This is a genomic window from Vibrio sp. R10-SG-ISO4, assembly GCF_059834135.1.
The window spans coordinates 1-57,671 of record NZ_JCBDHJ010000020.1; the positions used below are offsets into that span (position 1 = coordinate 1).

The following is a 57,671-nucleotide window of genomic DNA, read 5'->3' on the forward strand; positions in this document are numbered from 1 at the left end:
CAAGATGCTCGAGAATCAAACCGTTTAGGGTTCTTGGGCCATCGGTAGGGAAGTCCCATTTGAGACCTTTATTGATATCGCGGATGTTGGCGCTGCCCTCAATCAAGAAACTGCCATCACGTTGTGGGGTAATCTCATCCGACAAACTTGGCGTGATAGAAGTGGTGAACTCACCGACGATCTCTTCCAAAATATCTTCCAACGTAATGAGACCTATGATGTCGCCATACTCATCAACAATCAGACCAATCCGCTCTTTGTTGCGCTGGAACTTAAGCAGTTGGACGTTGAGTGGCGTGCCTTCTGGGATAAAGTAGACTTCATCGGCAGCGCGTAGCAGGGTCTCTTTGGTCGACTCGTTTTTCTCTAGCATCAAGCGATACGACTCACGCAAACGCAGCATGCCCACCACTTCGTCAATTTGACCGCGATACAGCACCACGCGCCCGTGCGGTGAGTGAGACAATTGACGCACAATCGATTTCCAATCGTCGTTGATATCAATGCCGGTGATTTCGTTTCTCGGCACCATGATGTCATTCACCGTCACATGCTCTAAATCGAGAATGGAGATCAACATATCTTGGTGGCGTCTTGGGATCAGGCTGCCCGCTTCGTTCACCACGGTGCGCAGTTCTTCCGAGCTCAGGTGATCTTCGCCATTGTGGTCGACTTTAATCCCAAGTAAGCGGATAAAACCATTAGTGATGAGGTTAACGAACAGCACCAGCGGCGAGAGGAGCTTCATTAAAATACCAAGCAAGATACTGCTGGTGTAAGAGACTTTTTCTGGGTAGAGCGCTGCGAGGGTTTTCGGCGTGACTTCGGCAAAAACCAGCACCACAAGCGTCAGAGCACCGGTGGCGATAGCCACCCCTAAATCTCCGTATAGACGCATACCAATGATGGTGGCGATGGCGGAGGCTAGAATATTGACTAAGTTGTTACCAATCAGAATCAAACCGATCAAACGATCGGGCCTATCGAGCAGCTTTTCTACGCGCTTAGCGCCTTTATGGCCATTGTTCGCGAGGTGCTTTAAGCGGTATCGGTTGAGAGACATCATCCCTGTTTCTGAACCGGAGAAATATCCTGAAATTACAATCAGACACGCGAGTAGCGCAAATAAGATACCCGTTGATATGTCGTCCAAAGCTTAATGATTCCTTGTTATGTTTGATTAATTTATCGCCCAGTGTTGCGGCTAAGTCAATATCACTTCACGAACGAAGCGACTGCCAAAATAGGCGAGCGTCAACAGGGTTGCACCGGCAACGGCGAACCAAGTGACTTTGCGTCCGCGCCAACCTTTATGGAAGTGGCCCCATAACAGCACGCTGTACACAACCCAAGCGATGAAAGAGAGAATCGCTTTATGGGCTTTTCCTTGGGCGAACATGTCCTGAACAAAGACAAATCCAGTGATTAATGTTCCGGTGAGGAGTAAGGTGCCCACCATGATGATGTTGAAAAGCTGACGTTCCACCATCATTAAAGGAGGAAGGTTTGGGTTAATCGCCAGTGCTTTCTTCGCTTTGAGCTTGTGATCCAACCAAGCCAGTTGTAGAGCGTACAGAGCGCCGATACTGAGAGTCGAGTAGGAAAACAGCGCAAGAGAGATGTGGATCAGCAGTTTAGGGTCTTGCTCTAAATGAGTAATGAAAGTGCTAGGGAGAAACGCCGCAGCGCTTAAATTGATGGCGGAAAAGCTATACACGACAGGCAACAAAAACCACAGTCGTGTTTTGAGCATCGACGCACTCATTACCAAAGAAATAATGAAGCTGATGAGAGAGGCGACATTGAGAATGCTTAAGTTTTGCCCCGAGGCTTCAATGATCAGATCGCTTAATAGCCACGCGTGAAAAACCAGTGCCAGAGACGCACTGATCAACACGGTTTTTGAGCGGATACCGGTTTGGTGAACCAGTCCCGGAACGATAGTCGCAATTGCGAGCAGATACAGCACGGCAGCGGCTACGGCAATTAAGTTGTCCATTCTTCTCTTGGTGGTGGTGGATTTTTAACAAATTATACCCTGCATCAACGGCTTGAGCCATGACTTATCTGTGTCATTTATTCGAGTTGAGAGATCAAATCATCACGCAACCGTGCAAAGCGCCACTTGGCTAAGGTATACTCTTAGTAATTGTCGCTCAATTTTAGGTAGTGGCGTCGTCTACGCAAGCCACTCAGTGTAAAGAGACTAAGATGTTTGAGAATTTAACGGATCGTTTATCCAGAACGCTGAAGAACATCAGCGGTAAAGGTCGTCTGACCGAAGACAACATAAAAGAAACGCTGCGTGAAGTCCGCATGGCGTTGCTCGAGGCTGACGTTGCACTGCCTGTCGTTCGCGATTTTATCAAGCGAGTGAAAGAAGCGGCAGTGGGCGTAGAGGTCTCCAAATCGCTCACGCCAGGGCAAGAGTTCATCAAAATTGTTCAAGGTGAACTGGAAGCCGTCATGGGCGAGTCCAATGAGGCACTAAACCTCGCGGCTCAGCCACCTGCGGTGATTTTGATGGCCGGTCTGCAGGGTGCGGGTAAAACCACCTCTGTGGGTAAGCTGTCTAAATTCCTTAAGGAAAAAGACAAGAAGAAAGTCTTGGTCGTGTCTGCTGACGTGTATCGCCCAGCGGCGATCAAACAGCTAGAAACCCTAGCGCAAGACATCGGTGTTGACTTTTTCCCATCGAGCGCTGATCAAAAGCCGATTGATATTGCCAATGCCGCCATCGATCACGCGAAGAAGAAATTCTACGATGTGTTAGTGGTCGATACCGCGGGTCGTTTAGCGATTGATGAGCAAATGATGGGCGAAATCCAGCAGCTTCATAGTGCGATTAATCCTGTGGAAACGCTGTTTGTTGTTGACGCGATGACAGGTCAAGATGCGGCGAATACCGCGAAAGCCTTTGGAGAAGCGCTACCGCTGACCGGGGTTATCCTGACCAAAGTGGATGGTGATGCTCGGGGTGGTGCTGCGCTGTCGGTGCGTCACATTACAGGGAAACCGATCAAGTTCTTGGGTGTGGGTGAGAAAACCGACGCGCTAGAGCCGTTCCACCCTGATCGCGTCGCCTCGCGTATTTTGGGAATGGGTGATGTTCTCTCTCTGATTGAAGACTTGCAGCGCAATGTCGATCATGAGAAAGCCGAGAAACTGGCGAAGAAATTCAAAGAGAAGAAAGGCTTCGATTTGGAAGACTTCCGTGAACAGCTTGGTCAGATGCAAAACATGGGCGGCATGATGGGGATGATGGACAAGTTGCCAGGTATGAGTAACTTGCCAGACAATGTCAAAGACAAAGTTGACGACAAGATGTTTAAGCAGATGGAAGCGATCATTAACTCGATGACCATGAAAGAGCGTCAACGTCCAGACATTATTAAAGGTTCGCGCAAGAAACGCATTGCTGCCGGTTCTGGTGTGCAAGTGCAAGATGTGAACCGCTTGCTTAAGCAGTTTACCCAAATGCAGAAGATGATGAAGAAAATGCAAAAGGGTGGCATGAAAGGCATGATGCGTAACATGCAAGGCATGATGGGCGGAATGGGAGGCGGCGGCTTCAACCCGTTTGGTCGTTAACTGAAACACCAGTCCGTTTCGCTCTATACAAGGCTTAGCCGCGGTGCTAAGCCTTTCGGTTTTTTATTTTCAAGGTGTTAGCTAAGTCACAATCTTAAATTCGGTTTTATGGTGGTGAAAAAATAGCTAAAGACCTTGCAATACGTCGGAATAAGAGTAAAATTCCGGAGCTTTATTTTGGCACGAGACCCCAAACTGTTTAGTAATAGACCACAACGGTTTACTGATAGATAGTTTCTGGGGTTAATTTTATTTTTGAGAAAGCAAAGAGGACGACATGGTAACCATTCGTTTGGCACGTCACGGCGCTAAGAAGCGTCCATTTTATCAAATCGTAGTAGCGGACAGCCGCAATTCTGCAACTGGCCGTTTCATCGAGAAAGTAGGTTTCTTTAACCCTACTGCTCAAGGTCAAGAAGAAGGTCTACGTCTAGACCTAGACCGCGTTAACCACTGGGTTGGTCAAGGCGCGTCTCTATCTGACCGCGTAGCTAAGCTAGTTAAAGACGCTCAAAAAGCGGCTTAATTCTTACTCTATAAGTAGTAATTAGCTTATGTCGATGAAAGGTAAAGAAACGATGAGCAATGACAAGATTGTTGTAGGCAAGTTTGGTGCTACTTACGGCATTCGTGGTTGGCTTAAAGTTTTTTCCTACACAGACGAGGCTGAAAGCTTATTTGATTACAACCCTTGGTTTGTTAACCATAAAGGGGAGTGGGTCGAGTACAAAGTGGAAACGTGGAAGCGCCATAACAAAGGTATGGTGGTGAAGCTGGAAGGTCTGGATGTTCGCGAAGACGCGCATCTGTTGACTAACTTTGAAATTGCTATTGACCCTGCAGTATTACCAGAATTGTCAGAAGATGAATTCTACTGGCGCGAATTGTTTGGCATGCAAGTAGTGACGACAAAAGGTTATGACCTTGGTGTGGTGACGGACATGCTCGAAACCGGCTCAAACGATGTTTTGGTAGTCAAAGCAAATCTGAAAGATGCTTTTGGCCAAAAGGAACGATTAATTCCGTTCCTTGAAGAGCAAGTGATCATTCAAGTTGATCGCACTGCTCAACGGATCGAAGTTGACTGGGATCCTGGATTCTAACTCCCAAGTAATGAGGCTTTAGGGCATGTGGGTTGGCGTAATTAGCCTGTTTCCTGAAATGTTCCGCAGCGTTACTGAGTTCGGAGTAACAGGTCAAGCGGTTAAAAAAGGGTTGTTGTCGGTAGAGACATGGAATCCTCGAGATTTCACTCACGACAAGCATCGCACTGTCGATGATCGACCCTACGGTGGTGGTCCAGGTATGTTAATGATGGTGCAGCCATTGCGCGATGCCATTCATGCTGCCAAACAGGCCTCACCGGGTAAGACGAAGGTGATTTACCTCTCTCCTCAAGGTCGAAAACTCGATCAGCAGGGAGTCGAAGAGCTGGCTAGCAATGAGAACTTGCTTCTTATTTGCGGTCGCTACGAAGGGGTAGATGAGCGCATCATTGAGTCTGAAGTTGACGAAGAATGGTCAATTGGTGACTTTGTGATGACAGGGGGAGAGATCCCAGCCATGACCTTAATTGACTCTGTCTCTCGGTTTGTACCGGGGGTACTGGGCGATTTTGCGTCAGCAGAAGAAGACTCTTTTGCCAATGGCTTGTTGGATTGCCCTCATTACACCCGTCCTGAAGTGTTGGAAGGAAAAGAGGTACCAGCGGTACTGAAATCTGGCAACCACAAGGACATTCGTCGTTGGCGACTGAAACAGTCGCTCGGCCGTACCTGGATTAGAAGACCAGAGCTCCTGGAAAACCTAGCTCTGACTGACGAACAGGAACTACTACTAGCTGAGTTCATTAAAGAGCATCATGCTAAGTAACCTATTAAATTTAGTATCAGTTTATTCTAGGAATATTGAAAATGAGTAACATCATCAAAGCTCTTGAAGAAGAGCAAATGAAAAAAGACCTACCTAACTTCGCACCTGGTGACACAGTTGTTGTTCAAGTTAAGGTAAAAGAAGGTGACCGTGAGCGTCTACAGGCTTTTGAAGGCGTTGTAATCGGTATCCGTAACCGTGGTCTACACTCTGCATTCACTGTACGTAAGATTTCTAACGGTGAAGGTGTTGAGCGTACGTTCCAAACTCACTCTCCAATGGTTGATAGCATTGAAGTTAAACGCCGCGGTGCAGTACGTCGTGCCAAACTGTACTACCTACGTGAGCGTTCTGGTAAGTCAGCTCGTATCAAAGAGAAACTTGCTAAGAAGTAATGCTATAACTAGCGTTCTCATAGTATTAGCGGAGGCCAATTGGCCTCCGCTTTTTTGTACTTAATCATCCCGAGAGAATTGAACCGCTTTAATACTGATCTTCCGACCACCCATCACTGTCGGACATATCGGGGGCACCGGCAATGGTGTTTTCTTCATCGGCCCACTCGCCGAAATCGATCATTTGACACTGTTTACTGCAAAACGGGCGGTGAGGGCTTTTTTCGCTCCACTCGACGTTTTGGCCGCACTGTGGGCATGGAACCACGGTAATCTTAGACATCATGCTTTCCTATTTCTTCGGAGTTTAGCCGCAGTATACCGAACTTAGCGCCGCGCTTCATTAAACAGCGGGATGCCGATAGCAAAGGGTGAGCGATGCCGATGGCAAAGAGTGAGATTAGCTGCAGACGGCCAATTTAAATGGAATGCTCGAGGCGCTCGCTTGGCCAGATTCAAAGTCGATGAACTTGATGGCGAAACGGTTTTTATGCCCGGAGATCATCGGGTAAACGCCCGTTTCTAGAGGGATTTCAAGACGCAGAATGTTGGCCTCTGTCGCATCACTCTGATAGAAGCCGTTGTTGGCAAGGCGCTCTCGCAGTTGACCGGTTTCACGCGTAAGACGCAGCCACAGTTTCAACGCTTGTGTCAGTGGGGCCAGGTTGGTGGACCACTTTTGCGCATCCGCTTGTTTTTTCTCAAGTGGAAGGTGGAGCCAGTGGTGCAGTGCAGGCAAGTCAAAACAGCATGAGCCGCCGGGCAGGTTAAAGCGTTGGCGAATGGCGCTTAAGAAGCGGTCTTCTTTCAGGCTCTGGCCAAAACGCTCCGCCGCCATCAGCTCGCTGTGCACGCCATCAATTTCATCCAATACCGCGCGCAGCATTTCCAGATTAACGCCATCGATATTGAAATAGGCTCGATAGCTAAGGCGCTGCTTTTCGATGTCTTTGGCTAACTCGCTTTTGAGCTGAATTTGCTCAAAGATTTCCAGCAGATCAAACAGCGAGCGGAAGAAGATCAGATGCTGCATTTCGTCACCAAACTGCGCCGCTTTATCCATCTGCGTCAGCAAGGCTTCAACGCGAAGATAAATGCGAGTTTTCTCATTGAGTGGGTGTTCGAAGTAGTGCGTGGTCATTGATCAATGGCTCTGGGTTGTACTGCCTTTATTCTCACAGATTTTCCCTACAGATTTCTAGGAACTTTTGATGCAATTCTGTGATTTGAGGCAAAAGTTTCTCGTTTGTTGCATCATTTTTAATCACATCGTCGGCAATCGCCAAACGTTCCTCTCGGCTTGCTTGCGCACTGAGAATCGCACGGGCTTGTTTTTCGTCGACATTGTCACGAGCCATCGTTCGCTCAATTTGTATTTCTGGCGCTACATCGACCACAAGGACACGCTGAGCAAGTGCTTGGAGATTGTTTTCCACCATAAGAGGGATGACAAGCAGCGCATAGGGTGAGGTGACCTGCTCAAGCTCGGCGAGCATCTTTTGACGAATCATCGGATGGAGCAGGTTATCCAGCCAGGTTTTCTCTTTGGGATCGGAAAAGATGGCCTCGCGCAGTGCGGCTCGATTCAAGCTACCATCGGCTTGCAACATCGATGCGCCGTAGCGCTCGGAGATGGCTTTTAACCCCTCACTGCCCGGTTCCACCACTTCGCGCGCCACGACATCGGCATCGACAATATCGATGGCAAAGTGTTGCTGAAATAGGTTTGCGACGGTGGTTTTGCCACTGGCAATGCCACCTGTTAATCCAACGATCAACGCCATATTAGATTCCTACCATCTCCGTCAGATACCAGTGAAGTAGACCATCGCCCCACATCATGCTGATAAAGCCAGCGATCGCGAGATAAGGGCCAAAGGGAAAGGCTTTGTCGATACCTTGCTGCTTGAGCCTGAGTTGAATCAAGCCAAACAGCAAACCAACCACAGACGAAAGCAAGATGATCATCGGAAGTGCTTGCCAGCCTAGCCATGCGCCAAGGGCGGCGAGCAGTTTAAAATCGCCATAGCCCATGCCCTCTTTGCCAGTGACTAACTTAAACAGCCAATAGACGCTCCATAGGGCCAAGTAACCGGCCATCGCGCCAATGACAGCATCCTCAAGTGAGATGGGGCTGATGTTCAATAGCGCCAGTGCCAACCCCGCCCACACCAGTGGTAACGTCAACTGATCGGGCAGTAGCATGGTGTCGAGGTCAATAAAAGTCGCGCAGATAAGAGCAAAGGTGAACAGCAGCAGCGCGAGGCTCATCGCTGAGAAGCCAAATTGCCAGGCAACCAGTACAGATAGGCCTGCCGACAGCAGTTCAATTAAGGGGTAACGCGCACTGATGGGGGCTTGGCAATGAGCACATTGCCCCCGCAGCATCAGCCAGCTGACCACCGGAATATTATCGATAAGGCGCAGTGGTGAGTCGCATTTTGGGCATGTCGAACGGGGAATGCTGAGATTATAGGTGCCTTCGGGGGGCGCAATCTTGTACTCAGGGAAGCTCTCAGCGCACTCGCTTCGCCACTCTCGCTCCATAATGATGGGTAGGCGGTGGATCACCACGTTAAGGAAGCTGCCAATAATTAAGCCAAACACGCCTGCCAGCGTAGGAAAAAGCCAAGGGTAGTACTCAAACAGCGCAATCAAGAGAAGTGCCTTATCCAATCAATAGAGTGCTCATCTTATCCTAATACACTCATTAAGTTAAAGATGGGCAGGTACATAGCCACGACCAATCCTCCCACCACCACACCAAGGAAAATAATGATCAGTGGCTCGAGGATCTTGCCCAAGTTATCGACCGTGTTATCGACTTCAAACTCGTAGATGGTGGCGATTTTATTGAGCATATCATCAAGTCGCCCCGACTCTTCGCCGATCATCACCATTTGCAGTACCATCTCGGGGAATGACTGCGTATTTCGCATCGCAATGTACATCGGCATTCCGGCGGCGGTATCGTCATACACCTTATCAATCGCGGTTTGGTAGTGCAGGTTGTTGGCGGTTTTCGCAGAGGTTTTGAGACTTGAGAGAATCGGAATGCCCGCGCTAAAGCTGGTGGCAAGCGTGCGACTAAACTTGGCGATAGAGGCTTTGGTCAATACACCGCCAATCACAGGCATTTTCAATCCTATCCGGCTCGATATCAGTTTGATTCGGGCCGATTTTTGTTTGGCGATTTTTAGCGCAATGGCTGAAATACCCAAGCCGAGCGCCGCAGGTAAGCTGTAGGTTTGGGTGAGATGAGACAGTTGGAGTACCTGTTGCGTAAACCAAGGCAGCTCGGCGCCAAACCCCTGAAACATGCTTTCAAACTCAGGAATGACCATTGTGAGCATCAAGTAGGAGACCCCTAACGCGGTGAACACCACCATCGCAGGGTAGATCAGCGCCTTGATGACTTTCGCGCGCAGCTGCTCCGATTTTTCACGATAGAGTGCAAGGCGTTCAAACACTTGTGGCAAGTTGCCCGCTTGCTCTCCGGTGGCGACCATATCGATGTACAAGGTATCAAAGTGGTTAGAGGCGTTGCGCATCGCTTTTGAAATCGGCGTACCGGCTTCAATGCTTTTGCCGATTTGTGCCAATACTGATTTCATTTCGGCTTTCTTGTGATTATCGCCCACCAACTTGATTGCCTGAATGATCGGAATGCCAGTGGCGAGCATGGTCGACAGCTGACGGGTGAGGATGGTGATGTCTTTGCCCTTGATGCGCTGCGTTGCGCGGGTTATGGCGGAGACACTGCGTTTTTTGATCTTTTTAACTTTAATATGCTGCGCTTTCAGTTTGTCACGCACCTCGCTCTCGGTTAAAGCGAGATATTGACCGGAGACTTTCTTCCCTGAACTATTGAGGCCTTTCCAGCGGTAGTTTTTCAGTTGTGCTTGTTTTTGGATGGGCATCAAGAACTCCTATAGGGTATCGAAATAAACAAGGGATTAAAGGTAGAGCACGCGTTGCAGCTCTTGATAACTGGTGATGCCACTGAGCATTTTCTCTATGCCGGACTCTTTGAGCGTTTGCATGCCTTGTGACCGCGCCAGTTGCTCGATACCGGCGATGGTCGCCCCATCGGCGATGGCACTCGCCAGCGTTTCATCCACGTTCATCACTTCGTATAGACCTACTCGGCCTGAGTAGCCGGCGTTGCACTCTGGGCAGCCATCGAGGTTCGCGGTAAAAAGTGGCGCAACTGAGATGCCAAGTTGCTGGCAGTAGTGCTGAGCGCGCGGCTCAGGCTGTTTGCAGTGAGGGCACAGGCGACGCGCCAATCGCTGGGCAATAATTAGGCTCAGTGACGAGGCGACATTAAAAGGCGCTATGCCCATGCTGCTAAGGCGCACAACGCTCTCGGCGGCGGAGTTGGTGTGCAGGGTCGAGAGCACCAGGTGGCCGGTTTGCGCCGCTTTGACGGCAATTTCGGCAGTATCAAGGTCGCGTATTTCGCCGACCATCACGATGTCGGGATCTTGGCGGAGAAAGGCGCGCAGTGCACTGGCGAAATCGAGTCCAATTTGCGGTTGCATCTGAACCTGATTGATCCCAGGTAAGTTGATCTCCACCGGATCTTCAGCGGTGGCGATGTTGACTTGCGAGGTGTTGAGAATGTTGAGCCCGGTATAGAGGGAGACCGTCTTACCGCTCCCTGTTGGTCCAGTCATTAAAATCAGCCCCTGAGGCTTTTTTAGCGCATTGAGGTAAAGCGTTTTTTGCTGCTCGTTATAACCGAGCTTATCGATGTTCAGATTCGCTTCGCTGCTGTCGAGAAGGCGCAATACGATTTTTTCGCCCCATAAGGTTGGCAACGTCGAGACGCGCATATCGATCGCGGTCTCTTGGCTGAGCCTGAGCTTGATACGTCCATCTTGTGGCAGACGGCGCTCGGCAATATCCAATTTGGCTAGGATTTTAATGCGCGCTGATAAACGGCGACTGAGGTGATGGGCGGGCTGTTGAGTTTCAATTAAGATGCCATCACAGCGTAGCCGAACGCGAAAGGTCTCTTCATAGGGCTCAAAATGGATATCTGATGCGCCCTTGCGCACCGCATCGAGCAGGATTTGGTTAATGTAACGACTGACTGGCGCATCATCTTGACTCAGATCTTCAATGCTACCCACTTCGTCATCACTGACATCCACAAGGTTGGCCAGCTCTTGCTCGTTTATCTCTTTGTTGCTGTTTTGCTCGCCAGCGATCGCGCGCCCATACAAACGGCGAATGGCCCCTTGCAGCGCTTTCGCATCGGCCAGCACCAACTCGACTTGCAGACCGGTAGCAAAACGAAACTCTTCTTCGACATCAAGGTGGGTAGGGTCTGATACTGCAACACTGAGTGAACAAGCGGTTTTGCCAACGGGCAGCGCTTGCAAGCGAGTGATGAGCTCACGTAAGCCAAGGGTTTGGCACAGCTCAGCGTAGGGCGTTTGCGACAGGTCGATGACGTTGAGCCCAAACAGCTGACTGAGATGCTCAGTCAATTGGGTATGGTTAATAATGGCCAGATCGTGCAAAGCGTCAGGGACGGAGCCCCCTGACGCTTGCACATGCTCCAGCACTTGTATCTCTTGCGCTGCGTCAAGCAACTTGGCTTGACGCAGGATTGAGGGGAGGTTGGTGAGCATTATGGGCAGTAGTCTGTTTGTACTGTTGCTAACCCTGCATCTTTGTAGCAACTCTTTGTCCACACTAAACCACTTGTTTGGTATTCGGCGTGCATGACATATGTTTCTCCAGAAGCTATTGGGCCTTTCGCTGCTGCCGCTGTAGCTATAACATTGACCCCACCTGAAGCGGCTTGTTGAGCATCTATATCGATACTGTTTAGTGCTGCACTAGGTACATTTCCAGCGGAAGTGATGCAGTCATCTTCGAATGAACTAGCATCGGATGCAATCTCATGTGAACACAATTCGACTGCCAACTTTATCGCAGCAGCGGCTTTGGGAAACTCTGATAATGTCGCTTTTTTTGTATAGTTTTGATAAGCAGGTACGGCAAAAGCTGACAAAATCCCAATAATCGCCACTACGATCATCAATTCAATTAAAGTAAAACCAGCTTGCTGGCGACGTGGTTTGGTTTGCATAGAACTCTCCATTTGGGTGCTTGAGGCACCGCGGTGTTTGTTGATGGGGAGAGCATAGAAGGGCTATGAAACTTGTGGAAATGGTGGCGCAGCGCTTTCCGAGTCAATTAGGAAAAAATACGACTTGATTTCATTTACACGGCAAATTACTTCGAGCGAGGACAAAACTTTATGAGAGTCGAGAGGCTTTTACGTCAGGAAAAAACAGTAAATGGAGACGCGAGGCCTCCATTTACTGTTTGAAAAATAAGATCTTTCTTCCATTTTTTTAGTCAATGGCGTTCTTTACTGAAAGCACAGCCAGTCGGTAGCGCGAAAACACTGCTTCAAAACACGGCTTTAAAACGCCTCTTTAAAACGCATAGAGAGATCGAGCGCTTTAAGGTGTTTGGTCAAAGCGCCGACGGAGATGTAATCCACACCGGTCTCTGCAAACTCGCGGATGGTCTCAAGCGTGACATTGCCTGAGTTCTCAAGTGCAGCGCGACCCGCATTGATTTTCACCGCTTCACGCATCATCTCTGTAGTGAAGTTGTCGAGCATGATGATGTCCGCGCCAGCATCAATTGCCTCTTGCAGCTCTTGCAAGCTTTCGGTTTCCACTTCCACAGGTTTGCCCGGGTTCAGACTCTTGGCCATCTGAATGGTTGGCGTGATGCCGCCATTGGCAATGATGTGGTTTTCCTTGATGAGGTAGGCATCAAACACACCGATGCGGTGGTTAAAGCCGCCACCGCACGCCACGGCGTATTTCAGTGCGCTGCGAAGGCCAGGAATGGTTTTGCGCGTATCAAGCAAGCGACAGTCAGTGCCTTGCAGCTGTTTGGCGTATTGCGCCACGGTACTCGCGCAGCCAGACAGCGTTTGGATAAAGTTCATCGCGTTACGCTCGCCGGTCAGCAGCATGCGTGATGAACCCGTTAAGGTGCACAGCACTTGGTTGGGCTCCACGGTGTCACCATCGTCGACGTTCCATTCAATCGTCACTGGGCTGCCACCGGGCTGCTCGGCAAGCTGCTTGAAGACTTCTTCTGCCCACGCCTTACCACAGAACACACCGTGTTCGCGGGTGATTAAGGTGGCTTGGTTCTGTGCATCTGCAGGTATCAGAGCCGCGGTAATGTCGGCTGCGGGATCCAAAGTGCCACCGAGATCTTCTTTCAGCGCGTCGGCCACCGCTCGCGTGATCTCTAGCGGAAGTTGCTGCTTCAAATATTCAAGACGTTCTTGGCTATTGTGTGTGTTTTTCATCGCAAATCTAATACGCAGTTGAACAGAGTGGGGCATGATACGCTGACTGAGCATGAAATTCAGCCATTATTCTCGCATTTTATCTCAGGCGAGATAGACTCTAGCCAGGCTATGTTTGAGTTCCGAGTCGTATAACAACATGATAGATAACCAAGGGTGGTATCAAGCGGCGCGTCATGTGCCCTCACCGTTTTTTGATCAAAGACCACAAGGTGAGACGATCTCTTTGCTGGTGGTGCACAACATCAGTTTGCCACCGGGCCAATTTGGCGGCCCCTATATCGAGCAGTTTTTTAGTGGAACGCTCGATCCTAACGCACATCCGTTTTTTTCGGTCATCCATAAAATGGGCGTCTCGGCGCACTGCTTGATTCGCCGTGATGGTGAGGTAGTGCAATTTGTATCGTTTGATGATCGTGCTTGGCATGCGGGCGCGTCGAGTTTTGCAGGTCGCAGCCGCTGCAACGATTACTCGATTGGTATCGAACTGGAAGGCACAGACACCATCGCCTATACGCCAAAGCAGTACCAAGCGCTGGCCACATTAAGTCTAGAGTTAATGAGCGCCTACCCGCAGCTCAACGTCTCGCGGGTGACGGGGCATCAGTACATCGCGCCGCTGCGCAAAACCGACCCAGGCTTGGTGTTTGATTGGCCGCGTTTTCGACGCTTAATAACGCCGGTGAATCGCGCCGGCGAAGAGTGCGCGAAGTCAGAGAGTGCGTTCGTTTTAGAGTGACTCTTGGTACTCAGTAAGCACTTGTTCCACCCAGGTCGCAATGCGCTCATCGCTCAGTTCGTATTGAGAATCTTCATCGAGCGCAAGACCGACAAAGAACTGGCCATCTTCGGTGAGCGCTTTCGAGGCTTCAAATTCGTACTGCTCATCATTGGGCCAGTAACCAATCAGATTGGCGCCGGTCTTGACGATTTCATCGTGCAGTAAGCCCATAGCGTCAAGGTACCACTCGCCATAGCCTTCTTGGTCACCAAGGCCAAACAACGCCACGGTTTTGCCGCTGAGATCCACCGTTGGTACTTGTTGCCAAATCGCGTTCCAGTCTTCTTGAATCTCGCCAAAATCCCAAGTGGAAATGCCTAAAATCAGTAAATCGTAGTCGGCCATCTGCGAGAGGTCGGACTCTTTGACATTGTGGATGTCGAGTAAGTCTTCCCCGATGATCGCGCGCATTTTCTCTGCTGCCATCTCTGTGTAACACGTCGTAGAACCGTAAAACAGGCCGATTTTCATCATTGGTTTCCATCTTGATTGGTGTGCATACCGCGAATTCTAACCACAAAATGGCGAGCTTTGCAGCGAATATCCTCCTCAACGGTGATTTTTTATGGCTTTCTTCTAGCGAGGCACTTACATTGAAAGCCATTAAGCATCAACGTGAGAGAGTAAGTGTGTCGCAGGTGTTGACTCCGGACCAAGGAATCATTGAGCAGTTTTTAGATACCATGTGGATGGAGCGCGGGTTATCGGAAAATACTTTGGCCTCGTATCGCAATGATCTGTTTAAACTGCTGAGCTGGATGAGTGAGCACAACTATCGGCTCAGTTTTATTAGCCTCTCAGGGTTGCAGGATTATCAAAGTTGGTTGATGGACCAAGGCTATAAGCAGACGTCGCGTGCGCGCATGTTGTCGGCCATCCGTCGCTTGTTTCAGTACCTGCACCGTGAAAAGATACGGGCTGACGATCCGAGTGCCTTGCTGCTAAGCCCTAAATTGCCTAAACGCTTACCGAAAGACCTCTCTGAGGCGCAGGTCGATGCGCTGCTCGATGCGCCGGACGTCAATGACGCGATGGAGCTTCGAGATAAAGCAATGCTAGAGCTTTTATACGCCACCGGGCTTCGTGTGACGGAATTGGTGAGCTTAACGATGGAAAACATCAGCTTGCGCCAAGGCGTGGTGCGGGTGATCGGTAAAGGCGGCAAAGAGCGTTTGGTGCCGATGGGCGAAAATGCCGTCGACTGGACGGAAACTTTTCTCAAACAAGGCCGGTCTGAATTATTGGGTGACACTACCTCTGATGTGGTTTTTCCGAGCAAAAGGGCGAGGCAAATGACGCGTCAAACCTTTTGGCATCGTATCAAACATTATGCGGTGAGAGCGGGCATCGATACCGAGCAGTTGTCGCCGCACGTATTGCGCCACGCGTTTGCGACGCACCTATTAAACTACGGCGCGGATTTGCGCGTGGTGCAGATGCTCCTCGGGCACAGTGATTTATCCACCACCCAAATCTATACCCACGTTGCGACCGAACGATTGAAACAGCTCCACAGTGAGCATCATCCAAGAGCCTGATTAGGCACTTTGAACCACAAGACAAGAAAGGTGAATTGAATGAGCGTATTACGCCGTATCACTCTACTGACACTGCCACTACTGTTGACGGCGCAAGCCAGTGCTGCAACAGAGCCGGCTTTCGATAAAGCGCAGATTGAAGCGCGTTTTAATCAGCTTGGGCTGGAAGTGCAAGATGTTGTCCCTGCTGAGATTGATGGCTTATTAGAAGTGCAAACCAATGGCGCCATCTTGTTTGCGACGCCTGATGGTGAGTACTTTATGGCGGGCACCTTGTACAAGTTAGACAGCAATGGTCAGTATGAAGATGTACTGGCGAAGCGACAAGCTCCGATTAATGCGGCAAAAATCGACGCTTTCAAACAGACCATGATTCCGTTCAAAGCCGACAACGAACAGTATGTGGTGACCGTCTTTACCGACATTACCTGTGGTTACTGTGTGCGTCTGCACAGCCAAATGCAAGACTATAACAAGCTGGGCATCACCGTGCGCTACATGGCGTTTCCAAGACAGGGCGCAACGGGGGGCACCGCCGATCAGATGGCGGCCATTTGGGGCGCAAGCGATCCTCAGCAAGCCATGTCTGACGGGAAAACCCGACGTGAGATCCCTGAGCCAGGGGAAGACTTTGCCAAATACCAGCAGATCATTAGCCAGCATTATGCGCTTGGGCGCGAGCTAGGCATTCGTGGCACACCAGCGATCTTTCTGCCCAATGGCGACATGGTGGGGGGATACCTACCACCCCGCGATTTGCTCGAGCGTTTAGAGCAAATCCAATAATGAGCAGGAATGAGCGATGATAGAGATTCAACGTCGTCCTGAGGCAGACATTACCCTATTGCCTGAGAGTATCGATCCGCTGCTGCGCCGCATCTACATCAACCGTGGTATTCAAAGTGTTGAGCAGTTGGAGACAACCGCAAGAGCTTTGCACTCTTACCAGAAATTGCATGGTATTGAGGCCGCGGTGAGTTTGTTGTTTGAGGCGATTCGCCTCAATCAGCGCATCATAGTGGTGGGCGATTTTGATGCCGATGGCGCGACCAGCTCTGCGTTGTCTGTACTGGCACTGCGGATGCTGGGATCGAGCAATGTTGACTATTTGGTGCCGAATCGATTTGAAGACGGCTACGGCCTTAGCCCGGAAGTGGTCGATCAAGCGATCGAACTGGGCGCGCAAGTGATCATGACCGTCGATAATGGCGTGTCATCGATTGAGGGCGTGCGCTATGCCAAGCAGCAAGGGCTTACGGTGTTGGTCACAGATCACCACCTACCTGGCCATGAATTGCCTGAGGTCGATGCGATGGTCAATCCAAATCTCGACGAGTGCGCGTTTCCGTCTAAGGCGCTGGCCGGTGTCGGTGTCGCTTTTTATTTGATGATGGCGCTGTGCGTCCATATGCGAAAAGCGGGATGGTTTGCTGAGCAAGGTATGGCGGAGCCCAAACTGATGGAGCTGATAGATCTTGTGGCGCTGGGCACGGTCGCAGACGTGGTGCCTCTAGATGAGAACAACCGCATTTTGGTGCATCAAGGGCTGCAACGCATCCGTGCGGGCAAAGCAAGGCCAGGTATTCAAGCGTTGATTGAAGTGGCGAAGCGCGATGCAAAGCGTCTCGTTGCCGCAGATTTTGGTTTTGCCTTGGGGCCAAGAATCAACGCCGCCGGTCGACTGGACGATATGTCGTTTGGGGTTGAACTGCTGATGAGCAACAACATCCACGCCGCAAGGCGCATGGCTTCTGAACTTGATGGGCTGAATCAAACGCGCAAAGAGATTGAAGAGGGTATGAAGCAAGAGGCGATGGCGTTTTGTGAGCGGTTGCAGTTTGGTGAAGGGAGCCAGCTTCCCTATGGACTGGTGCTGTTTCAACGCGATTGGCACCAAGGGGTGATCGGGATTCTGGCCTCGCGCATCAAAGAGCAATTTCATCGCCCTGTCATTGCGTTTGCCGATGGCGGTGATGGCGCGATTAAAGGCTCTTGTCGCTCGATACCAGGTTTACACATGCGTGATGCGCTCGATCGTATCGATACGCAACATCCGGGGCTGATTAAAAAATTTGGCGGCCATGCGATGGCTGCCGGTTTAACCATCATGGAGAAACATTTTGAACGCTTTGCGACCTTGTTTAACCAAACGGTGGAACAAGAGTTGGATGAAGCGGCGCTCAAAGGGGTGATCTTGTCCGATGGCGAGCTGCGCCCAGAAGAGTTTTCCATGCATACCGCGCACGTGCTTCGCAGTGGTGGGCCTTGGGGGCAAGCGTTTCCAGAGCCGATTTTTGACGGCGAGTTTATGGTGCTGCACCAAAAGCTGGTGGCCGAGAAGCACTTAAAGCTGATGTTAGAGCCACTCTATCGTGGCCACCCAACCGGGCTGACGATGGATGCGATCGCGTTTAATGTCGACTTGAGACGCTGGCCGGATGCGAGCGCCAAGACTGTCCATCTGGCTTATCGCCTCGATATTAATGAGTTTCGGGGCAATCAGTCTTTGCAGCTGATGGTCGATTATATTGAAGCGAGATGAACGCTCTCTACATCTAATAGACTCCCTCATTGATACCGCGCCAAGCAGAAATGCTTGGCGTTTTTTGTTTCGTTTTTTGAGGAGAGAGTTTAGAGACGAGAGTTTTGAGGTGAGACTTTTCAGGTCTGACCAGGGAATGCGATCGGGATCCGTTACCCTGTTTTCAGAAAAATCGCGGTTGAATTCAGAAAAATGTCATCTGACCAAGGTATCGACGGTGGATAGACTATGCTTTGATGTTATTCGCTTCGTTTCATTTGTATGATGACTCAACCAAGTAAAGTGTGATGCGTGGCACGTTTCTGCCCCATCTGTTTCTCTTTTGTAATTGGTCATACCAATTTGATTGATGTTTTAATTATGAGCTGTTATCAAACTGTGACCGCATGAGTCGTTCTATGATTTGAATCAAATTTTGGCTGGAAGTTGCGTTTTAATTATGTTAATTTCCTCGCCAAGATAAAATTGGTATTACCAATTGACTGCAAAGAGAAAGAAGAATAACAACTATGGCTTATCAAAGGATTCGTCAGCCAAAACTCTCCGATGTGATTGAGCAAGAGTTAGAAAGGTTGATTGTGGAAGGTACACTCTCGCCGGGGCAACAACTGCCACCCGAGCGCGAACTGGCGAAGCAGTTCGATGTGTCTCGTCCGTCTATCCGTGAAGCCATTCAGCGCTTAGAAGCGAAACGTCTTTTGACCCGCAAACAAGGGGGAGGGACGTTTGTCAGTGAAACGATTTGGACCAGTTTTTCGGATCCTTTACTCAATCTCCTATCGAGTCATTCTGAGACTCAATTGGACTTGCTGGAAACGCGTCACGCGATGGAAGGGATTGCCGCTTATTTTGCAGCTCTACGTGGTACCGAAGAAGATTTTGCTCGCATTCAGGCTTGTTTAGAGATCATCTCACAAGCTCAGTCCACAAAAGAAGTGGACGCGGAAGCCGCGGCGGTGGTGCAGTTTTTGATTGCCCTAACCGAAGCCGCGCACAATGTGGTGTTGCTGCACATTATTCGCAGCCTTGCGCCTTTGCTTGAGCAGAACGTATTACAGAATTTAAAACTATTACACCGCCGCGATGAAGTGGTGGAGAAAGTAAGTAGACACAGGGCTAATATCGTGGATGCGATTGTTTCAGGCCAACCTGAAAAAGCGCGTGAGATGTCCCATTCGCATTTAGCTTATATCGAAGAAACATTGTTGGATTTGACTCGTGAAGAGTCGCGCAGAGAACGCTCTTTGCGTCGAATTCAGCAAGGTAACGATGCTAACTAAAACCGTTACTTAAATAAGTAGATCCAACCAACAGAAGGATAGATCGCCATGTCTGACATGAAGCATGACGTAGACGCACTTGAGACTCAAGAATGGTTACAAGCTCTTGAGTCAGTAGTTCGTGAAGAAGGTGTAGAACGTGCACAGTACCTACTAGAGCAAGTTCTAGACAAAGCTCGCCTAGACGGCGTTGATATGCCAACAGGCATCACAACCAACTACATCAACACGATTCCAGCGAACCAAGAACCAGCTTACCCTGGTGATACTACGCTTGAGCGCCGTATCCGTTCCATCATCCGCTGGAACGCAATCATGATCGTTCTACGTGCATCTAAGAAAGATCTAGAGCTAGGCGGCCACATGGCGTCTTTCCAGTCTTCTGCTGCGTTCTACGAAACCTGTTTTAACCACTTCTTCCGTGCACCGAACGAGAAGGATGGTGGCGATTTGGTTTACTACCAAGGTCACATTTCACCAGGTATCTACTCACGTGCATTCGTTGAAGGTCGTCTAACTGAAGAGCAGCTAGACAACTTCCGTCAAGAAGTAGACGGAAAAGGTATTCCTTCATACCCGCACCCTAAACTGATGCCTGAATTCTGGCAGTTCCCGACAGTATCGATGGGCCTAGGTCCAATCGCTTCTATCTACCAAGCTCGTTTCCTTAAGTACCTAGAAGGCCGTGGTCTTAAAGATACGTCAGAGCAGCGCGTTTACGCCTTCCTAGGTGACGGTGAGATGGATGAGCCAGAATCACGTGGTGCTATCTCTTTCGCTGCGCGTGAGAAACTAGACAACCTATGTTTCCTCATCAACTGTAACCTACAGCGTCTAGATGGCCCTGTTATGGGTAACGGTAAGATCATTCAAGAACTTGAAGGTCTGTTCAAAGGTGCTGGTTGGAACGTAGTGAAAGTCATCTGGGGTAACAACTGGGATTCACTACTCGCCAAAGATACGACGGGTAAGCTTCTTCAACTGATGAACGAAACCATCGACGGCGACTACCAAACATTCAAATCAAAAGATGGCGCGTACGTACGTGAGCACTTCTTTGGTAAGTACCCAGAGACAGCTGCACTTGTTGCTGACATGACTGATGACGAAATCTTCGCACTTAAGCGTGGTGGTCACGAGTCTTCTAAGCTATACGCGGCATACAAAAACGCGGCAGAAACGAAAGGTCGTCCAACAGTAATCCTAGCTAAGACTGTTAAAGGTTACGGCATGGGTGAAGCGGCTGAAGGTAAGAACATCGCGCACCAAGTTAAGAAGATGGATATGACGCACGTACTACACCTACGTGATCGTCTAGGTCTTCAAGACATCCTAACTGACGAAGCAGTGAAAGAACTTCCGTACCTGAAACTTGAAGAAGGTTCAAAAGAGTACGAATACCTACACGCTCGTCGTAAAGCGCTACACGGCTACACGCCACAGCGTCTACCAAAATTCACTCAAGAATTCATCGTTCCTGAGCTAGAAGAATTCAAGCCACTACTAGAAGAACAGAAGCGTGATATCTCTTCTACTATGGCATTCGTACGTGCACTAAACGTTCTACTTAAGAACAAGAACGTTGGTAAGAACATCGTTCCTATCATTGCTGACGAAGCACGTACATTCGGTATGGAAGGTCTGTTCCGTCAAATTGGTATCTACAACCCGCACGGCCAAACTTACACACCAGAAGACCGTGGCGTTGTTTCTTACTACAAAGAAGCGACTTCAGGTCAGGTTCTACAAGAAGGTATCAACGAGCTGGGTGCGATGTCTTCATGGGTTGCTGCTGCGACTTCATACTCGACAAACGACCTACCAATGATCCCGTTCTACATCTACTACTCAATGTTCGGCTTCCAACGTGTGGGCGACATGGCGTGGATGGCTGGTGACCAACAAGCACGTGGTTTCCTACTCGGTGCAACGGCGGGTCGTACAACGTTGAACGGTGAAGGTCTACAGCATGAAGATGGTCACTCGCACATTTTGGCGGGTACGGTTCCTAACTGTATTTCTTACGACCCAACCTTCGCGTACGAAGTCGCGGTCATCATGCAAGACGGTATCCGTCGCATGTACGGTCCAGAACAAGAAAACGTGTTCTACTACCTAACGCTAATGAACGAAAACTACGCAATGCCAGCAATGCCAGAAGGCGCTGAAGAAGGCATCCGTAAAGGTATCTACAAGCTAGAAACTTACACAGGCGACAAAGCGAAAGTTCAGCTGATGAGCTCTGGTACTATCATGAATGAAGTACGTAAAGCAGCTCAAATCCTAAGCGAAGATTACGGTGTCGCTTCTGATGTTTACTCTGTAACGTCATTCAACGAACTCACTCGCGATGGCCAAGATGCAGAGCGTTTCAACATGCTTCACCCAGAAGCGGAAGCGAAAGTACCTTACATTCAAACAGTAATGGGTACTGAACCTGCTATCGCAGCCACTGACTACATGAAGAACTACGCAGAGCAGGTTCGTGCATACATTCCTGCTGAGTCTTTCAAAGTTCTTGGTACTGATGGCTTCGGTCGTTCAGACAGCCGTGAAAACCTACGTCGTCACTTCGAAGTGAACGCAGGTTACGTAGTAGTAGCAGCGCTAACTGAACTAGCGAAACGTGGCGAAGTTGAGAAATCTGTAGTTGCAGAAGCAATTAAGAAATTCGACATCGACACAGAGAAAACAAACCCGCTATACGCTTAATTAAGAAGGTAGATAAGAAATGGCAATCGAAATTAATGTACCAGACATCGGTGCGGATGAGGTTGAAGTTACTGAGATTCTTGTAAGCGTTGGCGACAAGGTTGAAGAAGAGCAGTCTCTGATCACAGTTGAAGGCGATAAAGCTTCTATGGAAGTGCCTGCATCGACAGCGGGTATCGTTAAAGAAATCAAAGTTGCAGAAGGCGACAAGGTTTCTACTGGTTCTCTAATCATGATTTTCGAAACCGAGGCGGCCGGCGCTTCGGGTGCAGCTGACGCTGCACCTGCTCCTGCGGCAGAAGCAGCTCCAGCTCCAGCAGCAGCGGCAGAACTAAAAGAAGTTCACGTACCAGACATCGGTGGTGATGAAGTAGAAGTTACTGAAATCATGGTTGCCGTTGGCGACAGCATCGAAGAAGAGCAATCTCTTCTCACTGTTGAAGGCGACAAAGCGTCTATGGAAGTTCCAGCGCCATTCGCAGGTACGCTAAAAGAGGTCAAAGTTGCAGCAGGCGATAAAGTATCGACTGGCTCACTTATCATGGTATTCGAAACAGCAGGTTCAGGCGCTTCAGCCGCACCAGCGGCAGCTGAAGCTCCTGCGGCAGCAGCTCCAGCAGCGTCCGGGACGCCGGCCGCAGCGGCAAAAGAAGTGAACGTTCCAGATATCGGCGGCGACGAAGTTGAAGTTACTGAGATCATGGTTGCGGTTGGCGACACAGTGGAAGAAGAGCAATCTCTAATCACTGTTGAAGGTGACAAAGCTTCTATGGAAGTGCCTGCACCATTCGCTGGCACAGTTAAAGAAATCAAGATTGCAGCTGGCGACAAAGTGTCTACTGGCTCACTCATCATGATTTTCTCTACAACGGAAGGCGAAGTAGCGGGCGCAGCACCTGCTCCGGCAGCGGCTCCAGCTCAAGCGGCAGCACCTGCAGCGGCAGCGCCTAAAGCAGAAGCACCAGCGGCAGCGCCTAAAGCAGAAGCACCAGCGGCAGTAGCTCCAGCAGCTGGCGACTTCCAAGACAATGATGAGTACGCTCACGCGTCTCCGGTGGTTCGTCGTCTAGCGCGTGAATTTGGCGTTAACCTTTCTAAGGTTAAAGGCAGCGGTCGTAAGAGCCGTATCCTGAAGGAAGACGTTCAGAACTACGTGAAAGAAGCGCTTAAGCGTCTTGAGTCTGGCGCAGGTGCAGCCGCATCTGGTAAAGGCGACGGCGCGGCTCTTGGTCTACTCCCGTGGCCAAAAGTGGACTTCAGCAAGTTCGGTGAGACAGAAACTCAGCCGCTATCTCGCATTAAGAAGATCTCAGGTGCAAACCTACACCGCAACTGGGTGATGATCCCGCACGTGACCCAATGGGACAACGCAGACATCACTGAGCTAGAAGCGTTCCGTAAAGAGCAGAACGCCATCGAAGCGAAGAAAGACACGGGCATGAAGATCACGCCACTTGTGTTCATCATGAAAGCGGTAGCGAAAGCACTTGAAGCGTTCCCTGCGTTCAACTCTTCTCTATCTGATGACGGTGAGAGCCTGATTCTGAAGAAATACGTCAACGTAGGTATTGCGGTAGATACGCCAAACGGCCTAGTTGTTCCTGTATTTAAAGATGTGAACAAGAAGGGCATTTACGAGCTGTCTGAAGAGCTGATGGTCGTGTCTAAGAAAGCACGTGCTGGCAAGCTCACAGCGGCTGACATGCAAGGTGGCTGTTTCACTATCTCAAGTCTTGGCGGTATCGGCGGTACGGCGTTTACGCCAATCGTTAATGCTCCGGAAGTTGGTATCCTTGGCGTGTCTAAGTCTGAAATGAAGCCAGTGTGGAACGGTAAAGAGTTTGAACCGCGCCTACGGCTTCCACTGTCTCTCTCCTACGATCACCGTGTGATTGATGGTGCAGAAGGTGCACGTTTCATTACTTACTTAAACGCGTGTCTATCTGACATTCGTCGTCTAGTATTGTAATTCATGACTCCCCTTTACCCTCGGTATAAAGGGGAGTCACTTTTTCTATATTCAGCAGTTCATTCGTGAATTGTTGTCTAGCTCACAGGCTAAATGGATTTACTTTTCACACCATTAACATCTCTGTAAACTGTTGGCGGTCTGAAAATAATATTGAAAAACAAACCATTCGTTGAACGATAGATTCCATACTCACTCAGCCTGTTAGGGATAATGACTACAAGAGGTCAAAATGAGCAAAGAAATTAAAGCCCAGGTGGTAGTACTTGGTGCCGGTCCTGCTGGTTACTCCGCTGCATTCCGTTGTGCAGACTTAGGTCTGGACACTGTTCTTATCGAGCGTTACAGCACCCTAGGTGGTGTTTGTTTGAACGTGGGTTGTATCCCATCAAAAGCGCTTCTACATGTGGCAAAAGTGATCGAAGAAGCGAAAGCTTTGGCTGAGCACGGTATCGTGTTCGGTGAGCCACAAACAGACATTGATAAAATTCGTCTGTGGAAAGAGAAAGTGATCAACCAATTGACTGGCGGTCTTGGCGGTATGGCTAAGATGCGTAAAGTGAACGTGGTGAACGGCTTTGGTAAGTTCACGGGTCCTAACTCGATTGAAGTGGAAGGTGAAGACGGTAAAACGGTCGTTAACTTTGATAACGCTATCGTTGCTGCGGGCTCTCGACCTATCAAACTTCCATTCATTCCGCATGAAGACCCACGTATTTGGGATTCAACGGATGCACTTGAGCTGAAAGAAGTACCAGGAAAGCTGCTGATCATGGGCGGTGGTATCATCGGTCTAGAAATGGGTACGGTTTACCACTCTCTGGGTTCTCAAATTGACGTGGTTGAAATGTTCGACCAAGTTATCCCAGCGGCAGACAAAGACATCGTTAAAGTTTACACCAAACGTATTAAGAACAAGTTCAACTTGATGCTTGAAACTAAGGTGACCGCTGTTGAAGCGAAAGAAGACGGTATCTACGTATCAATGGAAGGCAAGAAAGCACCAGCGGAGCCAGAGCGCTACGATGCGGTTCTTGTGGCTATCGGTCGTGTGCCAAACGGCAAGCTTATCGATGGTGAGAAAGCTGGGATTGAAATCGACGAGCGCGGTTTCATCAATGTTGACAAGCAAATGCGTACCAACATCCCACACATCTTCGCGATCGGCGATATCGTTGGTCAGCCAATGCTAGCGCACAAAGGTGTGCATGAAGGTCACGTTGCAGCAGAAGTGATTTCTGGTAAGAAGCACTACTTTGACCCGAAAGTCATTCCTTCGATTGCCTACACTGAGCCAGAAGTGGCGTGGGTTGGTAAGACTGAGAAAGAAGCGAAAGCAGAAGGCATCAACTACGAAACGGCTACTTTCCCGTGGGCGGCGTCTGGTCGTGCTATTGCATCTGACTGTGCAGACGGTATGACGAAGCTTATTTTCGATAAAGATACACATCGCGTTATCGGTGGTGCGATTGTCGGTACTAACGGTGGTGAACTGTTGGGTGAAATCGGCCTAGCTATCGAAATGGGTTGTGATGCAGAAGATATCGCACTGACTATCCATGCTCACCCAACTCTGCATGAGTCTGTCGGTCTAGCCGCGGAAGTGTTTGAAGGCACCATTACTGACCTTCCAAACCCGAAAGCGAAGAAGAAGTAATCCTTCTTAGACTGAAATAGAGAAAAACCGCTGATAAGTCAGCGGTTTTTTTATGCCTGTTCACTTATGCCTGTTCACTTATGCCTATTCACTTATGCCTATTCACTGTGCTCGCTCCTGTACGTTAAAGATCAGGCATAGCGAATAGGCGTAGTTGGCGAGCGTATTACTGATCGCGCTTGTAAATACAGAGCATGTTTAAGTGGCTGTTGGTCAGTTTCTCCATCGCTTCAGTATCTTGAATACGATTGGCTTGAATGAACAGCGAGTAGAACATGCCGTGGAACAGGGTCGCGAGATCGACAGGATCGTGTTTGTCACACACTTCATCGCGCTCGATGGCTTTCACAAACATATTTTGCACCAGCAGTTGGTTGGTGCTGTTGGTGGAGACAAACAGCGGCCAGACTTCATCACGAGTCGAGGCGCTCCATTCGAACCACACTTTGAGCCAGTGACAATCATTGAGCACCAACTCAACCATCGCAGAGGTCAGATTGTGCAGGTTCTCTCTCGCGTGGAGGTCTAGGTCAATATTGTCGGTGAGGAAGTTGGAGAACTGTCTGACGACATAGTTTAGAACGTCATCGACGAGATCTTCTCGGGTAGGAAAGTAGTTAAACACCGTCGCCACAGAGACTTGTGCGATCTCTGCAATGTCAGCGTGGCCGCCACGTCCAATTCCGCGGCGAGCAAACACTTCCAAGGCGATTTCCATCAACTGCTGTTTGCGTTTTTGTGGAGAAAGGCGTGTACGGGGTCGTTTCGCTATAGAATCCATAGTTCATTTCCTTGCCAATTGAGTTGTCGTTGTGGGCTAAGCCCTATTTAGTATTTTATTATTTGCCGTAGCATTGATGAGTGTAATGGTGCATATACTTTGGGTCAACGTTTTGAGGTGATTTAATAATCAATTTTGTTAGTTACTAATATTTCATTTTTATCAGTCCCTGGGTTTTCATCCAAGCAAACGTTTAAGAGTGAGCGCTCAAGTGTTAGACTACGCGCTTGATCATTTAGCAGTACCGGCGAGTCAAACGGCTCGGAACGGGCACATAGGCGCTAATACGCTATCCTTCAGGTACTGGCAAAACGAAAGACGAGATGGGTATGAAACATACAGTAGAAGTGATGATTTCTGAGCAAGATGTTCAGGCGCGAGTAAATGAGCTGGGCAAGCAGATCACCGAGCACTACCAAGGAAGTGAAGACTTGGTGTTGGTTGGATTGCTGCGTGGTTCGTTTGTCTTTATGGCCGACTTAGCGCGCCAAATTGACCTGACGCATCAAGTAGACTTCATGACGGCTTCTAGCTACGGCAATACCATGGAAAGCTCACGCGATGTTCGCATCTTGAAAGATCTCGATGACGACATTAAAGGCAAGGATGTGCTGATTATTGAAGACATTATCGATACAGGCAACACACTCAACAAAATCAAAGAAATTTTGTCGCTGCGTGAACCTAAATCGATCGCCATCTGTACGCTGCTTGATAAGCCTTCGCGTCGCGAAGTCGAGGTGCCTGTGGATTGGATTGGTTTCTCAATCCCGGATGAGTTTGTCGTTGGTGTTGGTATTGACTACGCGCAAAAGTATCGCCATCTTCCTTACATCGGTAAAGTGGTGCCACAGGAATAAAGTGGTCACACATAAACTGGCAACACGACATTGAACAATGCCCGCGATTGCGGGCATTGTTGTTATTAGGCCATGTGTGTCAATGAACTTAGCGACACAAGAGTTTCTGTTCTGGGTTTAGGATCGCTTCCATCGCTTTCTGATAAGAGTCATCGACCGATTCTCTTGAGCTTGAACGCACGCCCAAATACTCCAGTTTACCGTCGCCAATCCCATACACAACACCGTGAATTTCCACGTCCTGACCGCGCTCCCACGCATTTTGCATAATGGTCGAGTTGCCCAAATTGTACACTTGCTCCGCAACGTTGATTTCACCCAGCTTGTCCGCTTGATCCTCTAACGGCATGCCATCAAGGTAGTGACGATGCTTAAAGTAGAGATCGCGAATATGTAGTAGCCAGTTGTTAATCAGACCAAGTTGCGGATTGTCGATCGCCGCTTTCACCCCGCCGCAGCCATAGTGACCACACACGATAATGTGCTTCACTTTCAACACATCCACCGCGTATTGCACCACAGACAAACAGTTGAGGTCGGTGTGAATGACTTGGTTTGCCACATTTCGATGAACGAAGAGCTCACCAGAGTACAACCCGGTTAGGCGCTCTGCTGGGACACGGCTGTCTGAACAGCCAATCCACAAGAAGCCTGGGCTCTGTCCTTGTTCCAATTGAGTAAAATATTCAGGTCGCTCGGCTTTGATCGACTCTGACCACTTAGAGTTATTATCAAATAACTGTTTAATCTCTGGCATCTTACTTATCAATCCTAAAAAAATGTTTCATCACTATACATAATGTTACAAATTCATACTCGTAAAAAATCAGTAAAAAGGCACTCATCTGACGAGTTTAGGGATGAAAATACATAAACTTAGTCGAGATCCTAACAAACAGTTATAAAGTAGTCGGAATGTGATACCAATTACTGTTACTGCTGAGGGGTAACATTTGTTAGAGTGATGTTTTTGCGGCATTTCGCCTCAATAATCTGATTTTTCACGTCAGATAGTAGCATAAATTTTATGGTTATTGGTTTTCCACTTGGTATTCACGCGCTGAAGCTAAGTGGTGAAAGATGTTGTTAAGCATGGAGCAAGGTTGTGCTTGGAAATCGATTTGAAGATATCAATATTAAAGGCGATCTGTTTGGCGGTGTGACCACTGCGATCATTTCTCTGCCACTCGCACTGGCGTTTGGTGTGGCGTCAGGCGCTGGGGCTGAGGCGGGTTTATGGGGGGCGATCATGGTCGGTCTGTTCGCTGCCCTGTTCGGTGGTTCGAATACTTTAATCTCAGAGCCGACGGGTCCAATGACAGTGATCATGACCGCCGTTCTCACCAGCATGATGGCCAAATACCCTGAAACGGGTATGGCGATGACCTTCACCGTGGTGATGATGGCGGGCGCATTCCAGATCTTGATTGGAACATTAAAGCTCGGAAAATACGTCACTTTGATGCCATATAGCGTGATCTCCGGGTTTATGTCGGGTATTGGCGTGATCTTGATTATCCTTCAGCTCTCGCCGTTATTGGGGCATGCCGCCCCAGCGGGTGGTGTGGTTGGGACGCTTTCCGCTTTGCCTGACACTTTGGCCAACATGAAATTCAGTGAGCTGCTTCTTGGCGCGTTGACCTTGGCCATTCTGTTCTTTTTCCCTAAACAGTATCGCAAATATGTCCCTGCGCAGTTGGTTGCGCTTGTGGCGGTGACCTTGCTCTCCGTCGTGCTGTTTGAGCCTGACGCGATTCGTCGGATTGGTGAAATTCCTGCGGGGCTGCCTTCTCTGGTGATGCCGCATATCGATCCCTCGATGCTGGTGGAAATGGTGATCGATGCCTTGGTACTGGGCACGCTGGGCTGTATCGATACCTTGCTGACTGCGGTTATCGGTGACTCGCTCACGCGTAAAGAGCACGACTCCGACAAAGAGCTCCGTGGTCAGGGCCTTGCCAACATGGTCTCAGGTCTTTTTGGTGCTCTGCCGGGGGCGGGCGCAACCATGGGCACGGTGACCAACATTCAAGTGGGGGCACGTTCTCCGCTCTCAGGCGTGATTCGAGCACTGATTTTGGCCTTAGTGGTTTTGGTGGCGAGTGGCTTAACCGAACCTATTCCGATGGCGGTGTTGGCTGGTATTGCGGTGTATGTCGGATTTAACATTCTTGACTGGAGTTTTATCCAGCGTGCGCACAAGGTTAGCTTTCCGGGCATGGCCGTCATGTATGGTGTGATGCTGTTGACGGTGTTTGTGGATTTGATTGTCGCTGTGGGGCTAGGAGTGTTTATCTCCAACATTATCATCATTGAGCGCCTTAGCCGCGAGCAAGCGAGGCAGGTTAAAGCAATCAGTGATGCGGACCAAGACGATGTACCACTGACTGACAGCGAGCGCGCCTTACTCGATAAAGCCAACGGTAAAGTGTTGTTCTTCTATCTTTCCGGTCCGATGATTTTCAGTGTCTCTAAAGCGATTTCGCGTCAACACAGCAGTATCTCTGACTATCAAGCGATGATCTTAGATTTGACTGATGTGCCTATGATTGATGTCACCGTCGGGCTTGCGTTGGAAAACGCCATCAAAGACGCATTGGACGCCAAATGTCAGGTTTACTTGCTCTGCCCGAACGAAAATACCCGTCAGCAACTTGAGAAGTTCCACGTGATTGATCTCGTGCCAAGTGACAACACCTTTAAGTTCCGTTACGAAGCACTGAAAGCCGCGCTGAAACATGTCGATGAGACACCGGAAATCGGTGACTCGATCTAATTGAAACTCGGTGTACGCTCCCCATTCGCCTTACGCAGTGGGGAGCTTATCCGGTGCGAATCCACCCTTCCTATCACGTTTCCTTTTCACGCTCTAATTTTTCAGGCTATATGTTTTCGTTATAACTTCTGATTTCTATATTTCCAAAAAAGTCGAAAGGTTTAATTGTAATCAACCGCGTTCGCCGATACACTGATTACCATTCATCGCCCCAATTCTGAGGCGATAAGCAAGACCAACAGGTACAGACAACCATTATGTATGCACTAGAAATAGACCAGCTACGTAAAACGTACGCCGGTGGCTTTGAAGCGCTCAAAGGAATCAGCTTACAGGTCAAAAAAGGGGATTTTTACGCCTTGCTTGGGCCCAATGGTGCGGGTAAATCCACCACTATTGGCGTCATCTCGTCATTGGTTAACAAGACTTCAGGCACGGTGAAAGTGTTCGGATATGACATTGATACCGATCTTGAGCTCGCCAAACAAAACTTAGGCTTGGTTCCACAAGAGTTTAACTTTAACCAGTTTGAAACCGTTGAGCAGATCGTATTGCAGCAAGCCGGGTATTACGGTGTGCCTAAGTCACTAGCCAAAGAGCGGGCGAAAACGTATCTCACCAAGCTCGATTTGTGGGAAAAACGCGCCGAGCGTGCTCGCAATCTGTCGGGTGGCATGAAGCGCCGTTTGATGATCGCCCGTGCGCTGATGCACGAGCCACAACTCTTAATTCTCGACGAGCCGACCGCCGGCGTTGATATCGAGCTGCGTCGCTCGATGTGGCAGTTCTTAAAAGAGATCAACCAAGAGCAGGGTATCACCATTATTCTGACCACGCACTACCTCGAAGAAGCGGAAATGTTGTGTCGCAATATTGGCATCATCAGTAAAGGTGAGTTGATTGAAAACACCACCATGAAATCCTTGCTGAGTAAGCTGACGGTGGAAACCTTTATCCTGGATCTGCAAGAGGGTGTCGAGGTCGCGCCATTAGAGGGCGTGATTCGTCAGCAGCTCACGGCGGGCTCTTTGGAGATTGAGATCGACAAGTCGCAAGGTTTGAACGACATCTTCAGCCAATTGAGTGAGCAAGGTGTTACGGTTCAGTCAATGCGCAACAAAGCGAACCGTTTGGAAGAGCTGTTCGTGACCATCGTTAGAGAGGGGGCGAAGTAATGCTTCAGTTGTATTGGACGGCGTTTTGCAGTCTATTAACCAAAGAGATCAACCGCTTTACCCGTATCTGGGTGCAAACCTTGGTGCCGCCGGCAATCACCATGACGCTCTACTTCATTATTTTTGGCAGCTTGATTGGGTCGCGTATTGGGGAAATGAACGGCTTTAGCTACATGGAGTACATTGTACCGGGTTTGATTATGATGTCGGTGATCACTAACTCCTACTCGAATGTCGCCTCGTCGTTTTTCAGTGCCAAATTTCAGCGCAATATTGAAGAGCTGTTGGTCGCGCCAGTGCCCAACTATGTGATCATTCTAGGCTTTGTGATGGGCGGTGTGGTGCGTGGGCTATTGGTCGGCACCATCGTCACCTTTGTGTCACTGCTGTTTGTTGACCTGCAAGTGGAGCACTGGGGGATCATCATCGCGACAGTATTCATGACCTCGGTGGTGTTTGCTTTAGGGGGATTGATCAATGCCGTCTACGCAAAAACCTTTGATGACATCTCTATCATCCCGACGTTTGTTTTGACACCGTTGACCTACTTGGGGGGCGTGTTCTATTCGATCAGCTTGTTGCCTGAGTTTTGGCAAGGGGTATCGAAGATAAACCCTATCGTCTACATGGTGAACGCTTTCCGCTACGGATTTCTGGGCGTGTCTGACGTGGGTATTGTCACCTCTTTTGGGGTCTTGAGTGTGTTTGTGTTGGCCTTGTATGGCGTGGCGCACTACCTCGTCACCAAAGGCATCGGCTTGCGTTCTTAAACTGAGATGACTCTTTTAGTGGAACAAAAAAGAGCGGAACAAAAAAGGTTGGCGAAATGCCAACCTTTTTACGTTCTGCGATTTACGTACCGGCAATTATGCTTTGCTCGACTCGGCGCTCTCGCTGGTCGCTTCATCTTCTTCGTTGCCACTGACGTCCGATGAGGAAGTTAACTCGACCACTTGGTTGTCGATAAGGCGAGCCTTACCCAAAAAGGCCGACATCAAGATCACCGCTTGGGTGGTCTCTGTGGTGATTGCTTGCAGGGTGCGTGCATCTCGAATGAAGATCTCATCCGGTTGCAGGCCTGCGGCGCGGAGCTGATCGCTCGCATCTTCAATGATCGATGCGTAGTCATCGCGCCCACCACGCATGGCACTGCTGATCCAGCGCATCGTGCGTGCTAATACCGGGGCGAGTTGACGCTCTTCAAGCGTCAGCAAGCCGTTACGTGAACTCATGGCTAATCCATCCATCTCACGCACGGTCGGTACACCAATGATCTCAATATCCATCGCCAGATCGAGCGTCATCTTACGAATGACCGCCAGCTGTTGGAAATCTTTTTCACCAAAGCAGGCAACGTCAGGCTGAACGATGTTGAACAGCTTAGTCACCACGGTCGCAACCCCTTTAAAGTGCCCAGGACGTGAAGCACCTTCAAGAATGGTGGATAAACCTGGGACATCGACCGATGTCTGTTTATCGAGCCCTTCAGGGTAGATGGTCTCAGGTGTCGGCGTAAAGACTACCTCGACGGCTTCACCGCTGAGTTTGGCTAAATCGTCGTCGAGTGTGCGCGGGTAGTTATTGAGATCATCCGCTCTATCAAACTGCATGGGGTTAACGAAAATACTCACCACCACCACATCGGCGTTTTCACGCGCTTTGCGCACTAGCGTCAGGTGACCTTCGTGTAAATTGCCCATAGTGGGAACAAAAGCAACCCGACGGCCATCACGCTTATACTGTTTGATTTGCTCTCTAAGAGCGGCAATATCAGCAAAAGTTTGCATGGGTTTGATCCTTAAGCAATCGTGTGAGCGTCATCTGGGAACGCACCACTCTCTACATCCTCTTTGTATTTCGCTACAGCTTTACGCATGTCGCCCGTTTCGGCAAGGAAGTTTTTCGAGAACTTAGGCATGTAATTGGCTGAAATACCGAACATATCGTGCATAACGAGGATCTGACCATCGGTCACATTGCCCGCACCAATACCAATCACTGGCACATCACACACTTCGGTAATGCGTCTTGCCAGCTCGGCAGGAACACACTCTAGCAAGATGATTTGTGCGCCCGCTTCTTGAAGCGCAAGCGCATCACGCACCATGCGATCGGCTTTGTCTTGCTCACGACCTTGCACTTTGAATCCGCCAAAAATATTGACAGATTGCGGCGTCAAGCCAAGGTGCGCACACACAGGTACGGCGCGCTCAGTCAGCATTTTTACGGTTTCAACTAACCAGTCGCCACCTTCGATTTTGACCATGTTTGCCCCGGCACGCATCAGCGTTGCGGCGTTTTCACACGCTTGTTCCGGTGTGGCATAGCTCATGAAAGGCATGTCCGCCATCAGTAGGCAGTTTGGGCTGCCCGCACGTACGCAGCGAGTATGGTAAGCCACTTCATCAACTGTGACTGGCAGTGTACTGGTCGTGCCTTGCAATACCATACCAAGGGAATCACCCACCAAAAGAACAGGCATTTCCTGACTTTCAAATAACTGCGCAAAGCTGGCATCGTACGCCGTCGAGGTGGCGAACTTACGGCCTTCTTGCTTCCATTTCATCAAGTCATTAATCGAGATTTTTTTCATTTTTCTTTCCTTACCATGAGGGTGGCAGGCGCAATCATTAAGACGACTGCCATTGACGCAGGCCGTTTCTGTCTACTTGCTTGAGCAGTTCAGAGAGCCTGGCCCCATCTGGGAGCGTTAAATTTGGTGCGATTTCGGCGAGCGGGTAGAGAACGAATTCTCTCTCTTTCATTCCATAGTGAGGAAGCGTTAATCGCTCGGAATCCATCACCTCATTGCCGTAAAGAATGATATCGAGATCTAAGGTTCTTGGGCCCCAGCGTTCATCTTTACGGACACGCCCTTGAGATTGTTCAATCGCTTGGGTGCAATCGAGCAGTTCAATGGGCGTTAATCCGGTTTCAATCGCCACCACGGCATTGATGTAATCCGGCTGATCTTGTGGCCCCATAGGGCTACTGCTGTAGAGCGCGGAGGTGGCGATAAAGCGCGATTTTGGCAGCGATTTGAGCGCTTCAATGGCCTCATTCGCTTGGGTCACAGGATCAGACAAATTGCTTCCGACAGCAATGTATGCGGTGATCATGATGACGCCTTGCTGCGCTTTTTACGGTTGGTTCTGCGGCGACGTGTTTTTGTCTCGCCGGTCTCATTGGCATCGAGGTCAGCGACCATAGCTTGACGCATATTTCGCCCGGCGTTTTGGAAGGTCTCCCACCATTTGGCCAGCGCTAGGGTCTCCCCTTGCTCGACTTCACCGCGCATCTCTAGGAAATCAAAGCCAGCGCGGAACTTGTTAAGCTCAAGCAGGCGGAACGCACGCTTGCCATTGCGGCGCGGCATACGCAGCTGCAATTGCCAGATCTCACGAATGGTTGCAGTGTGACGACGAGGAATCGCGATGGTGCGCACTTGCTCATCGAGCACTAGGTTGCTCGCTTCCATAATGGCGTCATACTCAGAGAGCTTTTGCTTTTCCATCAACTGAGCGGCTTTTTCTTGCAACGGGTACCACAGCATCGCCGCGAACATAAAGGCAGGGTTGATGCGCTTGCCTTCCTCAATGCGCTGATCGGTAGAGTCGAGTACCAGATCCAGCATCTGTTCGGTTGGAGACGAGTAATCTTCGGTAAAGTACTGAGCAATGGTCGGGAAGAGTTGCTGGAACAGGTTGTACTCACGCATCAAGTGATACGTCTCTAAGCCATAGCCCGATTGCAGCATCTTGAGTGACTCTTCATACAAGCGCGCAGCAGGGATGTCTTGAAGAAGGTGCGCCAGTTCTTCAATTGGGGCTGCGGTCTCTTCTTCGATATCAAAGTCCAACTTCACCGCAAAGCGGATCGCGCGCAACATGCGCACAGGATCTTCGCGATAGCGTGTGTCGGGATCACCAATCAAGCGAATCAGCTTATCTTCGAGGTCTTCCATGCCGCCCGCGTAGTCGTGAATCGAGTAGTCGCTGATGTTGTAGTACATCGCGTTCACGGTGAAATCGCGGCGCTCAGCGTCTTCATCGACAGTGCCGTAGACGTTATCGCGCAGCAACATCCCTTCTTTCGATTGTTGAGAGACGTTTTTGCTTGGCTCTTGGTGATGGCCGCGGAACGTCGCCACCTCGATGATGTCTCGACCAAACATGATATGCGCGAGACGAAAACGTCGACCGATTAAGCGACAGTTTTTAAACTGTTGGCGGATTTGTTCCGGGGTCGCATTGGTCGCTATATCAAAATCTTTGGGGGATTGATTAAGCAGCAGATCGCGAACACCTCCTCCTACGAGGTAGGCGTCATAGCCTGCACCATGAAGACGGTATAGCACCTTCAATGCATTATCGCTGATCTGTTTGCGTGAGATATTATGCTCTTGGCGAGTAATAATATTTAACGAAAGCTGCGGATAAACTTGAGTTTCGTTGGGTGTATCGTCGTTTTTATTCATGTGCTTCTAGCTGTTATTCGGTGTTTGCCTAGTCAGGTTGATGTTCCAATCCGTATGCAGATTGCGTGCTGAGCCTTGGTTTTCCTTAGGCGTTGCGGTCATGTTCAGCCCAATTCGGCGCGAATTTGCGGCTAATGATAGCCTACGGGGAGCGGTTTGAGAATATGGGTGTGATCTCGATCGGCTGAGGGAGTGCCTCAATCGACCAATTCTCCACGCCCCAAGCGATGATCTCTTCCACGCTCCCAGAGGAGACTTCCGGCGTCATTGGTAAACCCAAAAAGCGCATCGCATCGAGCAGCGCGGGTATCGGGTCTTGTAGGTCAATCGCCGGCGCATGGTTCTGTTTCGATAGCTTTTGCCCGTTCTCACCGATGGCGAGCGGCAAGTGCAAATAGCTCACCGGTGTTTGTCCGAGCAATTTATACAGGCTGATTTGTCTGCCTGTAGGCTCAATCAAATCGGCGCCGCGCACCACTTGAGTCACGCCTTGCTCGATATCATCCAATACTACCGCAAGGTTATAGGCAAAATAGCCATCGCGACGTTTGATAATAAAATCTTCATCTGCGAGCGCGCGTGGGATGTCAATGGTGCCATGTTTGAGGTCGTCAAACTGATACGTTGGCTGGGACATGGTGAGCCTGACTGCGCACGATGTGGCGTCGCTCAACGCTTTGTCACGGCAAGTGCCCGAGTAAAAGCCGCCCGTCGCTTTGATTTGTTTGCGCGTGCACTGACACAAATAGGCATCGCCGCTGCGTCGCCACTGGTCAATTTGAGCTTGATAAGCGTCTACACGCTGGCTTTGGTAAAGGATCTGACCATCCCAATGCAGGCCATACGCTTCTAAGGTTCTTAGGATGAGATCGGCTGCCCCTGGCACCTCTCGTGGAGGATCAAGGTCTTCGATGCGTACCAGCCACTGCCCTTGCTGCGCTTTGGCTTGAAAGTAACTGCCGAGGGCGGCAACCAATGAGCCAAAATGGAGCGGGCCTGAGGGGGAGGGAGCAAAACGGCCAATCATATTCGTCATAGATAAAAACCAAAAAGGGAGCCAATGCTCCCTTAATGTATACCCTAAGTGACTAGGATACAGCGGGTGATGCAGGATTAACCTTGCATCTGCTTCTCTTTGATCTCTGCAAGCGTTTTACAGTCGATACAAAGGTCAGCGGTAGGACGAGCTTCTAGACGACGGATGCCAATCTCGACGCCACAAGATTCGCAAAAGCCAAAATCATCTTCTTCGATCTTGTTTAGCGTTTTCTCAATCTTTTTGATCAAGCGACGCTCACGGTCACGGTTGCGAAGTTCTAGACTAAATTCTTCTTCTTGTGAGGCGCGGTCAACGGGATCAGGGAAATTCGCGGCTTCGTCCTGCATGTGGTGCACAGTGCGATCAACTTCTTCCCTGAGCTGGTTACGCCAAGCTGTCAAAATTTTTGTAAAATGAGCCATTTGCTCAGGTGACATGTACTCTTCACCTGCTTTTTCTTGGTATGGCTCAACCCCTGCAATGGCTAGGATGCCTAGCGCTTTTTTCTTTGATTCTGGCATGCAGCATCTCCTACTAACACCTAGTCAACTGCGCTCTGCAGTTAATTTTAAGGCGGGTATCTATAGCAAAAAGAATCAACCGAGGCAAATACTAGAGATGAAACTTACAATCAATGTGAAGGCGACATCATTTTTTGCCCCTAGCACCGAAAATTGAGCGGCTCTACTAGTGCTATCTCATCCTCGTTGAGCGTGGCCTTGTAGCACAAGACTTCCACCCCGTTTTCTATTGCTGTTTTGAGTAATTGTGAATAATCGGCGTCTATATGGTGGGCAGGAGAGACTTTTTCAATACCTGAATGTAAAACGGTGAATAAAAGTACCGCTCTGCTTCCACTTTGTGCCATCTCGGTCAGTTCTCTTAGGTGCTTTTGACCACGTGTTGTTACGGCGTCAGGAAAGTAACCTTGTCCCTTTTGCTGATTCTGCGCTTCATCCAACAGGGTGACACTTTTCACTTCTATATAGCAGTTTGGTTTGGATTGTGCAGAGAGCAAGATATCAATCCGACTATTTTCACTGCCATACTTCTGCTCAGTTTGAAGTCGCTCATAGCCTTGCAGCTCTTTGATGGTGCCATTTTCAATCGCTTCGACAGCCAATGCGTTGGCGCGCGCGGTGTTAATACAGATGCGATGCTGCTGCGCGGTTTGAGTTAGCTCCCAACTGTTGGGGTACTTGCGTTTTGGGTTGTCTGAGGTCGAATACCACACCGGATTACCCGGCGTGGCGCAACCTGTCATTGCTCCTGTGTTGGCGCAGTGAATGGTCCGCTCACTGCCATCGGGCAGGGTGACGTCGGCGAGAAAGCGTTTATAGCGCTGGATGAGTGTGGCGCGTTGCAAAGAGGGGGAAAACTTCATAACTAAGACTTAACAGAGTGAGAGAGTTAGGATCAGTACTGTTTTTATGTACAATTGAGCTCTCAATTAGAGCATAAGGTTTCTCCATTGTCACAACTGCCGATTCAAGACGTGATGCCCGAGCTTCTCGCAGGCGTCGCGCATCACGCTCAACTGATCCTCAAAGCGGCGCCGGGTGCCGGTAAATCGACCTACTTTCCACTGCAACTGCTCAACGCAGGCATTGTGCAGGGAAAAATCATCATGCTTGAGCCCAGACGCTTGGCGGTGAGAAATATCGCGCACTATTTGGCGAAGCAGTGTGGGGAGCGGGTTGGACAAACCGTCGGCTATCGGATGCGCGGTGAGAGTAAAGTCAGCCAAGCGACACAGCTTGAAATCGTCACCGAGGGTATCTTAACGCGCATGATCCAGTCCGATCCTGAGCTGAGCGGTGTTGATATGATCATCTTTGATGAGTTTCATGAGCGCAGCTTACACGCCGACACCGCGTTGACGTTCTGCCTTGAGATTCAGCAAGCGCTGCGCGATGACTTAAAGCTGGTGGTGATGTCGGCGACGCTCGACCAGCGAGCGCTGCAAACCATCATGCCTGACGCGGCGTATGTGGCATCGCACGGGCGCAGCTACCCGATTGAGTATCGCTACCAGCCCCTTAAGCCGAATCAAGGGCTAGAAGAGGCGATGGCGAAGCAGATCCGCCACTTGATGGCGACCGAGTCTGGTTCGTTGCTGGCGTTTCTCCCTGGTGTTGCTGCTATCCGGCGCGTGGCGCAGCGTCTTGAAGATTTGGGCGAGGGTATCCTCGTCTGCCCTTTATATGGTCAGCTCAGTTTTAACGAGCAGCAAGCGGCGATCGCACCGGCGCCGCAACGTAAGGTGGTTCTGGCGACCAATATTGCTGAAACCTCATTGACCATTGAAGGCATTCGTCTAGTCGTCGACAGCGGCGTCGAGCGCATTGCCAAGTGTGATAGCCGCACAGGCATTACTAAATTGGAGCAAGTCCGCATTGCCAAATCCTCTGCTGAGCAGCGCGCGGGTCGTGCAGGGCGTATTGAGCCCGGACTGTGCGTACGACTGTATAGTGAAAGTCAACTGAGTCAGCAGCCAGATGTGCCCGCGCCAGAGATGCAGCATGCCGATCTCTCCGCTCTTGCGATGGAGCTGGCGCAGTGGGGAACACAAGACAGCGATGAGCTGACCTGGCTGACCCCGCCACCCAAAGTCGCGTTGGCGCAGGCGCGTCAATTGCTACGATCACTCGGTCTACTCAACGAGCAGGCATTATTAACCGCACAAGGTCAGCGCGCCTGTGCACTTGGATTGGAGCCGAGACTGGCGGCGATGTTACTCCACAGCGACGAGCAGCGCTGGCAGCAAAGCGCCGTATGGGTAGCGGCGTTACTGGAAGAGCCAGAGCGTCACACGCTCGATTTTCGCACCAGCGTTTGGCGTTTACGCCAAGGCCAACACAGCAAGCAAAAAGTGGTCAGTGCGCGCGCGGCGGCGCTAGCGAAGATGCTCGCCATCACAGCGCCATTGGCGGCGTTAGATGATGCCCTTGTTCCGGTCGCTCTGGCCTGTGCCTATCCTGAACGCATTGCGCAGCAACGCAGCAGCGGCGCCGGTACCTTCTTGCTCGCCAATGGTCATGGCGCAGAGCTTGATGACAGCGAACCGCTCGCCGATGCGCCGTATTTGGTGGTGATTGACTTACTACGCAGCCAATCGGACGCGTCACGTATTCACCTTGCGCAAGCCTGTGATGTCTCGGTGCTTGAGCAGCGTTGTCCGTCGTTATTTACTGATCATGACTGGGTTGATTGGAATGAGAAAAAAGGCCGCTTAGTCGCCGAGAAACAGAAGAAGCTCGGCGCGCTCGTGGTGTCTCGAACCGCAATGGCAACGCCAGATAAAGAAAAAATGACACAAGCTTTACTGAGCTATGTACGTCGTAAAGGCTTGTCTGTATTAGAGTGGTCTGATCGCGCGCGTGACACGTTAGAGCGTATTCGCTGCGCTGCGCAGTGGCTGCCAGAGCACGATTGGCCAGATTGCTCTGAGGATGGCTTATTGGCGGCTCTAGAGCACTGGCTAGAGCCGTATATGAATCAGGTCACGTCGGTCGAGCAGTTGGCATCGATATCGATAGAGCAAGCGCTGCTGGCCTATTTGGGCTGGCCGTTAAATCAGCAGTTGGACGAGTGGCTGCCTACGCACTACACGCTGCCAACGGGCACACGAGCGCGGATTCGTTATCAAGATGGACAAGAGCCCGTGCTGTCGGTTCGAATTCAAGAAGTGTATGGCGAGCAGACGTCGCCATGCATTGCCGACGGTCGCAAAACCTTAGTATTGGAGCTGCTCTCTCCGGCGCGCAGACCGTTGCAGATCACCCGAGATCTCGCAGGGTTCTGGGCAGGCAGCTACGTGGAAGTACAAAAAGAGATGAAGGGGCGCTACCCCAAACACGTTTGGCCGGATGATCCTGCCAATCATGTGGCAACGACGAAAACCAAAAAACACCTGTCGTCATAGTGATTAGGGTAAAGGAAAGAATGAGTAAAAAGAGAACAACAGAGAGTGGAGATAATCAGGGACGTCGCCGTAAGCCTCGCGCAACCAAGCCCTCTGGCAAACGTGTGAGAAAGCCCGCTAAACCCACTCCCTCAAAGCGTCCATGGTTGAAAACCCTATGGGGCCTAACATGGAAGCTCGCCTTGGCTGGGTTTGCCTTACTACTTGTGGTGGGCATCTATCTCGATAGCTTGGTTAAACAGAAATTTGAAGGTCAGCTGTTCTCTTTGCCTACGGTGGTGTATGCGCGTATTTTGCATCTCGCGCCGGGTGACAACATTTCGATTCAAGAAGTACGTAATGAGCTGGATGTGCTCAATTATCGCAAAGTGCGTCACCCTCAATACCCGGGTGAGTATTCCTCTTCTTCGAGCAAGATTGAGCTGATTCGTCGGCCTTTTGAGTTCTCTGATGGCCCAGAGCCTGACCGCCACGTCATGCTGCATTTTGATGCGTCAAGCCTGCAAAGGATCCAATCGTTAGAAAAGCCGGGGGAGTTAGGCTACTTGCGTATTGAGCCGAAAATGCTGGGTATGCTTGAAAAAAATCAAGATGAACAACGACTGTTTATCAAGCGGGTCGATTTTCCGGAAGTGATGATCGACGCGCTGCTCGCAACAGAAGACCGGCACTTTTATCAGCATGATGGAGTGTCACCATTGGCGATCGCGCGTGCTTTGGTGGCCAACGTGAAAGCGGGGCGGACCGTGCAAGGCGGCAGCACTCTGACGCAGCAGTTAGCCAAAAACCTCTTTTTATCGAGCGATCGCACCTTATGGCGCAAAATGAGAGAGGCTTACATCGCCCTGATTCTCGATTATCGCTACAGCAAAGACCGCATTTTGGAAGCGTACCTCAATGAAGTCTACTTAGGTCAAAGCCGCGGTGAAGCGATTCATGGCTTTGGTTTGGCGTCGCGTTTTTATTTCGGCCAACCGATTCAAGAGCTGAGAATTGATCAACTGGCGTTGTTGGTCGGCATGGTGAAAGGCCCTTCGTATTACAACCCACAACGCTACCCTGAGCGGGCGAAAGAGCGTCGAGATCTGGTGCTGCGCTTAATGATGCAACAAGGCACGTTGACGGCGAGCGAGTTTGATGCTGCTGCCAGCCGCCCACTGGATTTACAAGCAACGCCACAAATTGCCAGTCGTCAGCCCGCTTATTTTCAGCAAGTGAGTATTGAGCTCAAAGAGAAACTTGGAGAGCGTTTCCAAGGCGACAGCGGCCTGCGCGTATTTACCTCACTTGACCCTGTCTCGCAGCATCAATTGGAACGCGCCGTGGCCTCTAAGGTAACGCAACTGGCAACCGTGGCGGGCGATGAATTAGAGGGCGCAGCGGTGGCGGTGGATCGACACACCGGCGAAATTCGCGCGATGGTCGGTGGCAAACGCACCGGCTTTGATGGCTTTAACCGAGCCTTGAACGCGAAGCGGCAAATTGGCTCATTGGCAAAACCTGCGGTCTATTTGGCGGCGCTCAATCAGCCGGAAAAATACACCTTAGCCACCACGCTGCATGACAAGCCGATTACGCTCAAGGGCAGTCAAGGTAACGTCTGGTCGCCGCGCAATTACGACCGAGAATATCGCGGTGATGTGCCGCTCTATCTGGCGCTGGCCAAATCGCTCAATGTGCCGACGGTGGAGCTAGGTATGCAAGTGGGCATAGAGAAGGTCATCAACACCTTTGAGCAGCTTGGCGTGCCACGTGAAGAGATTCGCCCGGTGCCTTCGATGTTCTTAGGCTCATTCAGTCTCACCCCGTTTCAGGTGGCGCAAATGTACCAAACCTTAACCAACTCGGGCCGATACGCGAAGCTCTCTGCGCTGCGTTCGGTGTTAAACATTGAAGGGCAGGTGCTGTATGAGTCCCTGCCTAGCGCGTCACAGCGCGTCGATCAACAAGCGGCCTGGCTGACCACTTATGCAATGAAAATCGGCGTTACCGAAGGCACTGGCCGCTATCTCAATAGTCAGTTTTCTCAAGCGGCGCTGGCGGGAAAAACCGGTACCAGTAATGATACGCGTGACAGTTGGTTTGTCGGTGTTGATGGGCGAGAGGTGACCACGATTTGGCTTGGCCGAGACGACAATACACCGACCAAACTGACGGGGTCGAGCGGCGCATTACGTGTCTATGCCGATTACTTATCACAGCGTATTCCGCAGCCATTGAGTCTGCCATGGCCCCAAGGCATCACGACACTAGGTTTTGCTGGGCGAGAGTCGGGCAGCTTGGCGCTGGATTGTCGTAACGACTTTAGGTTGCCCGTATGGGATAACACAGGTCAGCTCAAACAACAGTGTGATAAAGCGTCGGCATCCTGGATCAATCGACTCTTTGACTGGTAAGGTCAGATGGGTTTGTGTATATAATCCGAAATCATTGGTTTTGAAAGGAATTCAAACGTGAAAAAAACGCTTCGCTCCTTGCGCGGTTTTAGCTATCTATGCGCTTTTTTAGGCGGGTGGCCACTCATGGCGACAGCACAGTCAGGACCATCGCTGCTTGATACCGATGTGCCAGCTATTGAGCGCCCTAAAATTGCTGTGGTGCTGGCGGGCGGCGGCGCCAAAGGTGCGGCGCACATTGGGGTGTTGAAAGCGCTTGAAGAGCTGAAAATTCCAGTCGACTACATTACCGGCACCAGTATGGGCGCCTATGTAGGCGGCCTGTATGCTACAGGGATGAGCGCGGATGAAATCGAGAGTTTTCTTTACAGCGTCAATTGGAACTCTGGCTTTGTTGATAAAGTGCCGCGCAGTGAGCGTCGTGTGCGAGATAAAGAGTACGAAGACCGCTACCAACTGACGACCGATTTTGGCCTCGGGATTGGTGAGCTCAGAGCCGCCAAAGGCGTCGTGCAAGGGCAGAGTATGCTGCGTATCTTGCGCGAAACCACAGGCAATCTTCCTCCTTTTACCAGCTTTGATGAACTGGCGATCCCCTATCGTTCGGTGGCGACCGACATCATTCAATTAGAACCTGTCATCTTAAGCAGTGGCTATTTGACCGATGCCATGATGGCGAGCATGTCTGTCCCTGGTGCGCTGCCACCGTATGAAGTGGATGGCAAAATGTTGGTCGATGGCGGGGTGACCAACAATATGCCGGTCGAACTCGCTCGAGCACTCGGCGCGGACATCATTATCGCGGTGGACATCAGTTCGGATTATCGCGCCGAAGAGGAATTTACCAACTTATTTACCGTCGCTTCGCAGTTGTCTAATTATCTTGTAAAGCGCAGTACCCGAGAGCAGACGAGCTTTCTTGCTGAGGGCGATGTCCTTCTGAAACCTGAGGTGGGTCGCTATGGCACCACCGATTTCTCCATCATGCCTGAAGCGTATGTCAAAGGTTATGAGGTCGCCCATGCAGCAAAGGAGCAATTGCAGGCGTTGTCGGTGTCTTCCGCTGAGTACCAACACTATGTGGAGAAAAAACAGCAAGCACGAGCCAAACTCACTTATGTCGATGAGGTGGTGATTGACCGATTGGAGGTGAGCAATAACAGCCCATTCTCCGATGAGGTAATAGCGCAGCGATTGAATCTTGAAAGCGGCGAGCAGTATTCGACTGAAACCTTGGAGCAGAGCATACGCGATCTCTATGTGTTGGATCGGTTTGAGTTGGTGACCTACCAGTTTGATCAGCAAGATGATGACAACGTGCTGCGCGTGAACATCAAAGAGAAATCTTGGGGGCCGAATTTTGTCGACTTTCGTTTTTTCCTTGAAGATGACTTTCAGACCAAAAGCCAGTACTCGATTGGTGTCTCCACCAACTTCACCGGCTTGACGGAGCAAGGAGCCGAGCTAAGAACCAATGTCGAACTGGGCACAGACAAGCTGTTGGAGTTTGATCTCTATTCACCGATCCTCTCCTCTCAAACACTGTTTGGTAACGCGATTGTCAGTTACAAGGAACAGACGCGCAACCTGCCGTTTGATGCCGATGGAGAGTTCGAATTCATTACCGATCCTACCTTAGAGACAACCGAGAATTACCTGCCGGTGAACTATGCCCAGTGGATTGGGGAGCTGGCGATGGGTTATCAGAGCAACTTATGGAGCCAATTTAAGGTGGGCGGGCGCTATACCCACGGTGAAGTGGAAGCGTCGACCTTCTCCTTGTTTGGCACTGGCCGCTATGAGCGCCTGGGTCTGTTTGCCAACTACCGCATTGATACTTTGGACAACTTTGCCCTACCAAACAAGGGAGTTTACCTCGATCTAGGATTCCTAGTTTCTGATGATAGCTCGCAAGACAGTTTGTCGGACATCGATGATACCGTGTACGAAACCACCGTGCGTTGGATAGGTGCGCACAGCTTTGGCCGTCATACTTTAGTGGGAAACTTTGATGGCGCGCTAGTGGAGAGCAAAAAGTCCCAGTTGCTGGTGGATCCTAAACAGTTAGGCGGCTTTCTAAACCTCTCCGGCATCCCGAAAAACAGTCTGGTTGGGCAAAACAAACTCTATGGTAATGCTACTTATCGCTACCGTTGGTTTGATAACGATTTTGGCCTCTTCAGCTCGCCCTTCTACGTCGGCGCGTCATTGGAATATGGCGGTGTGTGGTCAGATCCGGATACAGAAATCAGCCAAGCGCCGATGTATCAAGCAGCCTCGGTTTTTGCGGGGATTGACTCGCCAGTTGGACCGGTGATGTTTGGTTATGGCCGTACTGAACAAAACTACGACTCGTTTTATCTCATCATCGGCAGTTCGTTTAAATAGTGGGATCGAGTCGATATAAATTGTTGTACGGTTTATAGGGTGAATGTGCTTATACTGCATGAAAAAGCATAGAACTTTAGTCTCAAGTTGCTATGTTGGTCAAAATGATGAGATTTTAATTTAACGTTAAATTTGCTATTCTACCGCCCACAGTTTGGCCTCTCTGGCATGATTATTCGATGTTTGGTATCGCACCAATTGAATGACAATATGGCATGGAGCGCCAAGTTTCCAAGGATGTTCACTCCCTTCTTTTCTGAATAAATAGCAATAAAGGGGAGGAACCGCAATGAGAGGAAAAAGTCGTGCTTGAAGCCTATCGTAAACACGTCGAAGAGCGTGCTGCTGAAGGAGTTGTACCTAAACCATTGGATGCCGAGCAAGTTGCCAGCCTAGTGGAACTTCTGAAAAATCCCCCTCAAGGTGAAGAAGCGTTTATTCTTGACCTTCTGGAAAACCGAATCCCACCGGGTGTTGATGAAGCGGCTTACGTCAAAGCTGGTTTCCTAACGGCTGTGGCGAAAGGCGAGGTCTCTTCTCCGCTGGTTAGCCGCGAAAAAGCCGCGCAGCTCCTTGGTACTATGCAAGGTGGCTACAACATCGCGCCGCTGGTTGAGTTCCTTGATGATGAGACTCTAGCCCCCATCGCGGTCAAAGCCTTGTCTCATACACTACTGATGTTTGATGCGTTCTACGACGTGGAAGAAAAAGCCAAAGCCGGCAACAGCTTTGCACAGCAAGTGATGCAATCATGGGCGGATGCAGAGTGGTTTACTGCCAAGAAGAAAGTCGCAGAAAAGATCACGGTTAAAGTGTTTAAAGTGACCGGTGAGACGAACACCGATGACTTATCCCCAGCTCCAGATGCTTGGTCGCGCCCTGATATTCCTGTTCACGCGAAAGCGATGCTGAAAATGGAGCGTGAAGGCATCAACCCAGATCAACCTGGTAGTGTTGGCCCTATCACGCAACTCGAAGAGTTGAAAAAAGACGGCATCCCACTCGCTTACGTGGGTGATGTTGTGGGCACCGGTTCTTCGCGTAAATCCGCGACCAACTCAGTGCTGTGGTTTATGGGCGAAGATATCCCATACGTACCTAATAAACGCACCGGCGGTATCTGCTTGGGTGGCAAAATTGCCCCTATCTTCTACAACACCATGGAAGATTCAGGCGCGCTACCGATTGAATTGAACGTACAACAGATGAATATGGGCGATGTGATCGACATCTTCCCGTACGAAGGTGTGGTACGTAAAGATGGCGAAGAGATTTCTCGTTTCGAGCTGAGCAAAGTGCTGCTTGATGAAGTGCGAGCGGGTGGCCGTATTCCTCTTATTATCGGTCGTGGCTTAACCAGTCGCGCGCGCGCATCGCTCGGTCTTGAAGAGACCGATCTCTTTGCAAAACCCGTTGACCCATCATCGTCAACTAAGGGCTTTACTCTGGCTCAGAAAATGGTCGGTAAAGCGTGTGGCGTTGAAGGTGTCCGCGCAGGTCAATACTGTGAACCTAAGATGACCACGGTCGGCTCGCAAGATACGACGGGCCCAATGACGCGTGATGAGTTGAAAGACTTGGCGTGTCTTGGTTTCTCCGCAGACCTTGTTATGCAGTCATTCTGTCATACCTCTGCGTATCCAAAACCGGTGGATGTGAATACTCACCATACCTTGCCAGACTTCATTATGAACCGTGGCGGTGTCTCTTTGCGCCCTGGTGACGGTGTTATCCACTCTTGGTTAAACCGCATGTTGCTGCCAGATACCGTAGGTACAGGTGGTGACTCGCATACTCGTTTCCCTCTTGGCATTTCTTTCCCTGCCGGTTCTGGCTTGGTGGCGTTTGCCGCAGCGACGGGTGTGATGCCATTGGATATGCCTGAGTCTATCTTGGTGCGCTTCAAAGGCGAGATGCAGCCGGGTATCACCTTGCGTGATTTGGTGCATGCGATCCCTTACTATGCGATTCAACAAGGTCTATTGACGGTTGAAAAATCAGGTAAGATCAATGAGTTCTCAGGTCGCGTACTTGAGATTGAAGGGGTGGAGCACTTAACGGTTGAGCAAGCGTTTGAGCTCTCTGATGCCTCAGCAGAGCGCAGTGCAGCAGGCTGTACGGTCAAGCTCTCTCAAGCGTCAATTGAAGAGTACCTCAACTCAAACATCACCATGTTGAAGTGGATGATCTCCGAAGGTTACGGCGATCGCCGCACCATCGAGCGTCGCATTACAGCGATGCAAGAGTGGTTGGCTAACCCTGAACTAATGGAAGCCGACGCGGACGCGGAGTACGCGCACGTGATTGAGATTGATCTTGCCGAGATCAACGAACCTATCTTGTGTGCGCCAAACGATCCGGATGATGCGCGCCTACTTTCTCAAGTGCAAGGCACTGAGATTGACGAAGTCTTCATTGGCTCGTGCATGACCAACATTGGTCACTTCCGTGCAGCAGGTAAATTGCTTGAGCAATATGGTGGTACCTTGAATACACGTCTCTGGGTAGCGCCGCCAACCAAGATGGACCGCGATCAATTGACCGAAGAAGGCTATTACGGCATCTACGGCCGTGCGGGTGTGCGTATTGAAACCCCAGGGTGTTCACTCTGTATGGGTAACCAAGCGCGCGTAGCGGATAAAGCGACGGTCATGTCGACCTCAACGCGTAACTTCCCGAACCGTTTAGGTACCGGCGCGAATGTGTTCCTCTCTTCCGCTGAGCTCGCGGCAGTGGGCGCTATCATAGGCCGCATCCCTACTAAAGAAGAGTATCTTGAGTACGCGGCGAAGATCAATGCGACCGCGGCGGATACCTATCGCTACTTGAACTTCCACAAGATGGAACAGTACACCAAGAAAGCGGATACCGTGATCTTCCAAGAACCAGCGTAATCACGCTCTAGCGAATATGACAGATCAGCGTCTGCTTCGGCAGGCGCTTTTTTTATCTCTGTTTTTTAGGCTCACGGTGTCGATTTTTAGAGTGTCTGAGGCCGATTTTAGGTATAGTGCGCGCCTTTTCTTCACGACTTTTTCTGGGTAGGTGGTTCAATTATGGAATTTGAATTTATTAAGAATACCTTACTGGGTGACGTCTACGTAAGATCCAGTATGGGGCATGAGGTCTTTGGTCGCTGGCTTCAGGAAGAAATTGGTCAAGACCCCGTCAAACTCGAGAGCATTGATCAGTTGCTAGCCAGTGCGAAAGCTGCGCCTCAGCAAGAGTGCATTTTAGAAGGCCGAGAAATTTCTCTGACAGTTCAAGGTGATGAAGTGTTAGTGGAAGAGAACAGCTTAAAGCATGACTTTGACCTTGGCGCGGAAAGTGAGTTTGAGTTGTATGAGAGCGAGAGCCGTGCAAGCTGCGGTTTGGAAGATTTCGAACAACTGCTCGACCAGTGGAAATCCTTTCTTCGTACAATGTAATGCACCCTATTGGTGAATGAATTCACGGATGCTCTGTTTTTGGGAAGTGCGCGCACCTTTATGGTGCGCGTTTTTCGTTCTACAGGATGGAAATTTAATGTAATTTTATATTTATCAATGGTTTAAAAACTTGGCACGCACCTTGGATTATAGAAAAGCAAAAGGATGACTGCTTCAGAGAGGATGCGATGAAACTTATTAATGCGATTATCAAACCGTTCAAATTAGATGATGTTCGAGAGGCGTTAGCCGATGTGGGCATCGAGGGGATGACTGTATCAGAGGTGAAAGGCTTTGGTCGTCAAAAAGGCCATACAGAACTTTACCGTGGTGCAGAATATCAAGTCGATTTTCTACCCAAAGTAAAACTAGAGATCGCCACTCAGGCTGAAAACGTTGACCGCGTTATCGAAGCCATCACGAAAGCGGCGCACACCGGAAAAATTGGTGACGGTAAGATTTTTGTCTACGACCTAAGTCAAGCAGTGCGTATTCGTACTGGTGAGACGGATGTTGAGGCACTTTAAGAATTCAAAGGACTGGAGATAAACACGATGGAATTATCAACAACAGTAACAGAGTTACGTTACGCACTAGACACCTTTTTCTTCCTCATTTCAGGTGCGTTAGTTATGTGGATGGCAGCGGGTTTTGCGATGCTGGAAGCGGGTCTAGTACGTTCAAAGAACACCACTGAAATCCTAACCAAAAACTTCTGCCTATACGCTATCGCTTGTACCATGTACTTGGTGGTTGGCTACAACATTATGTACGTCGACAACGGCGAAGGCGGTTGGCTACCATCAATCGGTGCGCTGATTGGTACGCAAGGTGAAGGTGCAGACCACTCCCTTGAGTCTGACTTCTTCTTCCAAGTTGTGTTCGTGGCGACGGCGATGTCGGTTGTCTCTGGCGCAGTGGCTGAGCGTATGAAGCTATGGGCTTTCTTGATTTTCGCTGTCGTACTTACAGCCTTCATCTACCCAGTCGAAGGTTACTGGACTTGGGGCGGTGGCTTCCTATCTGAAGCGGGCTTTAGCGACTTTGCAGGCTCTGGTATTGTTCACATGGCAGGCGCAGCAGCAGCATTGGCAGGCGTACTTCTTCTTGGTGCACGTAAAGGTAAATACGGCAAAAACGGTGAAATCTACCCAATTCCTGGTTCAAACATGCCATTGGCAACGTTGGGTACCTTCATCCTATGGTTCGGTTGGTTCGGCTTCAACGGTGGTTCACAGTTGATGGTATCAGATTTCGAGAACGCAACAGCGGTTGGTCAAATCTTCCTAAACACCAATGCCGCAGCCGCAGCAGGTGCCATTGCAGCGCTGTTTGTTTGTAAAACCACTTGGGGTAAAGCAGACCTGACTATGATTCTTAACGGTGCGTTGGCGGGCTTGGTAGCTATCACCGCAGACCCACTGTCACCATCACCACTTTACTCTGTGGCTATCGGTGCGGTATCAGGTGCATTGGTTGTGTTTAGCATCATCGGTCTAGACAAACTTAAGATTGACGATCCAGTGGGTGCTATCTCTGTTCACGGTGTGTGTGGCTTCTTCGGCCTGATGGTTGTGCCACTAAGCAACGGTGACGCTTCATTCGGTGCACAGCTTCTTGGTGCTGCAGTGATCTTCGCTTGGGTATTCGGTGCAAGCCTAGTGGTCTGGGGTATCTTGAAAGCAACAATGGGTATCCGAGTCTCTGAAGACGAAGAGATGGAAGGTATGGACATGCACGACTGTGGTGTTGGTGCTTACCCAGAGTTCGTGACTGTGAAATAAATCACTTTTTAATACAAAGTATGAAGCCCACACTCAGTGTGGGCTTTTTTGATCTAAGCTTCAGGGGCTGAGTAAAAGCACCATAGATACGCTCTGGCTTTTGAGACTGAGTTGATACAAAATTAATCAATATTTGGTTAGGTGTGATACAAGTTGTTACAAATAAAGGGGTTTAAAATCAGCCGTTAACCCGCCTGTATTGCTTATTGATGGATTGTTTTCTAAAGTTTGTTGAATATAATAAACTTATTGATAAACATTATCATTACCATATAAATCTAAAGGATTGACTCGATGAAAAAACTGCTGACTCTTTCTGCATTAGCCTGTGCAACTGTTGCCCCAACCGCGGCTCTCGCTGCAGAAGAAGTAAATGTCTACTCTTACCGCCAGCCTTTCCTTGTTGAGCCGATGTTCAACGAATTTACCAAAGAAACCGGTATCAAAGTAAACGTCAAGTTTGCGAAAACAGGGATCGCAGAAAAGCTCGCTCAGGAAGGAGAGTACAGCCCAGCAGACGTCGTGCTCACTGTTGACATCAGCCGCTTAGCTGAGCTTACCGACAAAGGTCTGGTGCAAGCGGTAAACAGTGACGTGCTTGAGAGCAACATTCCTGCTCAATACCAAGATGAAAATAACGAATGGTTTGCTCTGACGACACGTACTCGCAGCGTTTACTCTTCGCGCGACCGCGTAGGCAAATTGGGTGAAGACTTCACTTACGCCGATTTAGCCAAGCCAGAGTTCAAAGGCAAAATCTGTACACGTAGCGGTAAGCACCCATACAACGTATCACTGATCTCCTCTATGATTGCTCATGAAGGCGAAGCTGCGACCAAAGCTTGGTTGGAAGGGGTGAAAGCGAACCTAGCACGTAAACCGCAAGGTAATGACCGTGCACAAGTGAAAGCCATTAAAGAAGGTTTGTGTGACGTGTCGCTAGGTAACAGCTACTACCTAGGCGCAATGGTTAACGATCCAGAGCAGAAAGCGTGGGCTGACGCGGTGTACATCAACTTCCCGAACCAAAGCACCACAGGTACACACGTGAATATCTCAGGTATGGCGATGGCGAAATACGCGCCTAACAAAGAGAACGCAGTGAAGCTGATGGAATTCCTTGCGGATGACGTCGCGCAAGAGATGTACGCAGAAGTGAACTACGAATACCCAGTAAAAGCGGGTGTAAAACGTTCAGAGCTCGTGGCTTCTTGGGGTGACTTTAAAGCCGATACTCTCTCGCTAGATGAGATCGCCGATCACCACGAAGCAGCAGTGAAACTGCTTGATGAAGTGAAGTTTGATCTGTAATTCTTCTCATTCAGACCATTAATTAAAGACAACCTCAAGTCTCGCTTTTCTTTGCCGAGCTTGAGGTTGTTTGCTTATAAGGGTATAAATACACCTATACGGTTAAAGGATATGAGATGTATTTGCAACTGCATCTATCCCTCATACAGCCTGATGATAAATAGGCAATGAAAGAAAAATATTATTCATGGAAAACCAGCAGTGGAGCGCTTGCTTTGTTGCTGGTTTTACCGATCTTAGCGATATTCTACACCGCCATCGGCGAGACAGATGACCTCTTTGGCCATCTGATGTCGACTGTTCTCCCAACCTACACATACAACACTGTGCTGCTAGCACTGGGAACCATGGCGTTTTCTCTGCTTTTTGGTGTGCCGAGCGCGTGGCTGATGGCGATGTGTCGCTTGCCCAGTGAGCGAGTATTACAGTGGGCATTGGTCTTACCGCTGGCTATGCCTGCCTATATTGTTGGATACATCTTTACCGATTGGTTTGATTTTGCTGGCCCGGTGCAGGTGTGGCTGCGTGGCGTCACTGGCTGGGGACCGGGTGAGTACTGGTTTCCTGATATTCGCACCCTAAGCGGTGCGGTGGTGGTACTGTCGTTGGTGCTTTACCCCTACGTGTATCTGCTGTGCCGCGCTGCGTTTATGGAACAGAATGTGTCGCTGTTGCAATCGGCGCGCTTATTAAAGTGCTCCCCTTGGGAGAGCTTTCGCCGCATCTCATTGCCACTGGCACGCCCAGCGATGGCAGTGGGGTTGTCGCTGGTTGCGATGGAGACCATCGGTGATTTTGGTACGGTCAGCTATTTCGCGGTCAATACGTTGACCACCGCGGTGTATGACACTTGGTTAGGCTACTCAAGCTTAACCGCCGCAGCAAAAATTTCCGCCATCATGTTGGTGATTGTGATCCTGCTGCTTAGCGCGGAACGCTACAGCCGACGCAAACAAAAGCTCTTTCAGCAGCAGTTTAATAGCCGTGAAGATTTTCGTTATGTGCTAATGGGTTGGAAGAAGTGGCTAGCCCTGGTTTGGTGTTGGGGTTTGGTTTGTATCGCTTTTCTTTTCCCGTTGGGTCAACTGCTGATGTATGCCTACACCTACTTCTCACAAAGCTGGACCGCAGAGTTTCGCCAATTTGCGCTGAATAGTCTCTATGTTTCTATTTCCGCTGCGTTGATTGGTGTGGCGATCGCTTTGGTACTCAACTTCTGTCAGCGTATTACACCGAGTAAGACCAGCGTCAGTTTTATGCGCCTCTCTTCACTGGGCTATGCGGTGCCGGGCACAGTATTGGCCATTGGTATCATGGTGCCTGTACTCAGTCTCGATCATTTGGTTAATGATGTCGCTAAATGGATGGAGTGGGGACGCCCAGGGTTGATTTTCTCTGGTTCTATGTTTGCAGTTATCTTCGCCATGGTGGTGCGTTTTTCAGCGGTGGCGATTGGCAGCATTGAAAGCAGTTTGAGTAAAGTGTCGCCCTCACTGGATATGGCGTCGCGCACCATGGGGTGCAGCGTCAATCAGATGGTGTGGCGGGTTCACTTCCCACTGGTACGTCGCGGCGCTTTGATTGCGGGCCTGTTGGTGTTTATTGAGTCGATGAAAGAGCTCAACGCCGCTCTTTTGCTCCGCCCATTCAACTTCGAAACCTTGGCGACTTACGTCTACAATTTTGCCTCCGATGAGAAATTGGAGTTGGCGGCGCTACCCGCCGTATTATTGGTTCTCGTTGGCCTTATTCCTTTAGTTCTGATCAACCGTTCACTGGAGCACACACACTGATGAGTTGCGCGCTATCTATTGAAAACCTCACTTGTAAATATGACGACCAGACCACGGTACTCGAGTCGTTATCTTTGCGGGTCGAGCATGGTGAAATTGTCTGTCTACTTGGCGCCAGTGGTTGTGGGAAAACGACGTTGCTTAAAGCGATTGCCGGTCTGCTTCCGCTCAGTTCTGGCACCATGAGTCTCAATTGCAACGTGATTGATAATGGCGAGCACTGGTTGCCGCCAGAGCAGCGCAACATCGGTATGATTTTCCAAGATTACGCGCTGTTTCCCCATCTGACGGTAGAACAAAACATTGCCTTTGGTTTGACCGCTCTCTCAACGCAAGACAAACATCAGCGCGTGGAAGAGATGCTGGAATTGGTGCATCTCAGTGGTTATGGCGATCGCTACCCGCATCAGCTGTCGGGTGGTCAACAGCAACGCGTGGCCATTGCTCGCTCTTTGGCGTACAAGCCAGACTTGCTCTTGCTTGATGAGCCGTTCTCTAACATCGATACCCAAGTGCGCCATGAGCTGATTGGTGAAATTCGCAAGATTTTCAAAAAGCAGGGCGTCACGGCGATATTCGTCACCCATAGCCGCGAAGAGGCCTTTGCCTTTGCAGATAAAATGGCGGTGATGAACCACGGCGTTATTGAGCAATACGGGACGGCAGGCGAGCTTTACTACCAACCGTCGAGTAAATTTGTGGCGGATTTCTTGGGCGGCGGCAGTTACATCAAAGCCAAGCGCATCTCATCGTCTGAGTTCGAAACCGAACTCGGTGTGATTGAAGCGACCGCGCAACATGAGATCTCTCAAGGCGGCGAATGTGAATTGTTACTTCGTCCACAACATGTCCAGATCAGTGCGACTCAAGAGAGCAGTATCTCGGTGTTAGAGCAGCAGTTTATGGGCGATCACTGCCGTTATGTCATCAATGCGGGTGGTAATCTCTTGCTCGCCAGCTCCCCTGAGCCGTTGATGATTGGCCAACATGTGTCTGTCAAAGTGGATACCCAAGGTGTATTGGCGTTCTAGTCTAGAGCGGACATTCCGACAAAAAAATGCCCGGTATAGTACCGGGCAAATCTTCTTCACCTATAGGGTGGACCCAAGATGGATCGCGATGAAGCCTAGAGTTTGAGGAAGGTTTTCATTTGCAGCACCACTTTTTCAGCCGTGGCTTGGTCTGCCATCTCAGCAAAAATTCGCAGTAGAGGCTCAGTGCCAGAGAAACGTGCGATGACCCATCCACCATTTTTAAACACCACTTTCGCGCCATCTTCGTAGCTGACTTTGTCGATGTCATACTCAAATTCAGGCAGTTGCTTCTCGACGTAGAGGCGATCATACAGTGCCTGTTTTTGTGCCGCTTTAAACGTACAATCTCCTTCTGCGGTATAGGCGTAACCGTAGCGTGAATAGATTTCACCAAGCAGTTCGGAGAGTTTTTTTCCAGTAACGGAGATCATCTCCACCAATAAGCTGGATGCAAATACCCCATCTTTGCCCTTGATGTGACCACGGATGGTCAAGCCGCCTGAGCTCTCTCCGCCGATCAGTGCATCGTGCGCTTCCATCTTGGAGCTGATGTGTTTAAAGCCTACCGGGACTTCATAACACGCTTCACCATGATCTGCGGCGATCTTATCGAGCAGGTGAGTGGTCGCGATGTTACGCACCACCGCACCTTTCCAGCCCTTGTACTCAAGTAGGTAGTAATAGAGCAGCATCAGCACTTCGTTGGGGTGAATAAAATGACCTTTTTCATCAATGATGCCTAAACGGTCGGCATCCCCATCGGTACCAATACCAATGTCGTAGCCCTCTGCTGCCACCAGATGTTTGAGGCGATATAAGGTTGCAGCGCTAGGTGAGGGCATCAGTCCGCCAAAATCGGGGTTCTTGCCATCGTGAATCACGTCCACATCGCAGCGCCCGTTAATCAAAACGGTTTGCAAAGCGTTCTTCGCGACCCCAAACATCGGGTCGATGAGAACGCGTAAGTTGGCTTTTTTAATAGCTTCAATGTCGATGAAATCGATAATGGAATCGACAAACTCGTTCATTGGATTAATGAGCTTAATACGCTGGGTATCAAGTGCCTGCTCAAATTCCATGCTCAACACATCGTTTTGGCTGAGAGTTTCAATTTGCGCTTCGATCTTTTGTGTGATCACTTCATCGGCGTCGCGGCCACCTTCGATGAACACCTTGATACCGTTATAATCCGCTGGGTTGTGCGAGGCGGTTATGCACGCCGAGTAGGCGCAATTCATCTGCTTGGCCTTGAACATCACGATAGGGGTGGGGACGAATTTGTCGATAAAACTCACGCGGATCCCGTTCGCTGCAAGTACTTCAGCAAACCAGCGGCCCGCTTTATCGGAGAGAAAGCGGCGGTCATAACCAATCACGAATCCGCGGTCGCTGACCTGTTCGTGATTGATGATATTGGCCAGCGCTTGGGCAACAAGGCGCACGTTGTCTTTTGTGAACGCTTCACCAATAAATGCACGCCAACCGCCGGTGCCAAATTTAATTGCTGAACTCATAGTTGTTTTCCTTTCTATCAAGCCCAGAGCGGCGCAAGGACGCTCTGGGCTGACTCGTTATCCCAATACCACAACCACTTGGTTGACAGAGCCTTGAGGCTGAACCGGAACCACACATTCGACGGCTTGGCCGTTCACCGTGATGGATTGAACGCCTTTGCTCACCGAATTCGGATTGTCGACTTTGATGTGATAAGTGGCACCTAGCCACTCACGCGTCACCTCAAAGCCCGGCCAAGCGGTCGGAACACACGGATCGATGGTTAGGCCATCAAAGCCACTGCGCACACCCAAAATAAAGTTGGTGACCGCAAAGTAGGCCCAACCTGAGGTGCCGGTTAACCAAGGGTGGTTGGCACGGCCATGATCTTGATGATCGCGCCCCATGATAAATTGCACGTAGGAGTATGGCTCCGCGACACGTTTTTCGATGATGTCGTTTTGGTTGTATGGGTTGAGCGCATCGTAGAACTTCATCGCTCGATCGCCGCGGCCCAGTTTGGCCTCTGCGACCCAAGCCCAAGGGTTAGGGTGGGAGAAGATGGCGCCGTTTTCTTTCACGCCCTGGTAAACGCGAGTAACAAAGCCGATGTCGTCATTAGGGGTCGCGAACGAGGGCGAGTTGAGATGCAAGCCATATTCGGAGAATAGGTGTTCATCAACCGCGTCCATAGCTCGCTCGCCACGCTGCTGCGAGACCGCACCAGAAAGGACGGCGAGGGTGTTCGACTCCAGATGGACACGCCCTTCTTTTTGCTGCGCAGTACCAATTTTGTCGCCATTTTTGGTCAAGCCGCGAATGTACCAACCGCCTTCGTCATCCCAGAGGTGAGTTTCACACGCTTCACGGACGTTCGCCGCCATTTGGCCGTATTTCTCTACATCCTCCTCTTTACCAAGGAACTTGGCCAAGTCGATGAACTCTTGCAGTGCCCAGAAATGGAGGAAAGAGACCATCGATGACTCGCCGCCACCAAGGTTGAGACAGTCATTCCAGTCAGCGCGCAGGCCTTTACAGATGCCCGTTTGACCGACGTACTCAGCCGAGAAGTCGAGCGCGGCTTTCATGTGCTCATAGACGCTGGCTTCGCCGCCATCGGCATACGGAATGGTCTCATCAAAAAATCCGTGCTCGCCCGTTTCCATCACGTATTTACAGATGGTCGGCACTAACCAAAGGTGATCGTCAGAGCAGGTATCTTCAATGCCATGGATCTTATCTTCATCGGAAGGGGTTGGAACCACTGTGGGTGATTTGGAGGGTTTCACATCCGCTTTTTCAGGATCGAACCAGTC

At 50.1% G+C, this 57,671-nt stretch carries 49 protein-coding genes (1 of these 49 running past the window's edge); 27 read left to right on the top strand and 22 right to left on the bottom strand.

Going from position 1 to position 57,671, the window contains the following annotated elements:
* Together AC6R03_RS14925 and AC6R03_RS14930 are read right to left on the bottom strand one after the other, a co-directional pair.
* The coding region (locus AC6R03_RS14925) for an HlyC/CorC family transporter (protein ID WP_500653672.1) at positions 1-1,153 on the bottom strand (1,153 nt) is incomplete at its 3' end.
* Between the two features lie 51 nt (positions 1,154-1,204).
* Entirely contained in the window at positions 1,205-1,999 is a 795-nt protein-coding gene (locus AC6R03_RS14930; RefSeq protein WP_500631472.1) for a cytochrome C assembly family protein, read from the bottom strand.
* Between the two features lie 212 nt (positions 2,000-2,211).
* On the opposite strand from AC6R03_RS14930, the gene ffh reads away from it, so the two are divergent.
* From ffh to rplS, 5 genes are all read left to right on the top strand, one after another.
* Positions 2,212-3,591, top strand: coding sequence for a signal recognition particle protein (gene ffh, locus AC6R03_RS14935; protein WP_487902126.1), 1,380 nt, complete (start codon positions 2,212-2,214; stop codon positions 3,589-3,591).
* Between the two features lie 277 nt (positions 3,592-3,868).
* The gene (gene rpsP / locus AC6R03_RS14940; RefSeq protein ID WP_021705764.1) at positions 3,869-4,117 is read left to right on the top strand and encodes a 30S ribosomal protein S16; all 249 of its coding nucleotides are present in this window, start codon (positions 3,869-3,871) and stop codon (positions 4,115-4,117) included.
* 28 nt (positions 4,118-4,145) lie between these two features.
* Positions 4,146-4,694 carry a ribosome maturation factor RimM gene (gene rimM, locus AC6R03_RS14945; RefSeq protein WP_334553869.1) on the top strand — a complete coding sequence of 183 codons (549 nt, stop codon included), beginning with the start codon at positions 4,146-4,148 and terminating at the stop codon, positions 4,692-4,694.
* A 25-nt stretch (positions 4,695-4,719) separates the two neighbouring features.
* Positions 4,720-5,463 (top strand): tRNA (guanosine(37)-N1)-methyltransferase TrmD, encoded by a 744-nt coding sequence (gene trmD, locus AC6R03_RS14950; protein ID WP_487902124.1) that lies wholly within the window; start codon positions 4,720-4,722, stop codon positions 5,461-5,463.
* A gap of 41 nt (positions 5,464-5,504) precedes the next feature.
* Positions 5,505-5,858, top strand: coding sequence for a 50S ribosomal protein L19 (gene rplS, locus AC6R03_RS14955; protein ID WP_045977783.1), 354 nt, complete (start codon positions 5,505-5,507; stop codon positions 5,856-5,858).
* 88 nt (positions 5,859-5,946) lie between these two features.
* Here the strand turns inward: rplS and yacG are convergent, their stop codons facing one another.
* The 8 genes from yacG to nadC all read right to left on the bottom strand — a co-directional run bounded on the left by yacG (position 5,947) and on the right by nadC (position 13,215).
* Positions 5,947-6,144: a DNA gyrase inhibitor YacG gene (gene yacG, locus AC6R03_RS14960; RefSeq protein WP_334553876.1), complete on the bottom strand. Its 198-nt coding sequence runs from the start codon at positions 6,142-6,144 to the stop codon at positions 5,947-5,949.
* A 114-nt stretch (positions 6,145-6,258) separates the two neighbouring features.
* Positions 6,259-6,999 carry a cell division protein ZapD gene (gene zapD / locus AC6R03_RS14965; RefSeq protein WP_500631473.1) on the bottom strand — a complete coding sequence of 247 codons (741 nt, stop codon included), beginning with the start codon at positions 6,997-6,999 and terminating at the stop codon, positions 6,259-6,261.
* 34 nt (positions 7,000-7,033) lie between these two features.
* Positions 7,034-7,642, bottom strand: a complete 609-nt coding sequence (gene coaE / locus AC6R03_RS14970) for a dephospho-CoA kinase (protein ID WP_500631474.1) — start codon at positions 7,640-7,642, stop codon at positions 7,034-7,036.
* Position 7,643: 1 nt separating this feature from the next.
* Entirely contained in the window at positions 7,644-8,513 is an 870-nt protein-coding gene (locus AC6R03_RS14975) for a prepilin peptidase (protein ID WP_500631485.1), read from the bottom strand.
* 38 nt (positions 8,514-8,551) lie between these two features.
* Positions 8,552-9,778 (bottom strand): type II secretion system F family protein, encoded by a 1,227-nt coding sequence (locus AC6R03_RS14980; protein ID WP_500631475.1) that lies wholly within the window; start codon positions 9,776-9,778, stop codon positions 8,552-8,554.
* A 36-nt stretch (positions 9,779-9,814) separates the two neighbouring features.
* A complete protein-coding gene (pilB, locus tag AC6R03_RS14985; RefSeq protein ID WP_500631476.1) occupies positions 9,815-11,500 on the bottom strand; it encodes a type IV-A pilus assembly ATPase PilB in 1,686 nt (561 codons plus the stop codon).
* Positions 11,500-11,964: a pilin gene (locus AC6R03_RS14990; protein ID WP_487902119.1), complete on the bottom strand. Its 465-nt coding sequence runs from the start codon at positions 11,962-11,964 to the stop codon at positions 11,500-11,502. The genes pilB and AC6R03_RS14990 overlap by 1 nt, the downstream gene beginning before the upstream one ends.
* Before the next feature lie 339 nt (positions 11,965-12,303).
* Entirely contained in the window at positions 12,304-13,215 is a 912-nt protein-coding gene (gene nadC, locus AC6R03_RS14995) for a carboxylating nicotinate-nucleotide diphosphorylase (RefSeq protein WP_487902118.1), read from the bottom strand.
* Between the two features lie 139 nt (positions 13,216-13,354).
* Between nadC and ampD the strand changes: the two genes are divergently transcribed.
* Positions 13,355-13,954 carry a 1,6-anhydro-N-acetylmuramyl-L-alanine amidase AmpD gene (gene ampD / locus AC6R03_RS15000; protein ID WP_500631477.1) on the top strand — a complete coding sequence of 200 codons (600 nt, stop codon included), beginning with the start codon at positions 13,355-13,357 and terminating at the stop codon, positions 13,952-13,954.
* Here ampD and fldB read toward each other — a convergent pair.
* Positions 13,946-14,467 carry a flavodoxin FldB gene (fldB, locus tag AC6R03_RS15005; protein ID WP_500629322.1) on the bottom strand — a complete coding sequence of 174 codons (522 nt, stop codon included), beginning with the start codon at positions 14,465-14,467 and terminating at the stop codon, positions 13,946-13,948. The two genes, ampD and fldB, sit on opposite strands and share 9 nt — an antisense overlap.
* A gap of 170 nt (positions 14,468-14,637) precedes the next feature.
* Between fldB and xerD the strand changes: the two genes are divergently transcribed.
* The 7 genes from xerD to lpdA all read left to right on the top strand — a co-directional run bounded on the left by xerD (position 14,638) and on the right by lpdA (position 25,694).
* A complete protein-coding gene (gene xerD / locus AC6R03_RS15010) occupies positions 14,638-15,534 on the top strand; it encodes a site-specific tyrosine recombinase XerD (RefSeq protein WP_420378222.1) in 897 nt (298 codons plus the stop codon).
* A gap of 39 nt (positions 15,535-15,573) precedes the next feature.
* Entirely contained in the window at positions 15,574-16,320 is a 747-nt protein-coding gene (locus tag AC6R03_RS15015) for a thioredoxin fold domain-containing protein (protein ID WP_500631478.1), read from the top strand.
* A gap of 16 nt (positions 16,321-16,336) precedes the next feature.
* On the top strand, positions 16,337-18,076 hold the full coding sequence (gene recJ / locus AC6R03_RS15020) for a single-stranded-DNA-specific exonuclease RecJ (protein WP_500631479.1): 1,740 nt from the start codon (positions 16,337-16,339) through the stop codon (positions 18,074-18,076).
* Positions 18,077-18,585: 509 nt separating this feature from the next.
* Positions 18,586-19,356: a pyruvate dehydrogenase complex transcriptional repressor PdhR gene (gene pdhR, locus AC6R03_RS15025; protein WP_334553897.1), complete on the top strand. Its 771-nt coding sequence runs from the start codon at positions 18,586-18,588 to the stop codon at positions 19,354-19,356.
* Positions 19,357-19,404: 48 nt separating this feature from the next.
* Positions 19,405-22,068, top strand: a complete 2,664-nt coding sequence (gene aceE, locus AC6R03_RS15030; protein ID WP_500630136.1) for a pyruvate dehydrogenase (acetyl-transferring), homodimeric type — start codon at positions 19,405-19,407, stop codon at positions 22,066-22,068.
* 19 nt (positions 22,069-22,087) lie between these two features.
* On the top strand, positions 22,088-24,037 hold the full coding sequence (gene aceF, locus AC6R03_RS15035; RefSeq protein WP_500630135.1) for a pyruvate dehydrogenase complex dihydrolipoyllysine-residue acetyltransferase: 1,950 nt from the start codon (positions 22,088-22,090) through the stop codon (positions 24,035-24,037).
* A gap of 232 nt (positions 24,038-24,269) precedes the next feature.
* The gene (gene lpdA / locus AC6R03_RS15040; protein ID WP_334553903.1) at positions 24,270-25,694 is read left to right on the top strand and encodes a dihydrolipoyl dehydrogenase; all 1,425 of its coding nucleotides are present in this window, start codon (positions 24,270-24,272) and stop codon (positions 25,692-25,694) included.
* A gap of 166 nt (positions 25,695-25,860) precedes the next feature.
* On the opposite strand, the gene AC6R03_RS15045 is transcribed toward lpdA, so the two are convergent.
* On the bottom strand, positions 25,861-26,475 hold the full coding sequence (locus AC6R03_RS15045; protein ID WP_487902112.1) for a LuxR/HapR/OpaR family quorum-sensing transcriptional regulator: 615 nt from the start codon (positions 26,473-26,475) through the stop codon (positions 25,861-25,863).
* A gap of 329 nt (positions 26,476-26,804) precedes the next feature.
* On the opposite strand from AC6R03_RS15045, the gene hpt reads away from it, so the two are divergent.
* Positions 26,805-27,335, top strand: a complete 531-nt coding sequence (gene hpt, locus AC6R03_RS15050) for a hypoxanthine phosphoribosyltransferase (protein ID WP_334553906.1) — start codon at positions 26,805-26,807, stop codon at positions 27,333-27,335.
* Between the two features lie 88 nt (positions 27,336-27,423).
* On the opposite strand, the gene can is transcribed toward hpt, so the two are convergent.
* On the bottom strand, positions 27,424-28,092 hold the full coding sequence (gene can, locus AC6R03_RS15055) for a carbonate dehydratase (RefSeq protein WP_334553908.1): 669 nt from the start codon (positions 28,090-28,092) through the stop codon (positions 27,424-27,426).
* Between the two features lie 348 nt (positions 28,093-28,440).
* On the opposite strand from can, the gene AC6R03_RS15060 reads away from it, so the two are divergent.
* The 3 genes from AC6R03_RS15060 to AC6R03_RS15070 all read left to right on the top strand — a co-directional run bounded on the left by AC6R03_RS15060 (position 28,441) and on the right by AC6R03_RS15070 (position 32,056).
* On the top strand, positions 28,441-30,111 hold the full coding sequence (locus AC6R03_RS15060) for a SulP family inorganic anion transporter (protein ID WP_500630134.1): 1,671 nt from the start codon (positions 28,441-28,443) through the stop codon (positions 30,109-30,111).
* Between the two features lie 257 nt (positions 30,112-30,368).
* Complete coding sequence (locus AC6R03_RS15065; RefSeq protein WP_334553911.1) at positions 30,369-31,286, top strand: ABC transporter ATP-binding protein; 918 nt, start codon at positions 30,369-30,371, stop codon at positions 31,284-31,286.
* Positions 31,286-32,056, top strand: a complete 771-nt coding sequence (locus AC6R03_RS15070; protein WP_334553913.1) for an ABC transporter permease — start codon at positions 31,286-31,288, stop codon at positions 32,054-32,056. Before AC6R03_RS15065 ends, AC6R03_RS15070 begins: the two co-directional genes overlap by 1 nt.
* A 96-nt stretch (positions 32,057-32,152) precedes the next feature.
* On the opposite strand, the gene panC is transcribed toward AC6R03_RS15070, so the two are convergent.
* The 7 genes from panC to sfsA form a co-directional block, all read right to left on the bottom strand.
* Complete coding sequence (gene panC, locus AC6R03_RS15075; protein ID WP_500630133.1) at positions 32,153-33,073, bottom strand: pantoate--beta-alanine ligase; 921 nt, start codon at positions 33,071-33,073, stop codon at positions 32,153-32,155.
* 11 nt (positions 33,074-33,084) lie between these two features.
* Complete coding sequence (gene panB / locus AC6R03_RS15080) at positions 33,085-33,879, bottom strand: 3-methyl-2-oxobutanoate hydroxymethyltransferase (RefSeq protein ID WP_334553917.1); 795 nt, start codon at positions 33,877-33,879, stop codon at positions 33,085-33,087.
* Between the two features lie 37 nt (positions 33,880-33,916).
* Entirely contained in the window at positions 33,917-34,405 is a 489-nt protein-coding gene (folK, locus tag AC6R03_RS15085; RefSeq protein ID WP_500630132.1) for a 2-amino-4-hydroxy-6-hydroxymethyldihydropteridine diphosphokinase, read from the bottom strand.
* A complete protein-coding gene (gene pcnB, locus AC6R03_RS15090; RefSeq protein WP_500630131.1) occupies positions 34,402-35,763 on the bottom strand; it encodes a polynucleotide adenylyltransferase PcnB in 1,362 nt (453 codons plus the stop codon). Before pcnB ends, folK begins: the two co-directional genes overlap by 4 nt.
* A gap of 142 nt (positions 35,764-35,905) precedes the next feature.
* Positions 35,906-36,799, bottom strand: a complete 894-nt coding sequence (gluQRS, locus tag AC6R03_RS15095; RefSeq protein WP_500630130.1) for a tRNA glutamyl-Q(34) synthetase GluQRS — start codon at positions 36,797-36,799, stop codon at positions 35,906-35,908.
* Positions 36,800-36,876: 77 nt separating this feature from the next.
* Positions 36,877-37,323, bottom strand: coding sequence for an RNA polymerase-binding protein DksA (dksA, locus tag AC6R03_RS15100; RefSeq protein WP_500630129.1), 447 nt, complete (start codon positions 37,321-37,323; stop codon positions 36,877-36,879).
* Positions 37,324-37,463: 140 nt separating this feature from the next.
* Complete coding sequence (gene sfsA / locus AC6R03_RS15105) at positions 37,464-38,186, bottom strand: DNA/RNA nuclease SfsA (protein WP_487902106.1); 723 nt, start codon at positions 38,184-38,186, stop codon at positions 37,464-37,466.
* 114 nt (positions 38,187-38,300) lie between these two features.
* Here sfsA and hrpB point away from each other — a divergent pair, with 114 nt between their 5' ends.
* From hrpB to AC6R03_RS15155, 10 genes are all read left to right on the top strand, one after another.
* The gene (hrpB, locus tag AC6R03_RS15110) at positions 38,301-40,727 is read left to right on the top strand and encodes an ATP-dependent helicase HrpB (RefSeq protein WP_500630141.1); all 2,427 of its coding nucleotides are present in this window, start codon (positions 38,301-38,303) and stop codon (positions 40,725-40,727) included.
* Between the two features lie 20 nt (positions 40,728-40,747).
* Positions 40,748-43,123, top strand: coding sequence for a penicillin-binding protein 1B (gene mrcB, locus AC6R03_RS15115; protein WP_500630128.1), 2,376 nt, complete (start codon positions 40,748-40,750; stop codon positions 43,121-43,123).
* 126 nt (positions 43,124-43,249) lie between these two features.
* The gene (locus AC6R03_RS15120; protein WP_500630127.1) at positions 43,250-45,511 is read left to right on the top strand and encodes a patatin-like phospholipase family protein; all 2,262 of its coding nucleotides are present in this window, start codon (positions 43,250-43,252) and stop codon (positions 45,509-45,511) included.
* Between the two features lie 305 nt (positions 45,512-45,816).
* Positions 45,817-48,405, top strand: a complete 2,589-nt coding sequence (gene acnB / locus AC6R03_RS15125) for a bifunctional aconitate hydratase 2/2-methylisocitrate dehydratase (RefSeq protein ID WP_500629318.1) — start codon at positions 45,817-45,819, stop codon at positions 48,403-48,405.
* Between the two features lie 162 nt (positions 48,406-48,567).
* Positions 48,568-48,939 carry a YacL family protein gene (locus tag AC6R03_RS15130; RefSeq protein ID WP_500630126.1) on the top strand — a complete coding sequence of 124 codons (372 nt, stop codon included), beginning with the start codon at positions 48,568-48,570 and terminating at the stop codon, positions 48,937-48,939.
* Between the two features lie 188 nt (positions 48,940-49,127).
* Positions 49,128-49,466 (top strand): P-II family nitrogen regulator, encoded by a 339-nt coding sequence (gene glnK, locus AC6R03_RS15135; RefSeq protein ID WP_334553954.1) that lies wholly within the window; start codon positions 49,128-49,130, stop codon positions 49,464-49,466.
* A 27-nt stretch (positions 49,467-49,493) separates the two neighbouring features.
* Positions 49,494-50,723, top strand: coding sequence for an ammonium transporter (locus tag AC6R03_RS15140; RefSeq protein ID WP_334553955.1), 1,230 nt, complete (start codon positions 49,494-49,496; stop codon positions 50,721-50,723).
* A gap of 294 nt (positions 50,724-51,017) precedes the next feature.
* Positions 51,018-52,034 carry a Fe(3+) ABC transporter substrate-binding protein gene (locus AC6R03_RS15145; RefSeq protein ID WP_500629319.1) on the top strand — a complete coding sequence of 339 codons (1,017 nt, stop codon included), beginning with the start codon at positions 51,018-51,020 and terminating at the stop codon, positions 52,032-52,034.
* Between the two features lie 167 nt (positions 52,035-52,201).
* Positions 52,202-53,827 carry an ABC transporter permease gene (locus tag AC6R03_RS15150; protein WP_500630125.1) on the top strand — a complete coding sequence of 542 codons (1,626 nt, stop codon included), beginning with the start codon at positions 52,202-52,204 and terminating at the stop codon, positions 53,825-53,827.
* A complete protein-coding gene (locus AC6R03_RS15155) occupies positions 53,827-54,858 on the top strand; it encodes an ABC transporter ATP-binding protein (protein WP_500630124.1) in 1,032 nt (343 codons plus the stop codon). Before AC6R03_RS15150 ends, AC6R03_RS15155 begins: the two co-directional genes overlap by 1 nt.
* Positions 54,859-54,953: 95 nt before the next feature.
* On the opposite strand, the gene AC6R03_RS15160 is transcribed toward AC6R03_RS15155, so the two are convergent.
* Both AC6R03_RS15160 and AC6R03_RS15165 read right to left on the bottom strand, forming a co-directional pair.
* Entirely contained in the window at positions 54,954-56,375 is a 1,422-nt protein-coding gene (locus tag AC6R03_RS15160; protein WP_500630123.1) for a phosphoglucomutase/phosphomannomutase family protein, read from the bottom strand.
* 57 nt (positions 56,376-56,432) lie between these two features.
* A protein-coding gene (locus AC6R03_RS15165) for a glycoside hydrolase family 94 protein (RefSeq protein WP_500630122.1) crosses the window boundary here: on the bottom strand, positions 56,433-57,671 show its 3' portion. 1,167 nt of this gene lie beyond the right edge of the window; 1,239 of the gene's 2,406 nt are visible here — the last part of the coding sequence; the start codon falls outside the window, past its right edge; it ends in the stop codon at positions 56,433-56,435.

Coding starts and splice junctions, on each gene's coding strand:
- AC6R03_RS14930 (WP_500631472.1), bottom strand. CDS start 1,999: ATGGACAACTTAATTGCCGTAGCCGCTGCCGTGCTGTATCTGCTCGCA.
- ffh (WP_487902126.1), top strand. CDS start 2,212: ATGTTTGAGAATTTAACGGATCGTTTATCCAGAACGCTGAAGAACATC.
- rpsP (WP_021705764.1), top strand. CDS start 3,869: ATGGTAACCATTCGTTTGGCACGTCACGGCGCTAAGAAGCGTCCATTT.
- rimM (WP_334553869.1), top strand. CDS start 4,146: ATGTCGATGAAAGGTAAAGAAACGATGAGCAATGACAAGATTGTTGTA.
- trmD (WP_487902124.1), top strand. CDS start 4,720: ATGTGGGTTGGCGTAATTAGCCTGTTTCCTGAAATGTTCCGCAGCGTT.
- rplS (WP_045977783.1), top strand. CDS start 5,505: ATGAGTAACATCATCAAAGCTCTTGAAGAAGAGCAAATGAAAAAAGAC.
- yacG (WP_334553876.1), bottom strand. CDS start 6,144: ATGATGTCTAAGATTACCGTGGTTCCATGCCCACAGTGCGGCCAAAAC.
- zapD (WP_500631473.1), bottom strand. CDS start 6,999: ATGACCACGCACTACTTCGAACACCCACTCAATGAGAAAACTCGCATT.
- coaE (WP_500631474.1), bottom strand. CDS start 7,642: ATGGCGTTGATCGTTGGATTAACAGGTGGCATTGCCAGTGGCAAAACC.
- AC6R03_RS14980 (WP_500631475.1), bottom strand. CDS start 9,778: ATGCCCATCCAAAAACAAGCACAACTGAAAAACTACCGCTGGAAAGGC.
- pilB (WP_500631476.1), bottom strand. CDS start 11,500: ATGCTCACCAACCTCCCCTCAATCCTGCGTCAAGCCAAGTTGCTTGAC.
- AC6R03_RS14990 (WP_487902119.1), bottom strand. CDS start 11,964: ATGCAAACCAAACCACGTCGCCAGCAAGCTGGTTTTACTTTAATTGAA.
- nadC (WP_487902118.1), bottom strand. CDS start 13,215: ATGAAAAACACACACAATAGCCAAGAACGTCTTGAATATTTGAAGCAG.
- ampD (WP_500631477.1), top strand. CDS start 13,355: ATGATAGATAACCAAGGGTGGTATCAAGCGGCGCGTCATGTGCCCTCA.
- fldB (WP_500629322.1), bottom strand. CDS start 14,467: ATGAAAATCGGCCTGTTTTACGGTTCTACGACGTGTTACACAGAGATG.
- AC6R03_RS15015 (WP_500631478.1), top strand. CDS start 15,574: ATGAGCGTATTACGCCGTATCACTCTACTGACACTGCCACTACTGTTG.
- recJ (WP_500631479.1), top strand. CDS start 16,337: ATGATAGAGATTCAACGTCGTCCTGAGGCAGACATTACCCTATTGCCT.
- pdhR (WP_334553897.1), top strand. CDS start 18,586: ATGGCTTATCAAAGGATTCGTCAGCCAAAACTCTCCGATGTGATTGAG.
- aceE (WP_500630136.1), top strand. CDS start 19,405: ATGTCTGACATGAAGCATGACGTAGACGCACTTGAGACTCAAGAATGG.
- aceF (WP_500630135.1), top strand. CDS start 22,088: ATGGCAATCGAAATTAATGTACCAGACATCGGTGCGGATGAGGTTGAA.
- lpdA (WP_334553903.1), top strand. CDS start 24,270: ATGAGCAAAGAAATTAAAGCCCAGGTGGTAGTACTTGGTGCCGGTCCT.
- AC6R03_RS15045 (WP_487902112.1), bottom strand. CDS start 26,475: ATGGATTCTATAGCGAAACGACCCCGTACACGCCTTTCTCCACAAAAA.
- hpt (WP_334553906.1), top strand. CDS start 26,805: ATGAAACATACAGTAGAAGTGATGATTTCTGAGCAAGATGTTCAGGCG.
- can (WP_334553908.1), bottom strand. CDS start 28,092: ATGCCAGAGATTAAACAGTTATTTGATAATAACTCTAAGTGGTCAGAG.
- AC6R03_RS15065 (WP_334553911.1), top strand. CDS start 30,369: ATGTATGCACTAGAAATAGACCAGCTACGTAAAACGTACGCCGGTGGC.
- AC6R03_RS15070 (WP_334553913.1), top strand. CDS start 31,286: ATGCTTCAGTTGTATTGGACGGCGTTTTGCAGTCTATTAACCAAAGAG.
- panC (WP_500630133.1), bottom strand. CDS start 33,073: ATGCAAACTTTTGCTGATATTGCCGCTCTTAGAGAGCAAATCAAACAG.
- panB (WP_334553917.1), bottom strand. CDS start 33,879: ATGAAAAAAATCTCGATTAATGACTTGATGAAATGGAAGCAAGAAGGC.
- folK (WP_500630132.1), bottom strand. CDS start 34,405: ATGATCACCGCATACATTGCTGTCGGAAGCAATTTGTCTGATCCTGTG.
- pcnB (WP_500630131.1), bottom strand. CDS start 35,763: ATGAATAAAAACGACGATACACCCAACGAAACTCAAGTTTATCCGCAG.
- gluQRS (WP_500630130.1), bottom strand. CDS start 36,799: ATGACGAATATGATTGGCCGTTTTGCTCCCTCCCCCTCAGGCCCGCTC.
- dksA (WP_500630129.1), bottom strand. CDS start 37,323: ATGCCAGAATCAAAGAAAAAAGCGCTAGGCATCCTAGCCATTGCAGGG.
- sfsA (WP_487902106.1), bottom strand. CDS start 38,186: ATGAAGTTTTCCCCCTCTTTGCAACGCGCCACACTCATCCAGCGCTAT.
- hrpB (WP_500630141.1), top strand. CDS start 38,301: ATGCCCGAGCTTCTCGCAGGCGTCGCGCATCACGCTCAACTGATCCTC.
- mrcB (WP_500630128.1), top strand. CDS start 40,748: ATGAGTAAAAAGAGAACAACAGAGAGTGGAGATAATCAGGGACGTCGC.
- AC6R03_RS15120 (WP_500630127.1), top strand. CDS start 43,250: ATGGCGACAGCACAGTCAGGACCATCGCTGCTTGATACCGATGTGCCA.
- AC6R03_RS15130 (WP_500630126.1), top strand. CDS start 48,568: ATGGAATTTGAATTTATTAAGAATACCTTACTGGGTGACGTCTACGTA.
- glnK (WP_334553954.1), top strand. CDS start 49,128: ATGAAACTTATTAATGCGATTATCAAACCGTTCAAATTAGATGATGTT.
- AC6R03_RS15140 (WP_334553955.1), top strand. CDS start 49,494: ATGGAATTATCAACAACAGTAACAGAGTTACGTTACGCACTAGACACC.
- AC6R03_RS15145 (WP_500629319.1), top strand. CDS start 51,018: ATGAAAAAACTGCTGACTCTTTCTGCATTAGCCTGTGCAACTGTTGCC.
- AC6R03_RS15150 (WP_500630125.1), top strand. CDS start 52,202: ATGAAAGAAAAATATTATTCATGGAAAACCAGCAGTGGAGCGCTTGCT.
- AC6R03_RS15155 (WP_500630124.1), top strand. CDS start 53,827: ATGAGTTGCGCGCTATCTATTGAAAACCTCACTTGTAAATATGACGAC.
- AC6R03_RS15160 (WP_500630123.1), bottom strand. CDS start 56,375: ATGAGTTCAGCAATTAAATTTGGCACCGGCGGTTGGCGTGCATTTATT.